The organism is Jatrophihabitans endophyticus, assembly GCF_900129455.1.
GTDB classification, from domain to species: domain Bacteria; phylum Actinomycetota; class Actinomycetes; order Mycobacteriales; family Jatrophihabitantaceae; genus Jatrophihabitans; species Jatrophihabitans endophyticus.
The window spans coordinates 224,728-280,902 of sequence record NZ_FQVU01000003.1 but is presented as its reverse complement, the minus strand read 5'-3'; the positions used below and the strand labels follow the sequence as shown (position 1 = coordinate 280,902).

Genomic DNA, 56,175 nt, shown 5'->3' with positions numbered 1-56,175 from the left:
CGCGGCGTTCCCCGACCAGCGTGCGGAGACGACCGTCGTGGTGAAGGCCGCTCCGGGCGCCGCGGCCGCGGTCCGCGCGGCGCTGCGCGACGTCTCCGCCGCCGCGGTCTCGGCCGCGCCCTTCCGCGGCGCGACCACCGAGCTGCGCACGTCGTCCGACGCCGCCGTGCACGTGCTGTCGCTGGCCACGGCCGTGGACGCGGACTCCGGCCCCGCCCACGACGGGGTCGTCCTGCTCCGCCGCGGTCTGGTGGCCCGCGAGCTGACCGGCATCGCCTCGGCCCGCTGGGCCGTCGGCGGCGAGACCGCGACGAACGCCGACGACGACCGGCACCTCGCCGACCGGCTGCCGTGGGTGATCGGCTTCGTCGTCGTCCTCACGATGCTGATCATGGGGTGGGTGTTCCGCTCGGTGCCGATCGCGCTCGTCACGGCGGCGATGAACCTGCTGTCGGCCGGTGTGTCCTTCGGCGTGCTCGTCCTCGTGTTCCAGCACTCGTGGGCGGACTCGCTGCTCGGCTTCGAGTCGACCGGCCGGGTCGTCAACTGGATCCCGCTGTTCATGTTCGCGGTGCTGTTCGGCCTGTCGATGGACTATCACGTGTTCGTGATCAGCCGCGTCCGCGAGGCTCGCGAGCGCGGTCTCCCGCCCCGCCGGGCGATCCGCGACGGCATCGTCGGCTCGGCCGGGACGGTGTCGAGCGCTGCGTTGATCATGGTGTCGGTGTTCACGATCTTCGCCGCGCTGCACCTGGTGGAGATGAAGCAGTTCGGGGTCGGGCTCGCGGTCGCGGTGCTGGTCGACGCGATCGTGGTGCGCGAGATCGTGCTGCCGTCGGCGCTGCTGCTGCTCGGCGACCGGGTGTGGCCGGCGGCGGTGCGACGTCCCGCGGCCTGACCGACCCACCGGAGCTCGGCTACTGCTCCGCGAGCGGCATCGGGCCGTAGACCTTGTCCTCGCCCTCGAACAGCGTCACCTGCGCGACGTCGGCGCCGGCGAGCTCGCGCCAGTTCTCCCCCAGCCAGCTCTCGGCGTCGGACTGGTTGGCGTGGGCGGGCTGCGACGGCGCGCCGGCGGTCACCTCGGTGCCGTCGGGCTGCTCCAAGCGCCAGGTGAACGACATGCGTAGGGTCCTCTCGAGTGGTTCCCGCCACCCTAGCGAGCCGTCGACGGAGCGGCGTCGGCCATGACGCAGCTGCTCGTCGCCGAGGAACTGTTCTTCCTCACGAACGACGGCGGGTCGGGCAACGGCCGGCCGGCGCGTGCGCTCGCCCGGTGCCGCGATCGCCGCGGTCGCCTCGGCCAACGCCCGACAACGGCGGAGCCGGCACACCTAACGCACCCGGCGCACCGATTCTGCGCGACCTCGCGCAAATTCGGGGTGGAAGATGCCGGCCAGCGCCTCCACGCCGTCGACCAGCCGGGGGCCAGGACGCACGATCAACCCGTCCCCGTCGACGGCCCAGATCGCGGCGTGGGGCAGCTCGCGACCCACCGTCGCGGCCTGCGCGGCCGCGCCGTCGAGGCCGAACCCGCACGGCGCCACGACGACGACGTCCGGCGCCGCCGCGGCGAGCGCCGCCCACGTCGTCGGTCCGGACCGCTCGTGCGGCGTCGCCGCCACGGGCTCCCCGCCCGCGGCACGGACGAGATCGGGGATCCAGTGCCCCGCCGCGAACGGCGGGTCGACCCACTCGACCACGGCGACGCGCGGGCGCGGGCGGCCGGCCACCGCCGTCGCCACCGCGTCCAGTCGCGCGCGCAGCGCCGCACGGACGGTGTCACCGCGAGCGGCGACGCCCGCGGCGCGGGCGACCGTCGCGATGGTGGCGAGGACGTCGTCGAGCGAGTACGGATCCAGCGCCACGACCTCGGCGCGGCAGCCGAGGAAGGCCAGCGCCTCGTCGACCCGCTCCGCGGGCAGCGCGCAGACCCGGCACAGGTCCTGCGAGAGGACGAGATCGGGTTGCAGGGTCCGCAGCGCGTCGCGGTGCAGGTGATAGAGGTCGGCACCGGCGGCGGCCTGCGCGCGCACGTACGCGTCGATCTCGGCCGGCGTCATGCCCGACGTGTCGCGCCCGCCCACGACGACCGCGTGATCGGTGCGGGCGGCTGCCGGCTCGTCGCACTCGAACGTGACACCGACGAGCGAGTCGGCCAGCCCCAGCGCATAGACGATCTCGGTCGCCGCGGGGAGCAGCGACACGATCCGCACCGTTCGACGGTAGCCGCAGGCGCGCGTCCCGGGAACGCGAGGCGCATCCGGGCATACTTGCGCGGTGACCGGCGCCGTCCCCGAGCTCGACTCGCGCGCCGCCCGTGTCGACTGGCCGGACGCGCAGGCCGCGGCAGCCGCTCGCGACGCCGCCGGCGCCGACCGGGGTCGGCTCGCCGAGCTCGCACAGTGGCTCGCGGGCACGCGGGGCCGCCACCCCGCCGAGGCACCGACGCGACCGCGCTGCCTCGTGCTCGGCGGGGTGTCCGCCGCGGTCGCCGCCCTGGCCGAGTCGGTGGACGTCGGCACCCGGGCCGTCGTGCCCGCCGACCACCCCGCCGACGAACGCTCGGCCGACCACCCGGCCGACGGAGGCTCGGCCGACGGCCCCGCGGACGAGGGCACGGTGACGCGCGGGCTCACCGACGGCTTCGCACTGGCCGACGACGAGGTCGACGCCGGCGCGGACCTGCTCGTCGTCGCCGGCGCGGCCGCGGGTGCCACCGGGGCGAACGCTGCCGCGGTCGTGGTCAGCCTGCTCACCGGCACCGAGCCGGTGGCGCTGCTGCCCCGTGGCCCGGCCGCCGTCGACACGGCGGCCTGGGTGGCGCGGGCCGAGCTGCTGCGCGACACGCGGCAGCGGGCCGCCGACGCCCGCGCCGACCCGGTGGCCCTGCTCGACCGTCTCGGCGACGCCGCCCTCGCCACCGCGACGGGCCTGATCCTGCAGGCGGTGGTGCGCCGCACCCCGATCGTGCTCGACGGCGTCACCGCGGTGGTGGCCGCGCTCCTCGTCGCCGACCTCGCGTCCGGCGCGGCGCAGTGGTGCCAGGTGGCCGACGTCGGCGCCGATCCCGTCCACGCGCGTGCCGTCGCCGAGCTCGATCGGTCGCCGTTGTTGCACCTGGCCATGTCCGCCGGCGACGGAGTCGCCGGATTGCTGTCCGTCCCGCTGCTGCGGGCCGCCGTCACAGGGAAGCCCGAGTGAGCGAATCCGACCGTCGCCCCGAGTCCGCACCGCTGCGTACCGCCACCGACACCGTCACCCTCCCGGTGCAGATCGCGGCCGCCTGGACGTGGCGGCTGCTCGTCATCGCCGTGGGCCTCTACGTGCTGACGCAGGTGTTCTTCCGCATCGAGCTCGTCGCGTTCAGCTTCGTCCTCGCGCTGTTCTTCACCTCGGTGCTGCATCCGCTGGAGCGCGCGCTGCGACGCATCCCGGGGTCGCGCTCGGTCTCGGCGGGGTTGGCGCTGCTGATCGGTCTCGCGCTGCTCAGCGGAATCGGCTACTTCGTGGCGTGGCAGATCAGCACGCACTCCTCGCAGCTGGGCGACTCGATCTCGGACTTCGTCGACAAGACGAGCCACTGGCTGCGCACCGGGCCGCTGCACCTCAAGTCGAAGGACATCGACAACTTCACCGACGAGATCAAGAAGACCGTCCAGGAGCACCAGAACGAGCTGATCAGCGGCGCGATCGAGACCGTGCGCACCGTCGTCGAGGCGCTGGGCGCGCTGCTGCTGATCCTGCTCTCGACGTTCTTCCTGCTGCGCGACGGCGAGCAGATCTGGCAGTGGACGCTGCGGCTGTTCCCCCGCGCGGCCCACGACCGCATGGACGGCGCGGGACACGCGGGCTGGCGCACCCTCGGCGGCTACATGCGCGGGCAGGTGCTGATCGCGCTCTTCCACGGCATCAGCGTCATGGTCATCCTGTTCGTGCTGCGCGTGCCGCTCGCCGCCGCGCTGGGCGTGCTGATCTTCCTCGGCTCGTTCATCCCGCTCGTCGGCCTCACCGTGACCGGCGCCCTGTGCGTCGCGGTCGCGCTGCTCGAGCACGGTGTCGGCGCGGCCATCGTGGTGGGTGTCGCCATCATCGTGCTCGTCCAGCTCGAGGCGCACCTGCTGCAACCGCTGATCATGAGCCGCAGCGTCGAGGTGCACCCGCTCGCCATCGCCCTGTCGGTGCTGACGGGGACGCTGCTCGCCGGCATCGTCGGCGCCCTGCTGGCCGTTCCGCTCGTCGCCTTCCTGAACTCCACGATCCACGCGTTGCGCGACACTCCCGCGCTGCCCACGGGTGAGGCCGGCTTCCCCGTCCAGGTGCGCACCGAACCCGGCGGCGATCCTGTCGACGCGACGCAGGATCCGGCGCCGGCCGACGGCGAGCCGGGCGCCGAACTCGACGACGGGACCGAGGCGGAGGGCGAGGGCGAGGGCCGCTCCTGAGCGGCGGGCGCCGTCAGCGCACGTGCGAGGGCACGAACGGCGGGCGGACGACGCGCACCGCGCTCCGCCGACCGCGGACGTCGAGCGCCAGCTCGTCGCCGTCGGCCACGCCCGCGGCGGTGTCGATCAGGGCGAGGCCGATGCCGACCCGGCGCGTCGGGGAGAACGTCCCGCTCGTCACCTCGCCCACGGCCGCGCCGGCCGCGTCGAGCACCGGCATGTGCGCTCGCGGGATGCCGCGGTCCAGGGACTCGACCCCGCGCAGGGTGCGCGTCGGGCCGGCCGCCTTCTCCGCGGTCAGGGCGTCGCGTCCCCAGAACGCGTCCTTGGACCAGCCGACGGCCCACCCGGAGCGGGCCTGCACCGGGCTGATCGTCGCCGAGAGGTCCTGCCCGTGCAGCGGGTAGCCCATCTCGGTGCGCAGCGTGTCGCGCGCGCCGAGTCCCGCGGGCATACCGCCCAGACCCGAAACGGTCTCGGCGAGCGCGTCCCACAGGGCGAGCGCCGCGCCCCACGCCGGGACGAGCTCGTACCCGTGCTCGCCGGTGTACCCGGTGCGGCAGATCCGCACCGGCAGGCCGTCCCACTCGGCGTCGGCGTAGGCCATGTAGTCCTGCGCGGCGGGCAGGCCCAGCTCGGCGAGCACCTCAGCCGAGCGGGGCCCCTGGACCGCGAGCACCGCGAAGTCGCGATGCTGGCCGACGACCTCGATCCCGGCGGGCGCGGCCGCGGCGAGGCGACGCACGACCTCGGCCGCGTTCGCGGCGTTGGGGACGAGGAACACCTCGTCGGCCGACACGAGATAGGCGATGAGGTCGTCGACCACGCCGCCGGACTCGTCGCAGCACAGCGTGTACTGCGCCTGGCCGGGGGCGATCCGGGCGAGGTCGTTGGACAGGCAGGCGTTGACGAACTCGGCGGCGCCCGGACCGCGCACGGTGGCCTTGCCCAGGTGCGAGACGTCGAAGACGCCGACGCCCTCGCGCACCGCCGCGTGCTCCTTCAGCACGCCGCCGCCGCTCGCGGTGTACTCGATCGGCATCTCCCAGCCGCCGAAGTCGGCGAGCTTCGCGCCGAGAGCGACGTGACGGTCGTGCAGCGGCGAGCGGAGCAGTTCGGTCATGCGCGCCAACCTATCCGGCCCGGCCGGTCGCCCGGTCGGTCCCTAGGATCGGGACCATGCCGCCGTCCGTCTCCGTCACCGCCGCCAGCACCCCCGTCCGCGCCGATGCCGTCGTGGTGGGCGTGCGTCGCACCAAGGACGGGCCGCGACTGGCCGAGGGCGCCGAGCAGATCGACGCCGCCCTGGGCGGTCGACTGCACGACGCCCTGCGCAGCGTCGGCGCGACGGGACGTCCGGACGAGGTGCATAAGATCCCCACGCTCGGGCTGGCCGACTTCCCCCTCGTCGTCGCCACCGGCGTCGGCGACGGCGCCGCGCCGGACACCGTCCACGCCGTCGCGCCGGAGACCGCCCGCCGCGCCGCCGGTGCCGCCCTGCGGGGGCTGACCGACCAGCGCCGCGTGCACATCGCCCTCGACGCCCGCGCCGGGGCGCTGGCCGAGGGTGCCCTGCTCGGCGCCTACGCGTTCACCGCGTACAAGTCCGCCCCCGCCAAGCAGAACCTGCGCACCGTCACGATCGCCGGCCCGACCTCGGCGCGCGCCGAGGTGAAGCGGGCCGTGGTCGTCGCCGCGGCCGTGGCGGCCACCCGCGATCTCGTCAACACGCCGCCGAACGACCTCTACCCCGAGACGTTCGCCACCCGGGCCAAGGCCATCGCCGACGAGCAGGGCCTCGCCGTCGAGGTGCTGGACGAGAAGGCGCTGCGGCGGCGCGGCTTCGGCGGCGTGCTCGGCGTCGGGCAGGGCAGTGCCCGGCCGCCGCGGCTGGTGCGCATCAGCTACCGGCCGGCCAAGGCGAAGGCGCACCTCGCCCTCGTCGGCAAGGGCATCACGTTCGACACCGGCGGCATCAACCTCAAGACCGCCAACCTGACGTGGATGAAGTCCGACATGGGCGGTGCGGCCGCGGTGGTCAACGCGGTGGCCGCGATCGCCGCGCTGAAGCTGCCGGTGACCGTCACCGCCACCGTCCCGATGGCCGAGAACATGCCGTCGGGCACCTCGTACCGACCCTCGGACGTCCTCACCATGTACGGCGGGCGCACCGTCGAGGTCGGCGACACCGACGCCGAGGGCCGGCTGATCCTGGCCGACGCGATCGTCCGCGCCGCCGAGGACTCCCCCGACTACCTCATCGAGGCCTCCACGCTCACCGGCGCGCAGCTCGTCTCGCTCGGGCCGCGCGTGATCGGTGCGATGGGAGAGCCCGACTGGCGCGACCGCGTCGTCGCCGCGGGCACCGCGGCGGGCGAGGCGGCCTGGGCGATGCCGCTGCCCGAGGAGCTGCGGGCCGGGCTCGACTCCCCCGTCGCCGACCTCGTGAACGTCCCGGGCGAGCGGTGGGGCGGCATGCTCGTCGCCGGCCGCTTCCTCGCCGAGTTCGTCCCCGAGGGGCTGCCGTGGGTGCACCTCGACATCGCCGGACCGGCCTACAACCAGGGCGGCCCGCGCGACTACACGCCCAAGGGCGGCACCGGCGCGGCCGTGCGCACCATCGTCGCCGCGGCCGAGTCCCTGGCCCGCTGACCCGCTCGACCCGACCGCCCGGCGCGATCTTCCGGCGCACCACGAACCCGGCACCGCCCAGCGCAGGAGGATCCGCGCGGTTCAACGGTCCTGCTGCCGCCGGTTCCACTCGCGCATCCGCTGCGGGTAGCCGACGACGGCGGCGTCGTAGAGCGGGACGCCGTGCTTCTTCGCGAACGTGGCGGCGCCCTGCGGGCCGTTGACGCGGCGCCGCGTCCACTCGCCGTCGGCGGCGACGAGGACGATGGTGGTGTCGGTGACGCTCGTGCGTGGCTCGACGTAGGCCTCGACACCGCTCCGGCTGCGCAGGAAACCCGCGAGGTGCTCGGTGTCCTCGCTGGACCCGGTCCGCTGCACACCCGGTCGCGTCTTGCGCCTGAACAACGACATCCGCCCTCCCTGGAACGACGTCACCCGTCCGTGACCGGGCGACATCATCGCATCGCCCGGACGGCGTGCGCGGTGGATCCGGCGGAGTGCCAAGATGGTCGTGCGAGCCGACAGCCGTACAGGAAGGTGCGCCCAGTGGCAGACAAAGAGGTCGATCTCGTCGTTCTCGGTGGCGGCAGCGGCGGGTACGCCGCGGCGCTGCGCGCGGCGGAGCTCGGCAAGTCCGTCGTCCTGATCGAGAAGGACCGCGTCGGCGGCACGTGCCTGCACCGTGGCTGCATCCCCACCAAGGCCCTGCTGCACGCCGGCGAGATCGCCGACGGTGCGCGGGAGAGCGCCACCTTCGGTGTCAACGCCACGTTCGAGGGCATCGACATGGCGGGCGTCAACAAGTACAAGGACGGCGTCATCGGCAAGAACTGGAAGGGGCTGCAGGGCCTCATCAAGGCCCGCGGCATCGAGACGGTCGAGGGCGAGGGTCGACTCGTCGGCCCGAAGACCGTCCAGGTCGGCGGTGACGGCGGGGACCGCTACACCGGCGCCAACGTCGTCCTGGCCACCGGCTCGTACTCGCGCTCGCTGCCCGGCCTCGACCTCGACGGTCACCGCGTGATCACCAGCGAGCACGCGCTCGGCCTCGACCACGTGCCCGAGACCGCGATCGTGCTGGGCGGCGGCGTCATCGGCTGCGAGTTCGCCTCGGCCTGGACGTCGTTCGGCACCAAGGTCACCATCGTCGAGGCGCTGCCCCACCTCGTCCCGCTGGAGGACGAGGCCAACTCCAAGCTGCTCGAGCGCGCCTTCCGCCGCCGCAAGATCGACTTCAAGCTGGGCAAGCGGTTCGAGAAGGTCGAGACGTCCGACAGCGGCGTCACCGTTCACCTCGAGGGCGGCGAGACGCTCGAGGCCGAGCTGCTGCTCGTCGCCGTCGGGCGCGGCCCCGTCTCCGAGGGCCTCGGCTACGAGGAGCAGGGCGTGCGCATCGAGCGCGGCTTCGTCGTCACCGACGAGTTCCTGCGCACGTCGGTCGACGGCGTCTACGCCGTGGGCGACCTGATCTCGATCAACAGCGAGCCGCACCTGCAGCTCGCTCACGTGGGCTTCGCCGAGGGCATCCTCGCCGCCGAGCACATCGCCGGCCAGCCGGTCGTCCCGATCGACTACGCCGGCGTCCCGCGCATCACCTACAGCCAGCCCGAGGTCGCCTCGGTCGGCCTCACCGAGGCCGCGGCGGTCGAGAAGCACGGGCAGGACAACGTCACGACCGTCACCTACGACCTGTCGGGCAACGGCCGCAGCGCGATCCTGAACACCAAGGGCGCGGTCAAGCTCGTCGCCGAGAAGGACGGCCCCGTTCTGGGCATCCACATCGTGGGCGACCGCGTCGGCGAGCTCATCGCCGAGGCCCAGCTCATCTACAACTGGGAGGCCCTCCCCGGTGAGGTCGCCCAGCTGATCCACCCGCACCCGACGCAGTCGGAGGCGATCGGCGAGGCGCACCTGCTGCTCGCCGGCAAACCGCTGCACGTGCACGACTGACCGACCCGACCGAGTTCGTTCCGCGTAAGGAGCATCTGACACCGATGTCGACGTCCGTGACCATGCCGCGCCTGGGTGAGAGCGTCACCGAAGGCACCGTGACCCGCTGGCTCAAGGCCGAGGGCGACCACGTCGACGCCGACGAGCCGCTGCTGGAGGTGTCGACCGACAAGGTCGACACCGAGGTGCCCTCCCCCGCCGCCGGCACGCTGCTCTCGATCAAGGTCCAGGAGGACGAGACGGTCGAGATCGGTGTCGAGCTCGCCGTCATCGGCGACGCCGCCGAGGCCGGGGGTGACGGCGACTCGGGTGGCGACGGCGGCTCGGCCGCGTCGAACGACGACGCGCAGCAGGCGCAGTCCGAGCCGGAGCCCGAGCCGGAGCCCGAGCCCGAGCCGCAGCCGGAACCCGAGCCGCAGCCCGAGCCGGCGCGCGCCGCGGCCGAGCCGGAGTCCCGGCCGGAGCCCAGGCACGCCCAGCCCGCGGCTCCCGCCCCCGCGCAGGCGCCGTCGGGCGAGTCCGCGGCCGACCCGGCCCCGCGGGCCGAGAGCGGCGCCGACGGTGGCGAGACCGGCGACGACGACGCCGCGGCCGGCGCCTACGTCACCCCGCTGGTGCGCAAGCTCGCGAGCGAGCACGGCGTCGACCTCGCCTCGATCAGCGGCACCGGCGTCGGCGGGCGCATCCGCAAGTCCGACGTCCTCGCCGCCGCCGAGCAGGCGCGCGACCGTGCGGCCGAGCGGGAGCTGCCGCACACCGCGTCGGCCGCGGCGGGTTCGACCGAGGTCACCGACGCCGCCGCCACCGCGGCGTCGACCGCCACGCAGCAGCGCGGCAAGGTCGAGAAGATGTCGCGCATGCGGCAGGTCATCGCCACCCGCATGGTCGAGTCGCTGCAGACCTCGGCCCAGCTGACGACCGTCGTCGAGGTCGACGTCACCCGTATCGCGCGGCTGCGCGACCGGGCAAAGGCCGAGTTCGAGGCCCGCGAGGGGGCGAAGCTGAGCTTCCTGCCCTTCTTCGCCGTCGCGGCCATCGAGGCGCTGAAGGCCCACCCGGTCGTGAACGCCTCGGTGAACCTCGAGGACAAGACCATCACCTACCACGACGCCGAGCACCTGGGCATCGCCGTCGACACCGACCGCGGGCTGCTGGTCCCGGTGATCCACGACGCCGGTGATCTCAACCTCGGCGGGTTGGCACGCAAGATCGCCGACCTCGCCGCCCGCACCCGCGACAACAAGGTGGCGCCGGACGAGCTCGGCGGCGGCACGTTCACGCTGACCAACACCGGCAGCCGTGGCGCGCTGTTCGACACGCCGATCATCAACCAGCCCCAGGTCGGCATCCTCGGCACCGGCGCGGTCGTGAAGCGGCCGGTGGTCATCTCCTCCGAGGACCTCGGCGAGACGATCGCGGTGCGCTCCATGGTCTACCTGGCGCTGTCCTACGACCACCGGGTGGTGGACGGCGCGGACGCCGCCCGCTTCCTGACGACGGTCAAGCAGCGGCTGGAGGCCGGGGCGTTCGAGCGGTCGCTCGGCCTGGAGTGACGCCGTGAAGGTGGTGCTCGCCGGCGCGTCCGGGTTGATCGGACCCGCTCTGGCCGCCTCGCTCGGGCGTGACGGGCACGAGGTGGTGCGGTTGGTGCGACGCACGCCCTCGGGCCCGGGCGACGTCGCCTGGGACCCGTCGGCGGGCGAGCTCGACCCGCGGGTGCTGGCCGACGCCGACGCCGTCGTCTGCCTCTCCGGGGTCGGCGTCGGCGACAAGCGGTGGAACGAGGCCTACAAGCAGCAGATCGTGGCGAGTCGGGTCGACAGCGTCGCGACGATCGCCCGGGCCATGGTGGCGTCGGGGACGGCCGCGACACTGGTGGGCGCCTCGGCGGTCGGCTACTACGGCGACACCGGCGCGCGCGAGGTGGACGAGACGGCGCCGGCGGGCGACACGTTCCTCGCCGGGGTCTGCCAGCTGTGGGAGGACGCCGCCGCCCCTGCGGCCGAGGCCGAACTGCGGGTCGTGCACCTGCGCACCGGTCTGGTGCTCGCGCGCGGCGCCGGCCTGCTGCGCCAGCTCGGCCTGGTCGTCAAGGCCGGCCTCGGCGGACGGCTGGGCGACGGGCGCCAGTACATGCCGTGGATCTCGCTGACCGACGAGATCGCGGCGATCAGGTACCTGCTCGACCACGACGTGAGCGGGCCGGTGAACCTCACCGCCCCCACGCCGGTGACCAACGCCGAGTTCACCCGCACGCTCGGTCGGGTGCTGCACCGGCCCACGCCGTGGCTCGTGCCCGGCTTCGCCGCCCGGCTCGCCCTCGGCGAGTTCGCCGAGAACGTGCTGACCGGTCAGAACGCGGTACCGGCCGCGCTGCTCGCCGCCGGGTACCGCTTCACCCACACCGACCTCGAGGTCGCCCTGCACGACGAGCTCAACCGCTGAGCCGGCGCCGGCGCACCCGCTCGCAGCGTCACCCCGCCCGCTGCGCGGCGACGCGCGGACCGGCCGCGGTGCGCACCAACTCCAGCCGGATCGCGGTCGGGCCGACCGGGGCCGCCCGGCGTGCCGGGCGCTTCGCGCACCGCAGCGTCGTGGCCGGGATGCGGGCCCGCGCGGTGACGAGCGCGCGATCGGGCGACGCGGCGATCCGCAGCCGGTCGTAACGGGTCAGCACACCGGCGAGCCCGCAGCCGGCCGGGACGAGCAGCCGCAGCAGCGCCGCGTCGTCCGCGCGCAGGGTCGTCGCCCGGTAGACCCCGGCGAGCAGTGCGGGTGACCGGGTGGCGAAGGCCCGCGCCCGGACCGCGTCCAGACCCCGCAGCGCCGCGGCCCACCAGGCCCGCAGGGCGGCGCTCCCGCTACCCGGCGGCGCCGGCCCGCCGGGCCGGACCGGCATGCCGACCCGGCTACGAACGGCGGCGGGCGACGACGTCGCCCTGGCCGCGGCCGCGCGACCGCCGGCTGCGGCACTGCCGGCTGCGGCACTGCCGGCTGCGGCACTGCCGGCTGCGCGACCGCCGGCTACGTGGCCACCGGCTGCGTGGGCGCCGGCTGCGCGCGGGCCCGGGCCGGCGCGGGCGACGACGACGCCCGCACCGGCGGTAGCGAGCACGAGCACCGCCACCAGCGTCAGGACGCGGGCGCCCGGCACGCGACGGTGCGGCTGCCGCGGCACGACCGGCCGTGCCCGGCGTACCGCCTCGGTCGGCGGCGGCGCCCCCCGCGGCGCCGCCGCCGACCTCTCCGGGCCCCCCGCCGGACCAGCCGCCGACCCCACCGGGCCGGGCGTCGGCGTGGTGCGCCCACCTCGCAGGCCGCCCCACGCGCCGGCGGCACCGTGAACGGCTGCCGCACCGATCGCCCCGCCGGTGGCACCACCGGTGGCACCCGCACCGGCCGGGGCCGCCGCGTACGCCGACGGGTCGGCCGCATGGCGCGGGCGGTAGGCCGCGCGCGTGCCGCCCGGCGGTTCGCGCCGGGGCGCGCGCGGGGTGGTCTGCCCGTACTCGGGGCCGACCGCCCGCCGCGGTGGCGCGGTCTGCGCGTGCAGCCACGGGTCGCCCGCGGGGCGGACCCGGCCCGCCGCGAGCTCGACGGCGACCGGCGTGCCGCTGTGACGCAGGTCGAGCGCCAGGTCGGCGGCGGTGCCGCGCTGCGCGGGATCGATCGCGAGTGCCCGCGCGATCACCGCGGCCATCGGCGCCGGCACGTCGCTGCCGACGAGCCGGGCGGCCACGTCGGGCAGCGCCCCGGACCGGGCGGCGGCGAGCGCGGCGGCGGCGTCCTGCGCCGGCCACGGCGGCGCGCCGGTGAGCGCGTGGAACGCGACCGCCCCGAGCATGAAGACGTCGCTCGGGGCCGCCGGGACGCAGCCGTCGGCGACGGCGGGGTCGATGTAGGCGGGAGTGCTCTCGGCGTCGGACTCGTCCCCGGTCAGCCGGGCCACCCCGAGGTCGGCGAGCAGCGCGACCCCACCCCGGGTGAACAGGATGTTGGCCGGCGTGACGTCGCCGTGCACGACCGCCTGCCGATGCACGTAGGCCAGCGCGGCCGCGACCGGGGCGACGGCGGTGATGACCTCGCCGGGAGCGAGTCGTCGACGCGCCGCGAGCAGGTCGGCCAGGGAACCGCCGTCGGCCAGGTCGAGCACGAGCACGGCCGCGTCGGCGGTGGTCACGAGGTCGTGCAGCCGCACCAGGTTCGGGTGGTCGAGCACGGTCAGCAGGGCCGCTTCGCTGCGAGCCCGTCGCTGCGCCTCGACCCCGGCGAGGTCGAGCCGCTTGAGCGCCACCGGCTCCCCCGTCGCGGCGATGCGGGCGCGCCACACGTCGCTCGAGGCGCCGCGCCCGAGCGGCGACTCGACGACGTAGCCGCGCAGCTTCCAGGTACCGGCCATGCTCCGACGCTAGGGCGCGCGACGCGCTCGATCGGGGTTGTCCACAGGCCGGATCCGGCCGATCCGCCCGCTCCCGCGGGCCGGTCGCGGCCCACCACGCCATGGCACCGGGGCGGCGAGATCTAGCATCACGGGCATGCCCGCCGACAGCCCGACCGTCCTCGCGACCTCCGGTGGCCTGGTGGCCGGCAGCCGGACGAGCTGGGAGCTCGGCCCGCTCACCGAGTACGCCATCGAGCTCGCCGGGGTGACCGGCCGGGCACCGCGGGTGTGCTTCCTCGCCACGGCGCAGGGCGATCACCCACGCACGCTCGTCGACTTCTACGACGCCGCCCGGCTGCGCGGGCTGGCGGCCTCGCACCTCGCCCTGTTCCCCATGCCCAACGTCCCCGACGTCGCCGAACACCTGCTGGCCCAGGACGTCGTGTGGGTGGGCGGCGGCAGCGTCGCCGGGCTGCTGGCCATGTGGCGGCTGCACGGCGTCGACACCGCGATGCGCGCGGCGTGGGAGGCGGGGGTGGTGCTCACGGGGGTGTCGGCGGGGTCGATCTGCTGGCACGTCGGCGGCACCACCGACTCGTTCGGCCCCGACCTGCGTGCGGTCGACGACGGCCTGGCGCTCGTGCCCTTCGCCAACGGCGTCCACTACGACTCCGAGGAGCAGCGTCGCCCGCTGTTCCAGCGGCTGATCGCCGACGGCACACTGCCGGCCGGCTACGCCACCGACGACGGCGTGGGCGTGCTGTACCGGGGCACGCGCTTCGTCGAGGCACTGACCGAGCGCACGGGGAAGCTCGCCTACCACGTCGAGCGGGGCCCCGACGGCACCGCCGTCGAGACCCCGCTGGACACCCGCCGCCTCTGACCGGCGCGCCTCGGGCGGCCGGGCCGCTACCGCGGCGTGAGCTCGTGCGGCGGCACGTCGTGCCGGGCATCGACCGTCGGGTGCTCCACCTGCTCCTCGGGCGGCTCGACCGACACCCGCGGCGTGATCTTGTCCAGCCAGCGCGGCAGGAACCAGTTGGACCGGCCGAACATGTGCATCAGCGACGGCACCAGCATCGTGCGCAGGATGAACGCGTCCAGGAAGACCGCCGATGCCAGGCCGGTGCCGAAGATCTTGATGGGACGCCCGGGCGTGAGCAGGAAGCCGAGGAAGACGGCGATCATGATCAGCGCGGCCGCCGTGATGATGCCGCCGGTCTCGGCCTGGCCGACGGTGACCGACCGCTGGTTGTCCCTGGTGTGCACCCACTCCTCGTGCATGCGGCTCACCAGGAACACCTGGTAGTCCATCGACAGGCCGAACAGGATGGCGAACAGCATGACCGGCGCCCAGGCGTCGATGGGGCCACCGGGCCCCGCACCCATCGCGTCGGACACCCAGCCGTACTGGAAGATCGCCACCACCAGGCCGAAGGAGCCGGCCGCCGCCAGCAGGTTCATGACCGCGGCGGTCAGCGGCACGACGAGGCTGCGGAACGCGATCAGCAACAGCACGAACGACAGCCCGACGACGACCGCGATGAACAGCGGCATCTTGCGACTGAGCACGGTGGCGAAGTCGACGTTGATCGCGGTCTCGCCGTAGACGTAGACGTGGTTGGCGGTACCCCGGTACAGCGGCGGGAAGACGTCCGAGCGCAGGTGCCGCACCAGGTCGTACGTCTTCTCCGACTGCGGCGACGTGGTCGTCTTGAACGAGACGAAGGCGACGCTCTTGTTCAGCGGCACCGCGGCGACGCTGCTGCGGTCGACGTTCGGGGTGCTGCGCACCTGCTGCGCCAGCCGTGCCAGGTAGGCGGTGTCGGTCGCACCCGGCCCCTGGACGACGGCCTCGAGGGTCGAGTTGTAGCCGACGCCGAACTCGTCGCTGATGAGGTCGTAGCCGGAGCGGGTCGTCGAGCCCTTGGGGTCGCTGCCCTGGTCGCTGGCGCCGAGCTCGAGGGAGAAGAACGGGATCGCGAGCACGATCATGACGAGGCCGGCGCCGACGGCGACGAACACGCGCCGGCGTGCCACGAAGGCCGACCAGCGCGCCCAGAACCCGGTGGCCTGGTCGCCGATGAAGTCCCCGGCACGGACGGCGGCGCGTTGCTTGCGGGGCAGCACCTTGAGCCCGAACAGGCTCAGCAACGCCGGCAGCAGGGTGAGCGAGGCGGCCATGGTGAAGCCGACGGCGAGCGCGGTGGCCACCGCCATGCCGTTGAAGAAGCTGACCCCGAGCGCGATGAGGCCCAGGATCGCGATGCAGACCGTGGTGCCGGCGAAGAGCACGGCGCGACCGGAGGTGTTGACGGCGGAGACGATCGACTCGGTCAGGGGCATGCCGCGGCGCAGGTTGCGCCGGTGCCGGGTGACGATGAACAGCGCGTAGTCGACCCCGACGCCGATGACCATCAGCTCGGCCAGGTAGGGCGTGATGTTGGAGACGCTGAAGGCGTGCGTGAGCAGGTAGATGACGCCGAGGCCACCGATCAGGGCCACCATCGCGCTGGCGAGCGGGAGCACGGTCGCCGCCACCGTGCGGAAGACGAGCGCGAGGATGATCAGCGCGGCGAGGAAGCCGATGAGGACCGAGCCGCCCGACCCCTCGCTCTGCCCGATGCCCTGGAACGCGTTGCCGGTGAACTCGACCTGCAGCGTCGAGCTCTCGAGCGAGGTGAGCTGGTCGTGGGCCTTCTTGAACAATGGCTGGTCGTACACGCCGTTGCGCCACGTGACGACGACCAGGGCCGTGTTCGATCCCCGCGCGGTGTTGAGCAGCTTGGGGTTGCCGGCGCCGGTGCGGCCGCCGGCGCAGTTGACCGACTGCCACGGCGTCGCGACCGTCGCCACCTTGGCACCGGCCCGGCAGAGCTTGGTGAGCGCGGGCGCGAGCTCGGCCGGCGCCCCGGTGAACGCCCCGCTCTTGCGCTTGAGCACGACGGTGCCGTTGACGCCGTTCTGGTCGTCGAGCCCCGAGCTCTTCAGGATGCTGGCGACGGACGCGGTCTCGGTGTCGGGGAGGCTGAAGGTGTCCTTGTAGGCGGCGCCGCCGGCGGCGCTCGCCAGCCCCTGCGCGGCGACGATCAGCACCAGCCAGCCGGCGATGACGAACCAGCGTCGACGGACGGCGAACTCGGCGATTGTCCTCATCGGTGCTCCAGGGTCAGACGAACGGAGAACGGGCGCTGCGGGCCGTCGTCCGGCGGACGCGTCACAGTGCCGGGAGCACGGTATCGGGCCCCGCCGACAACATTCGATGGGTTGTGTCCCCGATTAACCCCTGACATTCGTCACTCGCAGCCCCGACCACCCTGCGGGGGGCGCGTCGTACCGTGGTGGACGTGAGCGAACTCGAGGTCGTCCGCGCCGGTCTCGTCCCCTACGAGCAGGCGTGGGCGAGACAGCGCGAGCTGCACGCGCAGGTCGCCGACGGCACGCGCCCGGACACCGTGCTGCTGCTCGAACACCCGTCGGTCTACACCGCGGGCAAGCGCACCGAGCCGCACGAGCGGCCCTTCGACGGCACGCCGGTCGTCGACGTCGACCGGGGCGGCAAGATCACCTGGCACGGCCCTGGCCAGCTCGTCGGCTACCCGATCGTGCGGCTGCCCGACCCGATCGACGTCGTGGCCTACGTCCGCCGGCTCGAGACGATGCTCATCGACGTCTGCGCCGAGCTCGGGGTCACCGCCGGCCGCGTCGACGGACGCAGCGGCGCCTGGGTCACGGGCACGCCCGACCGCAAGCTCGGTCAGATCGGCATCCGGGTCGCGCGGGGCGTCACCCTGCACGGCTTCGCCCTCAACTGCGACCCGGACATGCGCTTCTTCGCCAACATGGTGCCGTGCGGCATCCCCGACGCCGCGGTCACGTCGCTGTCGCAGGAGACCGGTCGCGACGTCACGGTCGCCGAGGTGCTGCCGCTGGTCGAACGTCACCTGCCCGCCGTCCTGACCGGCAGTACCGTGGTGGCGTGATGTCGGAATGACCGCGGTACAGCCGGACGGGCGCAGGATGCTGCGCATCGAGCAGCGCAACGCCGAGACCCCCATCGAGCGCAAACCGGAGTGGATCAAGACCCGCGCCAAGATGGGTCCGGAGTTCACCGAGCTGCGCTCGCTCGTGGCGCGCGAAGGGCTGCACACCGTCTGCCAGGAAGCCGGCTGCCCCAACATCTACGAGTGCTGGGAGGACCGCGAGGCGACCTTCCTCATCGGTGGCGACCAGTGCACCCGGCGCTGCGACTTCTGCCAGATCGACACCGGCCGGCCGCAGCCGCTCGACCGCGACGAGCCGCGCCGGGTCGCCGAGAGCGTCCGGACGATGGAGCTGCGGTACGCGACCATCACCGGCGTCGCGCGCGACGACCTCGCCGACGGCGGGGCCTGGCTCTACGCCGAGACGGTCCGCCGGATCCACGCCTTGAACCCGGGCACCCGCGTCGAGCTCCTCGCGCCCGACTTCAACGCGATCCCTGAGCTCCTCGCCGAGGTCTTCGGCTCCCGACCCGAGGTGTTCGCCCATAACGTCGAGACCGTCCCGCGGATCTTCAAGCGCATCCGGCCGGGCTTTCGCTACGAGCGCTCGCTCGACGTGATCCGCGCCGCCCGCGCCGACGGCCTGGTCACCAAGTCCAACCTGATCCTCGGCATGGGCGAGACCCGCGAGGAGGTCAGCGAGGCCCTGGCGCAGCTGCACGACGCCGGCTGCGAGCTCGTCACCATCACCCAGTACCTGCGGCCGTCCCCGCGTCACCACCCGGTCGAGCGGTGGGTCAAGCCGCAGGAGTTCGTCGAGCTGCGCGAGGAGGCCGAGGAGCTCGGCTTCGCCGGGGTGATGAGCGGGCCGCTCGTGCGCTCCTCGTACCGCGCGGGCCGGCTGTTCGAGCAGGCCGTCGCCAGCCGCGCGGCCGTCGACGACGCGGCGGCTCAGCCCAGTCGGCCGTAGCTGACCCGCGTGGACCAGATCCGCTGGTAGCGGATGCCGTCGCGCGGGGTCGCCGCGGCGTACTGCTTGTGGTGGCCGGCGTAGATCGCGACATGGAAGACGCCGCCGCTGCCGTGGTAGAAGACGAGGTCGCCGGGGATGGCCTTGCGGGCCGACACGCGGTGCATCCGATGCATCGAGCGCTGGCCGGCCGCGCTGTGCGGCAGCCGCCCGGCCTCGGCGCGCGCGTAGACGTACTTGGTGTAGCCCGAGCAGTCGAACCCGCGCTTCGGGGACGCGCCGCCGTCGCGGTAGCGCGCCTTGCCGACGTAGCGCTTCGCGACGGCGACCACCCGCTTGCCCCGCGCCCGCTGCGCCTTGCGGACCCGCTGGGCCTTGGTCAGGTGCGCCGAGGCAGTCGTGCGCACGACGGCGGTGTGGCCGGTCGCGGCACGCACGGCGGTGCTGCGAACGGCGGTGCTGTGGACGGCGGGGGCCGCGCCGGCCTCGGCGCCGCCCACGGCGACGTCGGTGGCGAACACGGCGGACGACGCGAGGGCGGTGGCGACGAGCGCGCCGGCGATGCGATGCGGGAGGCGACGGGGCACGAACGGTCCTCGGGGTCTCGGGCACACCGGGTGGCGTGCAAACCCGGGGGACTCTACATAACGACCCGGTAACCAGCCAAACGTAGAACTCACATGTACCTGACGGGTTCGGCGGCGGTCCCGCGGCCCAACTATTCTCGACGCATGGCAAAGTCCGCGGGCGCCGGCAAGCCCAAGCTCAGTCGCGCCGAGAAGGCCCAGGTGCGCTCGGCGAAGCGCGCGAAGCGTCGCGAGACGTGGCGCAACCTGCGCCAGGCGTTCACGCTGACCCGGCAGAACGACCCGCGCTTCCTGCCCTACCTCGTGTCCTTCGCCGTGCTCGCGGCGGCGCTGGTCTACGTGGTCGCGTTCCTCGTCACCGACTCGCCGTACTTTCCCATCCCCCTCGCACTGCTGGCCGCGGTGTTCGTGGGGATGCTCGTCTTCTCCCGCCGCGCGCAGAGCTCGATGTACGCACAGGCCGAGGGGCAGGCCGGAGCCGCCGGCTGGATGCTGCAGCAGCAGCTGCGCGGCGACTGGCGGCTCACCCAGGCCGTCGCCGGGACGACACAGCTCGACGCCGTCCACCGCCTCGTCGGGCGGCCCGGCGTGGTCCTCGTCGGCGAGGGCGCACCGCACCGCCTGCGCGGCCTGATCGCCCAGGAGAAGAAGCGCACCGCGCGCGTCGTCGGCGACACCCCGATCTACGACATCACGGTCGGCACGGGTGAGGGTGACGTCCGGCTCGGCAAGCTCAACCGCTACCTGCTCAAGCTGCCCGCCAACCTGTCCAAGGAGCAGGTGGGCGCGCTCGAGAAGCGACTCGCCGCCCTCGGCGGCGGCAAGTCACCGTTGCCGCAGGGCCCGATGCCGCAGGGCGCGAAGATGCGCAACGTGCAGCGCACCGTGCGCCGCCGCACCTGAGCGCGCACCCCGTGGGACCGCTCGGATGACCGCACCCCAGACCTATCGCGGCGAGCGCATCGGCCTGCCCCGCACGGGCGCGGGGTCGCTGGCGCCCACCGGGGCGCGCCTCGGCGCGTTCCTCGTCGACGCGCTCGCCTCGTCGCTCGTCGCGGCCCTGTTCGCCGGTGGCGGCGGTGACGGGTTCGCCGGCGCGCTCCCCGGCTCGTGGAGCCTCGTCCCGCTCGCCGTCGACTACCTGGTCGGCGTCCTGGTCGCCGGCCGCACGCTCGGCATGTACCTGCTGGGTCTGCGTCTCGTCCGCGTCGACCGGACGGCACCGGTGGACCCCGTCCGGGTCGCCGTCCGCACCGTCCTGCTGTTCCTGCTCGTCCCCGCGGTCGTGTTCGACCGCGACGGGCGGGGCATGCACGACCGGCTGACCGACACCGCCGTCGTCCGCGCACGGTGAGCCGTGACACCCGTCCGCTTCGTGGCACGGTGTCCGTTTCGCCGGGGCCGCGAACCCGTCATGACACGACCCTGAAACAATCGCGTCGTAGCGTCGCCGCCGATTCCCAACCGCCAACGGAGGACGGATGTTCACAAGTCCCGACGAGGTCCTGAGCTTCGTGAAGAACGAGAACGTCGAGTTCATCGACGTCCGATTCACGGACCTCCCCGGCCAGCAGCAGCACTTCAACGTGCCCGCGGCCACGCTGCCCGAAGACTTCTTCACCGAGGGCGCGATGTTCGACGGCTCGTCGATCCGCGGTTTCGCCGCGATCCACAAGTCGGACATGAAGCTGATCCCGGACCCCGAGACGGCCTTCGTCGACCCGTTCCGCCGGGCCAAGACGCTCAACCTGAACTTCTCGATCGTCGAGCCGCGCACCGGTGAGCCCTACGAGCGCGACCCGCGCCAGGTCGCGGCCAAGGCCGAGGAGTACCTGCGCTCGACCGGCATCGCCGACACCTCCTACTTCGGCCCCGAGGCCGAGTTCTACGTCTTCGACGACGTCCGCTTCCAGACGTCGCAGAACGAGGGCTACTACCACATCGACTCCATCGAGGGCGCCTGGAACACCGGTCGCGTCGAGGAGGGCGGCAACCGCGGGTACAAGACGCGCTACAAGGGCGGCTACTTCCCGGTGCCGCCGGTCGACCACTACGCCGACCTGCGCGACGAGATGAGCAACGCCCTCATCGCCGCCGGACTGAAGCTCGAGCGGGCCCACCACGAGGTCGGCACCGCCGGTCAGGCCGAGATCAACTACGAGTTCAACACCCTGCAGAAGGCCGCCGACGACGTCCAGAAGTTCAAGTACATCGTCAAGAACGTCGCCTGGGCCGCCGGCAAGACGGCCACGTTCATGCCGAAGCCGCTGTTCGGCGACAACGGCTCGGGCATGCACTGCCACCAGTCGTTGTGGAAGGACGGCTCGCCGCTGTTCTACGACGAGCTCGGCTACGCGGGGCTCTCCGACACCGCGCGGTACTACATCGGCGGGCTGCTGCACCACGCGCCGTCGCTGCTGGCGTTCACGAACCCGACGGTGAACAGCTACCACCGACTCGTGCCCGGCTTCGAGGCCCCGGTCAACCTGGTGTACTCCGCGGGCAACCGCTCCGCCTGCATCCGGGTGCCCATCACCGGCACCTCGCCCAAGGCCAAGCGCATCGAGTTCCGGGTGCCCGACCCGTCGGCCAACCCCTACCTCGCGTTCTCGGCGATGCTGATGGCCGGTCTGGACGGCATCAAGAACAAGATCGAGCCGGCGGCGCCGGTCGACAAGGACCTCTACGAGCTGCCGCCGGACGAGCTCGCGTCCATCGCACAGGTGCCCGGGTCGCTCGGCGCGGTCCTCGACCGGCTCGAGACCGACCACGAGTACCTCACCGAGGGCGGCGTCTTCACCGAGGACCTCATCGAGGCGTGGATCGGCTACAAGCGCGGCAACGAGATCGACCCGATCCGACTGCGCCCCCACCCCCACGAGTTCGAGCTGTACTACGACGTCTAGGAGCGAGTGAAGCCGAGCTTGCTCGAGCTTCCGAGCGACGACGACGTCGTTGAGCGCCGCAGGCGCGATCACGACGTCTAGGAGCGAGTGAAGCCGAGCTTGCTCGAGCTTCCGAGCGACGACGACGTCGTTGAGCGCCGCAGGCGCGATCACGACGTAGACCCCGACGGCCCCGGCTCACGCCGGGGCCGTCGGTGGTTTCGGCGCGAGGTGTGGCGGGCGGCGGATCAGCCCGCGACGGATCAGCCCGCGACGGATCAGCCCGCGACAGGGCGCCGCAGGGCGACGACGGTGGCGTCGTCCTGCGTATGACCGTTCGCCACCGCCGCGCGGACGTCGCGGGCGGTGGGCGTGCCCAGGCCGGCGAGCGCCTCGGCGAGCCGGCGGCGTCCCTCGTCGAGCGCCTCGTCGCGCCGCTCGATCAGGCCGTCGGAGAACAGCACGAGGCTCTCGCCCGGTGCGATCGTGAACGCGGTCGTCACGGGACGCGCGTCCCGCACCCCCAGCGGGGGCGAGATCGCCAGCTCGACGGTGGCCGCCTCGGCGCCGGGGCGCACGAGGTAGGGCAGCGGATGCCCGGCGCTGACGCCCTCCGCCTCGCCCGTGCCGAGGTCGATCGCCACGACCGTGACGGTGGCGAACGCCCCGGGCAGCAGCCGCACCGCGAACTCGTTCGTGCGGGCCACGGCGTCGACGACCGGCAGCCCCTCGAACAGGTAGGCACGCAGGGCGTTGCACAGCTGCGCCATCGTCCCCGCGGCAGGGATGCCGTGCCCGGCGACGTCGCCGAGCACGGTGACGAGCCGGCCGTCGGGGACGGTGAGCGCGTCGCACCAGTCGCCGCCGATGCGGCCGCCCTCGGCCGGTTCGTAGTGCGCCGTGAGCTGCCAGTCGGTCAGTACCGGGAGCTTCGGCTGCAGGTTGCGCTGCAGGGTCTCGGCCAGCCGCAGCTCGCTACGGGCCCGTTGGAACAGCGCCTCGACGACGACCCGGCGCAGGCGGTCGGCGAGGTCGAGCTCGTCGACGGTCCAGGCCTGCGCGCGCCCGCGCACGATCTCGCTCCAGCGCTCGAACGACTTGCGCGGGCTCAGCCGCACCGAGTCGCCCTCCTGCACGGCGATGGCCTTGTTGTAGGGGTCGCCGCCCCAGTCGACGGAGCGGCGCGCCTCGGCCCGGAACCACGCGACGTAGCGCTCGTCGGGCAGCGTGACCACGAGGGCGCCGCACGCGACGTCGCCCGGCACCGCGAGCTCGGGCAGCGTCTCGGCCAGGCGATCGGTCGACGCCACCGCTCCCGGCGACTCGCGGGCCCAGCGCACCAACGCTTCGACGGCGTCGGGGTCCGGCACCGTCCGCCGGCTGCGGGGCGCGTCGTTCAGCTGGACGACGACCCCGTCGGCGGTGACGAGGTCGAGCAGGTCCGGCGCGCCGAGCAGCGCCGACGCGAGCGAGTCCCGCTCGTCGACGGTGGCGGCGGTGAGCTTCGCGAGGACGGCCTGCCGCTCGAGCCGAGCCCGGTAACGCTCCTCGTCGACCCGGTCGACGAGGCGCAGCGAGAGCGTCGAGCCGAGGAACTCGGCCGCCGCCCGCGTTCCGTACGGCGGCGTATGGGGACCGGAGTAGTGATGGCACGCGATCAGCCCCCACAGCCGGCCGTCGCGCAACAACGAGATCGACATGGAGGCGCCGACACCCATGTTGCGCAGGTACTCGACGTGGATGGGCGAGACGCTGCGCAGCGTCGCGTGCGTGAGGTCGAGCTGGGCGCCGGTGACGGGGTTGCGGGTGGGCACGACCGGCGACGGCGTGTAGTCGACGTCGGAGATGAGCCGCAGCCAGTTGCGCTCGTACAGTGCCCGCGCCTGCGCCGGGATGTCGCTGGCCGGGTAGTGCAGGCCGAGGAACGGGTTGAGGTCGTCGCGCTTGGCCTCGGCCACGACCTCGCCGTTGTAGTCGTCGTCGTAGCGGTAGACCATCACCCGGTCGAACCCGGTGAGCTCGCGCACCGAACGGGCCGCGATGTCGTACAGCTCGGCGATCTCGGCGGTGTTGTTGAGCTCGGCGACCGCGCTGCGGACGGCCTGGTAGGTGTTCGGGAAGGAGAACGGCCGCGGGCCGTCCGCGGGCTCCAGCTCGACGAGCAGGACGCCGTGCGGCTCCCGGTGCAGGATGCCGTCGAACTGCACCGCGCGGCCCGCGACGTCGAGCGTGACGTCGAGCGGGTTGCGCGCCCGCAGGTCGGCGAAGGACGCCGCGAACCGGCTGATGTCCGTCGCCGCCGCGACGCCGAGCACCTCGGCGAGCGGCCGCTCCAGGGCGTCCTCGGCCGCGACGCCGACGTGGTCGGCGAGGTTGGCGCTGACCTGTTGCACCGTCAGCTCGGGCTCGCGCACGACGAGCAGCACGCCGCGCGGCTGGATGCTGCCCGGGATGTGGATGGGCTCGCGCGCGCAGTTGTCGAGGTCGATGGGGACGCCCGGGGCGACGAACCCCTCCTCGGCCGGGTCGGCTCCGGTCACGCCGGCCCCCACCCGTCGCCGGTTGCGGTGCGATGACCGGACGGGCCCGTCGCAGCCAGGACGATCATCGATCCCTCCGGGCACCGGGCCGGCTCGTCCGACCGCCGGGCCAGTCTGGCACGACGTGGACGCCGCCGCAGGACGGCCCGCGCGCGGCCGCCTCGCGACGCCGTGCGTACGGCGTACCCCTACACTCGGGCGCGTGACCGAGGGCCCGCCGAGCAGCGACGACCCGATCGTCGTCGTCGTCGACGGCGAGCTCGACGCCTCCGACCTGGACTGGACCGACGAGCTGCGGGCCACGCTGGACGCCGGTCACCGGCGCGTGGTGGTCGACATGCTCGCCGTGTCGTTCATCGACTCCTCGGTCGTCCGCGCCCTGGTGAGCGCCTACCGCGTGGTGGCCGAGGAGGGCTGGCTACGAGTCGTGTACACCCATCACCTGATCCGTCGCGTCATCACCATCTGCGGCCTCGCCGACGCGCTCCCGCAGTACCCGACGGTCGAGGCCGCGTTGCGCGGCACGCCGTCCGGACTGCACCCGGACGACTCGTCGCCGTCCGGCGTGTTGGGCGCCCCCTCAGGCGGGCACACTGCAGGCGTCGAGAACGACGCCGACGAGGGCCCCGCCGGGCCGCCGTCGCCGCAGGAAGGTTCCCAGATATGACCAGGGCCGAGCGCAGCGAGCGATTCGCCCCCGAGCTGGCCAGCGTGCGCGCGGGCCGCCACTTCGTCCGCGACACCCTCGAGGCGTGGGATCTCGCCGAGCTCGCCGACGACGCGCAGCTGTGCGTCAGCGAGATCGTCACCAACGCCGTGACGCACGCCGGCACGCAGGTCACCGTGACCGTGCGGTCCGAGGACGATCTCGTGGTCGAGGTGCACGACGGGGTCGCGACGCTCAGCGTCCCCGAACCCGACGTCCCCGTCGCGGCCACCGCCACGAGCGGGCGCGGCCTGCAGATCGTCAGCGTGGTGAGCGCCGACTGGGGCGTCGAGTGCTCGGCCGACGGCAAGGTCATCTGGTTCCGGCTGCCGCTGCCCGACACGACCGCGCGGCACCACGACGCCGACGTCCTCTCCCTCGCCGAGCGTCGGTCGACTCCGTCCGCCCCGCCGGCCGCCACGCAGCGGGCCTCCGGCTACGAGCAGGCCCGGACCGCCGGCTGACCGCCTCGACCGGGCCCCCCGGGGCGGCGGCCACGGCCGGCGACCGGCTCGCCGCCGCCGAGTTCGCGGCGGCGTCGGCGGACGCGCTCGCCCGCACCCTCAACCTGCGCCGCTCGCTCGGCCGGCTCGCCGACCTCGCCGCGTCCCGCTTCGGGACGTGGGCGGGCGTCTCGCTGCTCGCGGACGGATCGCTGCGGCACGTCGGGACGACGTCGGACCGGCCGCCGGTGACCACGGACGTGACGCTGCGCCCGCGCCGGGCCGATCGCGCCGCCGTCGACGCCGCCCGCCGACGCGCCGCCGCGCCGCCGCGTCAGGTCGTCCTCGACGGCGCCGACGACGAGCTCGCCGCCCTCGGCGTCCCCGAGACCGTCGTGCGCGACCGCTGCGCCGCCGGCGCGACGGTGCTGACCACCGTGCCGCTCGCCGCGAGCGGAACGGGCGGAACGGGCGGCGCGGGCGGCGCGGGCGGCGCGGGCGGCGCGGGCGGCGCGGGCGGCATCGTCGGCGTGCTCACCGTCGTGGGCCCGGCGGCCGAGCCGCCCGACCTCGCCGAGGTCGCAGCACTCGCCGCGCGCGGCGGGGTGGCCGTCGCCGGTGCGCTGGTCTACGAGGAGCGTTCGGCGCTCGCCGAGCGGCTGCGCAGCTCACTGCTGCCCGCGCCGCTGCCCACCGTCGCCGGCGTCCAGCTCGGCGCGTCCTACCGGCCGGCGCAGGACGCGATGCAGATCGGCGGCGACTTCTACGACGTCGTGCCCGTCGGCGACGGCTCGTGGGCGATCTCGATCGGCGACGTCTGCGGCAAGGGCGTCGACGCCGCGGTGCTGACCGGGCAGGTCCGCCAGTCGCTGCGCACCGCCACCCGCGTCACCACCGACCCGGTGGCCGTGCTGCGCCTGGTCAACGACACGCTGCTGACCGGCGACGCCGACACCTTCGTCACCGTGCTGCACGGGGTCATGCACCCGGGACCGGACGGTGTACGGCTGCGCATCGCGGCCGGCGGCCACCCGCCGCCGCTGCTGCTGCGCGACGGCCGGGTCGAGCCGCTCGCCGCGCACGGGACGATCGTGGGGATGCTCGACGAGGTCGCGTTCGTCGCCGCGGACGTCGACCTGCGCCCCGGCGACACCGTGCTCATGTACACCGACGGCGCGGACGAGGCCCGCGGCCCGACCGGCCTGCTCGGCACCGAGCCCATCGCCGAGCTGCTCGCCGACTGCGGCGGCCTCACCGCGCAGGCCGTCACCGAACGCATCCTGCAACTGGTCCTGGAACATCTCGACGGACGCGACCACGACGACATCGCGCTGCTCGCCGTCCGCGCCGACCCGGAGGTCCGCTCATGACCGCACTGGCCACCGACGTCTTCGAGCGCTACTGGGCCGCGCTCGCGGCGGGCGACACCGGCACGGCCGTGACCGCCGTGCTCGACGCGTTCGACGACGGCACGGCACTCCCCGACCTGCTCGAGGACGTCGTGTGCGCGGCCCAGGCGGAGGTCGGCCGGCGCTGGGCCGCCAACGAGTGGAACGTCGCGCAGGAGCACCGGGCGACGAGCATCAGCGAGGAGGCCGTCGCCGCGCTGGCGTCGCGCTCGCGGTCGGCCGGCACGTCGCGCGGCCAGGTCGTGGTGACCTGCGCGGACGGCGAGTGGCACTCGTTGCCGTCGCGCGTGCTCGCCGCCACGCTGCGCGACGCCGGCTGGCAGGTGACCTACCTCGGCGCGTCGGTGCCCACCCGTCACCTGTCGCAGCTGCTGCACGACGTCGGCCCCGACGTCACGCTGCTGTCGTGCGCGTTGCCGCTGCGCCTGTTCCATGCGCGGGAGGTGATCGAGGCGTCCCGCGCAGCCGGCGTGCCCGTCGTCGTCGGCGGCCGGGGCTTCGGCCCGCGCGGCCGGTGGGGCCTGGCGATCGGTGCGAACGGATGGGCGGCGAACGCCCGGGACACGGCGCACGCGCTGGCCGCGGGCGACGTCCCGGGCTTCACCGAGCCCGCGCCGCCGCTCGCCCACCCCGACGACGCGCTCGAGCGGGTGCGCTCGGCCCGCGCCGAGGTCGCCACCGGCGCGCTGCGGGTCATGGCCGAGCGCCTGCCCGACGTCGCCGCCTACGACGACCGGCAGCACAAGCGCACCGCGGAGGACGTCGAGTTCATCCTCGACTACCTCGAGGCGACGCTGCTCGTCGACGACGTCGAGCTGTTCACCGAGTTCGTCGGCTGGCTGACCCCGCTGCTCACCTCGCGCGGGGTGCCGGCCGCGACCCTGGCCGCCGGGATCACGGTGGTGGCCGACGCGGTCGCCGAGCGATGCGGCGAGCTCCCCCGCGCCGCCGCGGTCCTCGCCGCCGGACGGGCGGTCGCCGCGCGCTGACGCCACGCTGCGATGCTGGGCGCGTGGACGAGCAGACGGCACCGCGACGCCCGGCCCCACCCCGCCCCGCCGCCGTGCTGTTCGACTTCTCCGGCACGCTGTTCTTCATCGAGTCCGCCGACGAGGCGCTCCGGGCCGCGCTCGGCCCCGAGTTCGTCGGGTGGGCTCCCCGACTCCGCGACCTCGGCGCCATCAACGGCAGCACCGAGCCGCGCGAGACACCGCCGCACCTCGCCGAGCTGTGGGAACGCCGCGACCTCTCGGCCGAGGCGCACCGGGCGGCCTACTCCGGGCTGTCGCGGCACGCGGGGCTGAGCGAGGAGCAGGCGGCGGCGCTGTACGACCGCGGCGTGCTGCCGGCCGCGTGGCGGCCGTACCCGGACACGGTGCGCGTCCTGCGCCGGCTGCGCGAGCTCCGGATACCCACCGCCCTGGTCAGCAACATCGGGTGGGATCCGCGGCCCGTCCTCGCCGCCCACGGCGTCGCGGACTGCCTGGACGTCCTCGTGCTCTCCGACGAGCAGGGCGTCGTCAAACCCGATCCGGAGATCTTCCGACGGGCGTGCGCCGCCCTGGCGGCGGACCCAACGGACTGTGTCATGGTCGGCGACAGCGTCCGGGCCGACCAGGGCTGCGAGGCGCTCGGCATCCGCTTCGCCCTCGTCTCGTCCGTCGCCGCCGAGCGCGAGCCGGACGCCCTGCTGCACGCCGTCGGGATCAGCTGACCCCGCGCGGCGGCGGCTGGCACGACGGGCACCACCAGGTGCGCCGACCCGACGCCGCGGCTCGCTCCCCCGTCACCCGGACGACGGTCCCGCAGCGCAGGCAGGGCCGCCCCGCCCGACCGGCCACCCAGTGCTGCTCGCCGCGGCGCCGCACGCCGGTGGTCACCTGCATCGCGCCGGGCGCGGTGGCGGAGTGCCGCAGGGCCCGGGCCGCGAGCGCCACCAGCGCCGGCACGTCGATGTCCCCGATCGGGGTCGCGGGGTCGAGCCCGCGCAGGAAGCACAGCTCGTTGGCCCAGAGGTTGCCGAGCCCGGCGATCGAGCGCTGGTCGAGCAACGCGGCCGAGACGGCCCGCGCCGGGTCGGCCCGCAGCCGAGCGACCGCCGCCGCGGCATCCCAGTCGTCGCGCAGCGGGTCCGGGCCGAGATGGCCGATGACGCTCGCCTCGTCGGTCGTCGCCACCAGCTCGACGACCGGCAGGTTGAGGCCGTACGCGGTCCGTCCGTCGTCGGTCGCCAGCAGCACCCGCACGTCGGGCAGCACCCGGCGCGGCACCCGCCGCCCGTCGCGGGTGACCGTCCACGACCCGTCCATCCGCAGATGCGTGTGCAGGCTGACCCCGCCGGAGAAGCGGGTCAGCAGGTGTTTGCCGTGCGTGTCGTGGGCGAGGACGGTCCGACCCGTCAGGTCGGCGGTGGCGTGCGCCGGTACCCGGAACTGCGAGCGCGACACCCGCCGACCGTCGAGCGCCGCCCGCAACCGGGTGGCGAGCCGGAAGACGGTGTCGCCCTCGGGCACGTCAGCCCAGCCGGTTCAGCGCCTGCGTCATCTGGTCCTCGGTGTCGCCGCCCAGCTTCTCGAAGACCAGCTTCATGACGGGCGTGCCGATCTTCGCGGCGCCCTTCATCTCGAGGTCGACGTGGTAGGTGATCTCCGAGCCCGTCTCGTGGGGTCGCACCGTGATGGTGTCCACCGACGTGGCCGAGTCGTTCTTGCCCACGAGCACGACGGTGTCGTCGGTGAGCTTCTCGAGCGTGTAGGTCAGCTCCGTGCTGACGCCCATGATCTTGGAGACGTTGTGCCAGTTCGCCCCGACGGCCACCGGGCCGGCGTCGTTGCGCTCGCACCGCTCGGTGCCCGGGTCCCAGTCGGTGGCGTTGCCGAAGTCGGCGAGGTACGGGATCACGACGGCGGGCGGCGGGGTGACGGTGAACGTTCGTTCGACGGAGGTCATGCCCTCGATCTACCCGGCCCGCAGCCCGAGCACGCCGCCACGCTGCCGGCTTGGGCATGATGGGGCGATGCCGACGACCTGGACCCGCCTCGCGCCCCCCGCTGTCGCCGTGATCGCCGCCGTCACGCTCGCCGGGTGCACCTCGTCCGGCGATGACGACCCCTCCGTCACCCCCGGTCCGACGTCGCGGCCGGGCAGCACGGCCACGAGCACGACGCCCGCGGCGCCGTCGTCGACCGCGGCGAACCCGCTCGCGGCGCTGGACGGGGCGTACGTCGTCGCCGGCGGCAGCGAGGACGCGGCGAAGCTCTACCACGTGCGCGCCGGCCGGCTGGCGGCCGCGAGCGACGTCGCGGCGATCACCGGCGTGACCGTCGACGGCGACGACACGGGCGATCACGTCGTCGTCTCCCGCGCGCAGCGGGGCCAGGAGGTCGTGCAGCAGCTGCGCTCGGGGCGCGTCGTGGACCTCGGGATACGGAGCGGGTTCTCGCCGGCGCTGTCCGACGACGGTGCGCTGGCCTGGGCGTCGCTGGCCGGCGCAGCCTCCACGCCGGGTGTCACCAAGCCGAAGGGCTTCGTCGTCCACGTGCGTGGCTCGCTGACCGGCACCGACCGCGACCTCGCGACCTTCTCGACCTCGGTGGGTGGGCTGGCCTGGGCCGACGACGACCTGATCGCCGCCGTCGCGGACGGATCGGCTGCCCGCATCGTCCGCTTCACCGGCGGGCGGGGCACGGCCGAGACCGTCGCCCGGGTCGCCGACGCCGACGACCTCCGGGTCACCGCCGGTGACGACGCGATCACCGTCGCCACCAACACCGGCGTCACGGTGGTGACCCTGCGCGACGGTCGGCGGCACGCCTTCGCGCGCGGCTGGCAGCCGCTGTGCTGGGCCGACGACAACGCCGTGCTCGCCGCGAACGGCGGCCGGTTGGCGGTCGTCCCGGTCGCCGCCGACGGCACGCCCGGCACGCCCCGGGCCGCCGGCTCCCTGCCGGCGGGCACCACTGCCTTCGCCGGCGCCTGCGGCGACTGAGCCGCGCCGCTGCCCGCCGGTGCCGCCCGACGGGGCCGACACCGGCCGGTCGCCGGCTGGCCGCGCCTCTTGACGGCGAAAGTTCTGCACGCGAACAATCCACTCCGCCCCGCTTCGCCGCCGCCGTCGAAGGAGCCGTCGTGGCTGCTCGCCCCGCATCCCCCGCCCGCCGCCGGTCCCTCGCCCTGCCGCTGCTCGCCGCGACCGCGACCACCGCGGCCCTGCTCGCAGTCCCGGCCGCGTCGCAGGCGGCGCCCGCCGGCACCGCTGCGGGCGCGCCCGGATCGCTGTCGCGCTTCGACCTCGCCCGCAAGGACTGCGTCGGCACCGCGCGCAACCGCACGTCGAAGGTGTGGTTCACCGTGGCGAACGGCGTGCTGTCCGACGTCTACGAGCCGACGATCGACAACACCAACGTCCACTCGCTGCAGTACGTCGTGACCGACGGTCGCTCCTTCACCGACCTGCAGGAGCGCGACACCACCTACACCGTCCGCGCCGACCTCACCGGCATGGCCTGCACGGTCACCGCGACGAGCAGCGCGCACCACTACCGCCTCGTGACGACGTACCTCGCCGATCCCGAGCGCGACGCCGTCGTCGTCCACACCGTGCTGCAGCAGCCGCGCGGGGCCTCGTACCGCGTGTACGCGCGGCTCGACGCGCACGTCAACGGCAACGGCGGCGGGGGCGGCCCGAACGGCGGTGCCGACACCGGCAGCGTCCGCGACGGCGTGCCGGTGGTCGGCGACACCGCCACGGTGAGCCAGGCCGCGAACCGCGACTACGCCGTCCCCACCTTCATGGCGCTCGACTCCCCCACCCTGCGGGGCGCGTCGGTCGGGTACGCCGACGCCGCGTCCGACGGCCTGCGCCAGCTCGACGCCGACCACGCGCTCACGCCGTACTCCGCGGCGCCCGACGGGCACGTCGTCGCCACCGCCGAGGTGACGCCGCGCCACGGCGACATCACGATGGCGCTCGGCTTCGGCCGCACCGCCGCGGACGCCACCCGCACGGCGGCGCGCACGGCGCACCGCGACCCGCGCGCGGTCGCCGTCGACTACCTGCGCGGCTGGGCCCGGTACGACGCCGGGCTGCGACGTCCGGCACGCGGCACCTCGCTCGCGGCGCTGCGCTCGTACTGGTTGAGCGCGAACGTGCTCAAGGCGAGCGAGGACAAGACGTTCCCGGGCGCGGTGGTGGCGTCGCTGGCGAGCCCGTGGGGGCAGGCGGTCAGCGCGGGCGACTTGGTCGGCGGCAAGCCGGTCTACTTCGGCTCGTATCGCGAGGTGTTCGCCCGTGACCTGTACGAGGCCGTGACCGGGCTGCTCGCCTCCGGCGACCTCGGGACCGCGCGGGCGGCGACCCGGTTCCTGTTCGAGCGCCAGCAGCAGGCCGCCGGCAACATGCCGCGCAACTCGCTGCTCAACGGCAGGATCGCGCCGGACAACGGCACCGAGCAGCTCGACGAGACCGCGTACCCGCTGCTCATGGTCTATCTGACCGGCCTGTCCGGCGACCGCACGCTCTACCGCGAGCACGTCGTGCCCGCCGCCGACTTCGTCGTCGCGCGGGGGCCGTCCTTCGGGCTGGAACGGTGGGAGGAGCAGTCCGGGTACTCGCCGTCGACCATCGCCGCCGAGATCGCCGGCCTCACCGCGGCCGCCACGATCGCTCACCGCCAGGGCGACGACGCCCACGCCCGCGTGTACCAGGCCGCCGCCGACGAGTTCCAGCGGACGGTCAAGGCGCACACCGTCACCACGACCGGGCCCTACTCGGACAAGCCGTACTTCGTGCGGCTCACCAAGGACGGCAACCCCGACGCCGGCACCACCTACGGCCTCGGCAACGGCAGCGTGCAGGCCGACCAGCGCTCCGTCGTGGACGGCGGTTTCCAGGAGCTCGTCCGCCTGGGTGCGCTGCCGGCCGACGACGCCGACGTGACCAACTCGCTGCACGTTCTCGACCACGTCATCGCGAAGCAGACCGCCACCGGGACCGGTTACTACCGCTACGGCACCGACGGCGCCGGCACCGAGGACGGCTACGGCGACTGCTGGACGGCCGACCCGACCGACTGCCCGAAGGACGGCCAACCGTGGCCGACGACGAGCAGCGGCAGCGGTCAGCTGTGGCCGGTGCTCTCCGGCGAGCGCGCCGAGACCGCGATCGCGCAGGGCGACTACGCGCTGGCCCGCTCGCAGCAGTCGTTCCTGCTGCGCTCGACCTCGGGCGTCGGGCTCGTCCCCGAGCAGGCCTGGGGCAACGCCGACCTGGCCGCCGACCCGTACGGCACGGACCCCACCACCGCCTCGATCGGCTTCGCCGGCGGCAAGGCGGCGGGGTCGGCCTCGCCGCTCACCTGGGCTCAGGCGCAGCAGGTGCGGCTCGTGCGCGACCTGGGCGAGCGACGGACCACCGACCGTCCCGACATCACGACCGCGCGCTACGTCCGCCACGGCGCGCCGGGCGACGTGCCGGTGACCCTCACCGCCCCGACCGACGGGCAGGCCGTGGCCGGCACGACGACGGTGACGGGGACGACGGCCGCGGGCGCCCGCGTCGACGTCGCCGTCACCGGTCTCGACGACGGCTCCAGGGCGGTGCGCTCGGCCCGTGCCGACTCCCACGGCGCATTCGCCGTCGCCGTCCCGGTCGGCTTCGGCGCCACCACCGTCACGGTGGCGGCGACGACCGCCACCGGCACCGGGTACGCGCAGGTCGGCGTGCAGGGCGACCTCGTCGGTGGCACCAGCGTCCTCGACGTCACCGACCCGGCGAACGACGACGACGGGCCGGGCACGTACCAGTATCCGACGGCGGCCGACTTCAACCCGGGCGCGTTCGACCTGACCCGCTTCCAGGTGCTGACGAAGGGCACGACGGTCTACCTGCGCGCGACGCTGCGCAACCTGGACCCCACGTTCGGCTCCGCGATCGGCGCGCAGCTGCTCGACGTCTACGTCGGCCGACCCGGGGCGTCGCCGACCTCGACCGCGGCGGCGTTCCCCGGCCGCAACCACACCCTGGCGCAACCATGGAGCCAGCGCGTCGAGGTGCAGGGCTTCGCCGGCCCGGTGTGGCAGGACGCGGCGGGCGACCAGGTCGGCTCGGTGACGGCGGTGGTCGCGTCCGCGTCGGCGCGGACGATCACGATCGCGCTGCCCACGGCGGCCTTCGGGGCCCCCGGTCCGGGTTGGACGTTCGCGGTCACCCTCCACGGGCAGGACGGCTACAGCAGCGACCAGGCCCGCAGTCTCGCCGCGACCCCGCAGCCCTACCAGTTCGGGGTCTGCGCGGCCGGCGGCACGGCGCCGATCTGCTCGGTCGACCCCGGCACGGTCGCCAAGGTCGTGGACACGCTCACCCCCGCCGGCGTCTCGCAGGCCGACGAGCTCGACGTGTCCCGGCACCCGGCCACCGTCGCGGCCGTCACGGCGCCGTGACCGCGCGATGATCCGGTGACACGCCGGATCTGAGTGCCGGCCGTGCCTGTCGCGGGTAACGGGCACGGCGATGGAATGATGTCCGGATGGTCGCGACGCAGACGTGGAGGGCGGCACCCGCCCCGACCCGCCGGCGCCGGTTCCCCGGCCTGCTGCCCCGGCGACTGCTGCGGTGGCGCCGGCCGGTGTGGTGGCAGGAGATCGCCATCATCGCCGTCGGGTACTGGCTGTACTCGCTGGTGCGCAACGCGATCCCCGAGCAGGCGAGCATCGCGACCCGGCACGCCCGCAGCATCCAGCACGTGCAGGACGCGCTGCACCTGAACTTCGAGCGCTCGTTCAACCACGTCGTGGCGACGAACGAGTGGCTCGCGCAGATCCTGAACTACTACTACGCCACGCTGCACTTCATCGTCACCCCGGCCGTCATGGTGTGGCTGTTCGTCCGGCGCTCGCACGTCTACCGCGGCGTGCGGACGGTCCTGGTGACCACCACGCTGGTGGCGCTCGCGGGGTTCGCGCTGTATCCGCTGGCCCCGCCGCGGCTGATGCCCGAGTTCGCCTACGTCGACACACTGGTCAAGTTCCACACGTGGGGTTCGCTCGCGAGCCCGGCGGTGGCGCAGCACTCCAACCAGTACGCGGCCATGCCGAGCCTGCACATCGGCTGGGCGCTGTGGGCGGGCATCGCGATCTTCGCGTGCGCGCGGCACCGGTGGGTCAAGGCCCTGGGCCTGGCCTACCCGCTCGCGACCCTCGTCGTCATCGTCGGCACCGCCAACCACTTCCTGCTCGACGCCGTGGGCGGCGCGCTCGCCGTGACCCTCGGCTTCGGCGTGCAGTACGCGCTGTCGGGCCGCGGAGCGTTCACCGCTCCGATCGACGCCCCCGACTTCGGCGAGCCCGACCCGCCGCTGCCGGGCGCGCACGGCGGGGTCCGCGGCCCGAGCGTCGACTGACCCGGCCACGCACCGTCAGCCGCGGCCGCCGTAGAAGACGTCCTCCACGACCTTGCGGGCACGCCGGGCGGCGCGCCGGTAGTCGTCGACCAGCTGGCCCGGGTCCGACCCGAGCGGATAACCCATCACCCGGCTGACCGCGACGAGCTCGGCCCCGAGCGCCGGCAGCTGATCGGTGGGCTTGTCCCGGACGAGGACGAGCGCGTTGCGCACGCGGGTGGCGCACCGCCACGCCGTCCGCAGCACCTCGGCCTGGTCGGACTCGAGCAGGCCGGCCTTGGCCAGCGCGTCCAGAGCGGCCAGCGTCCGGGTCGTGCGCAGCTCCGGCAGCGCGTGCCCGTGATCGAGCTGCAGCAGCTGCACCGTCCACTCGATGTCGGCGAGGCCACCACGGCCCAGCTTCGTGTGCGTCGTCGGGTCGGCGCCCCGGGGCAGCCGTTCGCTGTCGATCCGTCCCTTGAGGCGGCGGATCTCGACGAGGTCGTCCGGCGCGACCCCGCCCTCGGGATAGCGCACCGGGTCGATCATCGACACGAACTGCCGCCCCAGCTCGTCGTCCCCGGCGACCGGGCGGGCCCGCAGCAGCGCCTGCGCCTCCCACGCCGACGACCACCGCGCGTAGTACGCGCGGTAGGACGCCAACGAGCGCACCAGGGCACCGTTGCGCCCCTCGGGACGCAATCCGGCGTCGACCACCAACGGCGGGTCGGTCGACGACGCGGCGCCGAGCAGCGCGCGCAACGAGCCGGCGACGTCGCGGGCGCAGTTGGTCGCGAGCTCCTCACCGCCCGCCGTGGCGTCGCCGACGTTCTCGAAGACGAACAGGACGTCGGCGTCCGAGCCGTAGCCGACCTCGCCGCCGCCGAGACGTCCCATCGCGATCACGGCGAACCGGATCGGCAGCTCGGCCAGGCCGCGGGCCTCGGCCACGCTGCGGAGCGCGACGCGCACGGTGGCCTGCAGCGTCGCCGCCAACGTGGTGCTCAGGGCGTCGCAGACCTGCTCGACGTCGGCCCGGCCCAGCAGGTCGGCGAAGGCGGTGCGCAGCAGCTCCTGGCGGCGGACCGCCCGCAACGCCCGCACTGCCGCCGCCGCGTCGGGCTGCCGGCCCGCGACGTCGTTCATGGCGGCCAGCACCTCGACGGGATCGCCCGGGCGCAGCGCGTCGTCGTCGGCGAGCAGGCGCAGTGCCTCCGGGGCGCGGCCGAGCATGGGCGCGACGTAGCGGCTCGTGCCCAGGATGTGGGCGAGCCGCTGCGCCACGGCGTCGCCGTCGCGCAGCAGTCGCAGGTACCACGGCGTCGTGCCGAGCTGGTCGGACAGCGTGCGATACGCCAGCAGGCCGGTGTCCGGAGCCGGCGCCGAGGCGAAGTCGGCCAGCAGCACCGGCAGCAGCCCGCGCTGCAGCGCGGCGCGCCGGCTCAGCCCGCTGGTCAGCGACTCGATGTGACGCAGCGCGGCGTCGGGGTTGTCGAAGCCCAGCGCCTCGAGCCGCCGCCCGGCCTCGGCCGTCGTCAACCGCAGGCCGTGTGCGGGCACGCGGGCCACGGCCTCCAGCAGCGGTCGGTAGAACAGCTTCTCGTGCAACCGGCGCACCTCGCGGGCGTGCAGCTTCCATTCGGCGTCGAAGACGTCGCGCGCCGTCCCGCGGTGGTCGGGCCGGTAGCCCATCGAACGCGCCAGCCAGCCGAGGTCGGCGGCGCGGTCGGGCAGGATGTGGGTCCGGCGCAGCCGGCGTAGCTGCAGCCGGTGTTCCACCGTGCGCAGGAATCGGTAGGCGTCGACGAGGCTGACGGCGTCGTCGCGGCCCACGTAGCCGCCGTTGCGCAGCGCGTCCAACGCAGGCAGGGTCTCGGGCGAGCGCAGCGTCTCGTCACCCCGGCCGTGCACGAGCTGCAGCAGCTGCACCGCGAACTCGACGTCGCGGATGCCGCCGCGTCCCAGCTTGATGTCCCGCTCGGCGACGGCGACCGGGATGTGTTCGACCACCCGCGAGCGCATCGCCCGCACGTCGGCGACGAAGTCCTGGCGCTCGGCCGCCGTCCACACCAGCGGCGCGATCACGTCGGAATATGCGCGGCCGAGCGCAAGATCACCGGCGATCGGACGCGCCTTGAGCAGCGCCTGGAACTCCCAGGTCTTGGCCCAGCGCCGGTAGTACGCCTCGTGGCTGGCGAGCGTGCGGACGAGTGGACCGTCCTTGCCCTCGGGCCGCAGGTTGGGGTCGACCTCCCACGCCACCGCGCGGCACACGCGCATGAGCTCCGCGGCGAGCCGGGCCCCGGTGCCGAGGGCGGGCTCGACGTCGTCGTCCTCGTCGAGCGGTTCGACGACGTAGACGACGTCGACGTCGGACACGTAGTTGAGTTCGCGCGAGCCCGCCTTGCCCATCGCGATGACCGCGAGGCGACAGCAGGGGGCGTCGGGCGCCAGGGAGGTGGCGGCGACCGCGAGCGCCGCCTGCAGGGTGTGCCCGGCGAGGTCGGCCAGCATCTCGGTCACCGCGCGCACGTCGAGGTCGCCCGCGACGTCACGCCCGGCGATGGCGACGACCTCGCGGCGGTACGCCGTGCGGAGCGCGTCGATCGCGTCGGGGCCGGTGCACCGTGCCCGGGTGCCGCCGGTGCCGGTGACCGGGTCGGCGACGTCGGCGCGCACCGCGTCGTGCAGCCGCCGGGCCACCGCGCCGGTGTCGATGTCGTCGACGAGCACGCGCCACTGCTCGGGATGATCCACCAGGTGCGCGGCGATCTCGCCGGAGACGCCCAGCAGGCCGAGCAGGCGGGCACGGAGGTCCGCCCGCTGCTCGAGCTCCTCGCGCAGCCCGGTGCACCCGGGCGCGGCGAGCAACCGGGCCAGCGCCGCGAGTGCGGCGTCCGGGTCGGCGGTGCGTGCCAGCGCGGCGACCACGACGGCCGCGGACGCGTCGACCGGTTCGTTGGTCTCGAGATCCCACCACGACAGCGGGGCGCCGGCCAGCAGCTCCGCGGCGCGCGCCCCGTCGGCGAACGACAATCGGGCCAGCCGGCTCGCGTGCCGTACCGCCCCGGGCGGGTCAGTCACCGGGCGGCCGCCGCGTCGGCATCGGCAGCGGGGACGGCAGCGCATCGGTCCCCCGCGCGGCACCGGCCTCGGCGGCGAGCGCCGCGCGGATGGCCGCGGGGTCGGTGACCGGCGCCGCGGTGGCGGTCGCGACCCCGCGCGGCGGGGCCACCGCCGAGGGGTCACCGACCACGGCGGCGAACGCCTGCGCGAACGGCGCCCACACCTCGGCGATGTCGTCGTGGGCGGCCGCGGCCCGACTCACCACGAGGTCGAGGTCGAGCTCGGGCAGGTTCGGGGCGTCGGCCCGCGCCCACTCGGCGACCATCTCGGGCGTCGTCTCGATGTGGAACTGCACCGCCCAGGCGAGCCGCCCGACCCGGAAGGCCTGGTTCTCGCACACCGGCGAGCTGGCGAGGTGGATCGCGCCCGGCGGCAGGGACGCGACGGTGTCGTAGTGCCATTGCATGACGTCGGGGGTGATGGGCATGGCCCCGAACAGCGGGTCGGTGGCGGCCGCGGCCCGCTTGGCGACGAGCTGCGCGCCGATCTCGGGGCCCTCCGGATTGACCACGACCCGACCGCCGTGAGCGGCCGCGAGCAGCTGCGCCCCGAGGCAGATCGCGAGCGTCGGCACCTCGTCGCGCACGACGTCGCGCAGCAGCTGCCGGACGTCGGCGAGGAACGGGTACTCGGCGTCGTCGCCGGCCCCCATCTTGCCGCCGAGCACCACGAGCCCGGCGTAACCGCCCGGCGCCGGCAGCGACTCGCCCCCGGCGACGTCGCAGACCACGACCTCGAGGCCGGCGGCGACGAGCCAGTCCCGCAGTCGACCAGGCGGGTCGGAGTGGTCGAGTTCGACCATCACCACACGGGGTGCGTCCACGCCGACCAGCCTACCGACGAGCCCGGCAGCGACCGGCCGGTCCGTCGTGGCTGCCGCACCGCCCACGATCGTGCGGGTTCGACACGGACCGCAGCCGTCGTCGCCACGCATCGGGCCCGTACGACGCGAGCGTTGCCGGTGTCGCTCAGCCGCGCGTGTCCATCGCGGGGCCGAGGTCGAGTCGTTCTCGCGCCCAGCGCAGCAGCTGTCGGTCTCCCTCACGGGTACGCGGGTCTCTCGTGCTGGCGGCCAGGTCTGCGAGCGCCCGATCGAGGTCGGGGGATGCGCCGTCGTCGATGAGCAGCAGGACACGGGTTCGTTCTGGGGTGCCGATCATCCGGTGAGCGCGGAAGACGTCACCGTTGAGGAACGCGTCGAGCAACCATCGGCGGTCCATGCTCCGGACGAGGAGCGGGATGACCGTGCTGGCGATAGCAGCCGCCAGAGCCTCCCCGCATCGCCGCGCACTCGCGGCATCGAAGAAGCCCCGGTGCCCGAGCCCGATCTGCTCGACGTCGAGCGGGGGCGTCAACCCGGCCGACCACAGCCAGACCTGCATACGGGGAACGGCGGCGGGGCTGCCGCCCTCCCGGTCGAGCGACCACTGCCTGAACAGGGCCATCGAGTGCGGGCTGATCTGGCAGCCTGCGTCGAAACCGACTGTGCCGTTGCGCCACCCACGCGAGTAGAGATCGAACAGCGAGACATCCCCTGCGGCGTTCGCGAACTCGTAACGTCGGCCCTTCTTGCGGGCGCCAGCACGTCTGAAGAGCGGGTCGACGTGTTCGCGCGCGAACATCGTCAAGGTGACGCCGTCGGCCGTCGTCGACTCCCCCATGACGCCGAGCATGGACGTCGTCGGGCCACGGGTCCGCTCGTGGCACTGCCTGTCAGCGGGCCACGTCGCCGATCGACTCGAAACCTGGTCGTCCGGCCATCGCTCGTGTCGGGCGCTGATGGCCGCGGACCGTTCCTGCCGTGGCCACCGCAGCAACCAGCTCACGGTTCACGAACGGGCGAGCTGGCCGCCGCCGGCGCAGTCGACGACGCTGCCGGTCACGAATCCGTTGGTCGCGACTGCCGCGATCAGCGCGGCGACTTCCTCGGCCCGGCCGACGCGGCCGACGGGCAAGGCCGCCGAGAACCGCTCGAAGACGGCCTCGCGCACGCCGTCGCCCTGACCGTTCCACCAGGGAGTGTCGATCACACCCGGCGAGACGGCGTTGACCCGAACCGGCGCCAACTCGCTCGCGAGCGGTCCGACAACGGCCTGGACGGCGCCGTTGATGGCGGCCAACCCCGCCGTGCCGGGCAGGGCTGCCCGGGCCGAGCCCGCGCTCACGAAGACGACCGACGCGGCGGTGGCCAGCGACGGCAGCAGAGCCTGCAACGCAGCGAGCTGCACCAGCAGCTTGGCGTCGAGTCCTGCGCGCAACTCGTCGAGGGACAGCTCGGCGAACGGTCCACCGCCGCGCGCTCCGCTGGCCGCGAGCACGAGCACGTCGATCGGCCCGATCCGCTCGCCGAGTGCGCGCATCGCGGTCGCGTCGGCGGCGTCCAGCGCCTCGCCGTGCACGCCGTCCCCGAGCCGAGCCAGGGCAGCAGCCAACCTGTCCGCGTCGCGGCCGACGACCCAGCTGTCGGCGCCGAGCCGCCGCAGCTCACGAGCGGTCGCCTCGCCGATCCCCGACGTTCCGCCGATCACCAGCGCCGTGGTCATGGCCTCTCCCTTATCGAGACAAAGTGTATCGACAAGCTTACTCCGGGACGACGCGCCTGGATTAAGCTCGGCGCCGTGCCCGCGCGCGAACACACCGGCCGACGCCGCAACGAGGCGGCGCGCAGGGCCGTGCTCGACGCGACCTCGCGGATCCTGCACGACGAGGGGCCCGGCGCACTCACCGTCGGCCACATCGCCGACACCGCCGGCGTCGGGCGGCAGACGATCTACCGGTGGTGGCCAGGCCGCGCAGCGATCGTTCTCGAGACTGCGACCGATCTCGCCACGCGTGAAGTTCCGATGCCCGACACCGGCACGGTGGACGGCGATCTCCGCGCCTTCGTGACCGACACCTTCACCGCGGCCGGCGGCCGGGCCCGCCCGCTCCTGCGCGGCATGGTGGCCGCCGCCCTCGAGGACACAGACGTCGCAGCAGGACTCGCCCGGTTCACCGCCCGGCGACGGGCGGTGCTCGCTGACATGTTGCAACGACACGACGTCGTCGACGTCGCCGACGCGGCCCCGCTCGCCGAACTCGTGTACGGCACGCTCTGGTACCGCGTCCTCATCACCGACGGGCCACTCGACGCGGACGCCGCCGACGCCCTCACCGACCTCCTCCTGCGGATCGTCGACCCGCAGCACGGCGGTTGACGCGCCGGTCGGAGCCGACCTGGCGCGCTCGGCCAGGAGCGTCCCGTCAGAGCATGGGCAGGTAGCGGCGCAGCTCGAACGGGCTGACCTCGGCGCGGTACTCCATCCACTCCTCGCGCTTGTTGCGCAGGAAGAAGTCGAAGACGTGCTCGCCGAGCGCCTCGGCCACCAGCTCGGAGTCCTGCATCGTCTGCAACGCGTCGTTGAGGTTGTGCGGCAGCTCGTCGTAACCGAGCGCGCGCCGTTCGACGTCGGACAGCGACCAGACGTCGTCCTCGGCCCCCGGCGGGAGCTCGTAGCCGGCCTCGATGCCCTTCATGCCGGCGGTCAGGATGACGGCGAAGGCCAGGTAGGGGTTGCAGGCGGTGTCGGGCGAGCGGAGCTCGACGCGAGTCGAGTTCGCCTTGCCCGGCTTGTAGCGCGGCACTCGCACCAGCGCCGAGCGGTTCGCGTGACCCCAGCAGACGAAGGTCGGCGCCTCGACGATCGACCCGGGCGAGCCGAAGCCCCAGAGCCGCTTGTACGAGTTCACCCACTGATTGGTGACCGCGGTGATCTCGCGCGCGTGCACGAGCAGGCCTGCGATGAACGCGCGCGCCGTCTTGGACAGGTTCAGCGGGTCGTCCGGGTCGTGGAAGGCGTTCTGGTCGCCCTCGAACAACGACAGGTGGGTGTGCATGCCGCTGCCGGGCTGGTGCTTGAACGGCTTGGGCATGAAGGTGGCGTGCGCCCCGTGCGCGATCGCGACCTCCTTGATGACGTGGCGGAAGGTCATCAGGTTGTCGGCCATGCTCAACGCGTCGGCGTAGCGCAGGTCGATCTCCTGCTGGCCTGGCGCGACCTCGTGATGGCTGAACTCGACCGAGATGCCCAGTCCCTCGAGCGCCCCGACGGCCGCGCGGCGGAAGTCGTGCGCGACGTCGTGGCTCGTCATGTCGAAGTAGCCGCCGTTGTCGATGGGCAGCGGCTCGCTGCCGTCGCTCGGGCGGTTCTTCAGCAGGAAGAACTCGATCTCGGGGTGGGTGTAGAAGGTGAAGCCACGCTCGGCCGCCCGCGACAGGGCGCGGCGCAGCACGTAGCGCGGGTCGGCCCACGAAGGTGACCCGTCGGGCATCTGGATGTCGCAGAACATCCGCGCGGAGTCGGTCGTGCCGTCGTTCTGCGGCAGGATCTGGAACGTCGCCGGGTCGGGATGCGCGATCATGTCGCTCTCGCTGGCCCGGCTGAAGCCCTCGATGGCCGAGCCGTCGAAGCCGATGCCCTCCTCGAACGCGCCGTCGAGCTCGGCCGGCGCGACCGCCACCGACTTCAACGTGCCGAGGACGTCGGTGAACCACAGCCGCACGAAGCGGATGTTTCGCTCCTCGATCGTGCGGAGCACGAACTCCTGCTGCCGATCCATGCTGTGCCGCCTCCCCGGGACTCTTCTGCTGTCGGGGCGACCCAGCGGTAGCCCACGGACCGCTGTTTTTCCGCGGTTCCAGCGAAGGGTACGGCAGCCTGGTTACGTCACCGCTCCTGCTACTTGGCGCCGCCCTTGACCCAGGTGCTCCACGGGACGCTCCACTGGCCGCCCTGCCAGACCTGCAGCTTCGGGCCACCGGAGTGCTTCACCGTGACCGGGTCGCCGACGCGCGAGTGCTGGTAGAACCACTTCGCGTTGGACTGGTTGAGGTTCAGACAGCCGTGCGAGACGTTCTGACTGCCCTGCACGCTGACGGTGGAGTCGAGCTCGTGCAGGTAGATGCCGTCGGTGCTGATCTTCGTGGCCCACGGCACGATCAACCCGGAGTAGCCGTAGGGCGAGCTGGCGGGCAGGCCGTAGGTGTTCGAGGACATCGTGGCCGGGTTCTCGTGGGTGATGACGGTGTAGGTGCCCGGCATCGTCCAGAGCGAGATCTTGCCGTTCTCGATGTAACCGCCCTTGCCCATCGAGGTCGGCATCGTGCGCACCAGCTTGTCGTCGAAGTACACCTTCACCTGGTGCGTCTTCGCGTCGGCGACGGTGACGTGCTTCTGCCCGACGGTGAAGGACGTCGTCTTGTCCGACTGGCCGTACAGGCCGTTGCCGAGGTCGACGCCGTACACCTTCGCGGCGACCGTGACCTTGGTGCCGGTGGCGTAGTAGTTCTTCGGACGCCACTGCATCGTCTGGTCGTCGCTCCAGTACCAGGCGCCGGTGACCTTCGGCGTGGTCGTGACGGTGACGGCCTTCTCGGCGGCGTCCTTGTCGGGGATCGCCTCGTCGAAGCGCACGGCGGTGACCATGCCGACGCCGTAGGTGGCGCCGTCGGCCATCGCCGTGCCGTTGACGGTGTTGAAGTAGGGCATCGTCATGTTGCCGGGCGAGAGGGTGGTGACCTTGTCGCGCTTGACGACGACCTTGCCGCCCTCGTCCTTGGCCGTCGCCTTGATCGAGTAGGTCTTGCCGTACCCGAGGTCCTCGGCGGTCCGCCACGTGGAGCGGTCGCCGGACGTGCTGCCGGTGACGACCTTGCCGGCCGGGTTGGTCATGACGACCGACTCGAGCGTGCCGTCGGCGACCTTGACGGTGACCGGCTGCGCCGGGTTGGCCTTCGTCGCGCCGCCCACCGCGGTCGTGGTGATCGACGCCTCGCTCGCCGCCGCGCTACCCGTGGCACCGCTCGCCGACGACGTCGCACCGCCACGGGACGTGCTCGCCCCGGCCGACGGGGAGCTGTCGGAGTCCGTGCCGCCGCCCGAGGTGCAGGCGGTCAGGCCCGCCAGGGCCGCGACCGCGGCTGACGCGGCGAGCACCCGCCTCGTCGCGCGACCACCGAACCGTGCTGCGCCCCGCTGCTGCATCGAACCTCCGAAACCCCGCCGCCGACTGTCGTGCTCCACGACGTCCCAGTCTGCCGGAGGCCACCGACGACGGCCCCGGCCTCGCAGCTTTCTCACATCACCCGTCACGTCGTCCCACGACGGGCAGGGCGAGCGTGTCGGCGGTGGACCCGGTGATCGTGACGGCGTGCGCGGCGAGCCCGCCGCGGTAGTTGACGTCGCCGCCCGCGATGACCAACCGGATGCGGTGCCCGGCGGCGAAGCGGTGCGCGATCGCCGGCAGGGTCACCCGCTGACGCTGCGTCGGGTCGGCGATGCGGACGGGGGCCACCAGGTTCTTGATCAGCGCGGCGGTGCCGTCCGGGGCCACGTCGTAGAGCTTGGGGAAGAGCACGAGCTGCCCTGCGGGGCCGGCGGCCGACGTCGCCGCGGCCGTGGGTGCGGCGACGCGGACCGTCACCGTGGGCGATCCGACGACGTCGGCGGGGCGGGCCAGGGCCGCCGTCTGCCAGCTCGCGGTGGTGCCGGGGAGGTCCTCGTCGGGCAGGTCGATCGGCGTGCCGGCCGGGAGCCGGCCGCCGAGCGCGTCCGGGTCGGCCAGCCCCGTCGGCGCGCCGGCCGCCGTCGTGACGAAACGCTGCGCCCCGGCGGTCACGGCCGAGCGTGTCGACTGCAGGACGTGGTCGCCGGACAGGTAGTACGTGCGGGTCGCGCCGACCGGGTATGCGGCCGCCTCGGCGAACGTCCCCGTCCAGTCGCGGTAGTAGGCGAAGCGCGATCCGGTCGTGCCGCCCTTCCCGGCGAGGTAGTGGTCGAACCAGGCGCGGATGCGGGCGTCCTCGTAGGCCGCACCGGCCGCGGACGGCGTGCCGCCGGAGTGCCCCTGCTCGCGCCACAGCATGCTGACGGGCGTCCCCTGCCGACGCAACGCCGTGTAGGTGGCCACCGCCTCGCCGAGGTTGAACAGGGTGTCGGTCTGCCCCTGGTCGAGGAGCACCGGTACCCGGATCCGCTTGACGTAGCTCGCGACCGACGCGTGCCGCAGCGCGGCGACGTCGTCGGGCCGGAAGTAGCCGGTGGTGCCCGCGGTCACGAGTGCGGGGCATACGAAGTCGGCGAAGTTGGGGCAGCCGACGAGGCGACCGGGATCGTCCTTCGCGTACTGCGCGCCGTCGAGGACGCCGACGGTCGAGAACAGCACCCCCCACGTCAGCTTGGTGGCACCGGGGGCGGCGGTGGTGACCGACTCGGCGGGCCGCACGTTGTTCGGGCCCAGCGAGTACGACAGGTCGTTCCAGGTGATCTGCGGGTTCAGGGCGTCGATGCGGGCGTCGACCGACGCGGCCGCGAACTGGATCTGGCCGCCGTAGCTGCCGCCCCACATGCCGACCCGCGGGTCGTAACGCCGCGCCTTCCCGGAGTGGTCCTTCGCGTCGTGGACGACGGCGGTGAGTCGGGGCGCCGGCGTGGTGTGCGCGGCGTCGGTGTAGGCGATGCCGGCCGCGCCGCCGAGGTAGCTCACGAGCTGGCTCGCGGCCATGCCGTCATAGGCCGGGTCGTCGAGCGTGATCTTGCAGCCCGACCCGCCGAAGCCGAGCCCCGAGTACGACAGCACCGCGTAGCCGGTGCGCGCGTACTGCTCGGCGAACGGTGCCTGGTCGGCCGCGGAACCGCCGAACCCGTTGGTGGTCAGGATCGCCGGCACCCGCTTGGTCGCCGACGCAGCGCTCGGCAGGTAGAGGTCACCGACGACGTCGCAGCGCTGGGCCCGGCCGGGCCCGACGCCGACCGCGAAGTGCAGCGACGTCACGGTGTAGCCGGCGGCGGCACCGGCCGGGTCGGCGGTCACGGCGACGGCGGCACCCGTCGCGACCACGGTGGTGAGCAGCCCGACGAGCGGCAGGGAGCGGACCCGGTTTCGGCGACGCGCAACGGGCACGGGATCTCCTCGCGGGGACGGCGATGTCTGCCTCCCCCAACGAGCCGGCCGCGCCCGAGTTACCACCCGTCACGCCCGGCGGGCACGCGCGCGTCGGGTCGACGCCCGGACGGGGGTGGTTCGCCCGGCCGTGACGGGTGTCTCAACGCCGGCGGGATGACGTGGCGACGCGGACGTTGCAGCATTGTGTCGTCCGCATTACACGCCCGGGGACCGGCATCGTCCGGCCTCGAGGAAGAGATGAGGCAAGTGATGGCTGCACCGAGCACGACGGCCCTCTACGGCGGCGTCGCCAACCGGCGGATCACCATCCGTGACCTGCAACTGGCCAAGGACCGCGGCGAGCGGTGGCCGATGCTCACCGCGTACGACTACTCCACCGCCCGGGTCTTCGACGAGGCCGGTGTGCCGGTGCTGCTCGTCGGCGACTCCGCCGCCAACGTGGTCTACGGCTACGACACCACGGTCCCGGTCACGATCGACGAGCTGCTCCCCCTCGTCCGCGGCGTGGTCCGCGGCACGTCGCGCGCGCTCGTCGTCGCCGACCTGCCGTTCGGCTCGTACCAGGCCTCGCCGCAGCAGGCGCTCGAGAGCGCCGCCCGCTTCCTGAAGGAGGGCGGCGCGCAGGCCGTCAAGCTCGAGGGCGGCGCGCGGGTCGCGCCGCAGGTGGAGGCGCTGGTCGGCGCGGGCATCCCGGTCATGGCCCACATCGGCCTGACGCCGCAGTCGGTGAACGCCTTCGGCGGTTACCGCGTGCAGGGTCGCGGCGACGAGGCCGCTCACCGCCTGTTGCAGGACGCGAAGGCGTTGCAGCAGGCCGGTGCCTTCGCCGTCGTCATGGAGGTCGTCCCGTCGGAGGTCGCGACCGAGGTCACGCGGGCGCTGCACGTGCCCACCGTCGGCATCGGCGCCGGCCCGGGGTGTGATGCGCAGGTGCTGGTGTGGCAGGACATGGCCGGCCTGCGCGGCGGCGGCAAGCCCGCCAAGTTCGTCAAGGAGTTCGCGGCCGTCGGCGACGTGCTGCGCGACGCCGCCACCCGTTTCGGCGACGAGGTCCGTTCCGGCGCGTACCCCGCGCCCGAGCACGAGTACAGCTGACGCGCACGGCACCGGGTCGAAGGTCCCGGGTGCCGCTCGCACCAACGGCCCTGCTCGCCGCCGCGGCGCCGCGCGACGCTCGATGGGGTGGACCGACACCGGTCCACCCCATCGACACTCGCAGGAGGACCGCAGCGATGACCGCGCCGGAACGAGCGACCGCGACCGAGCCCACTCCCGACCGGGTCGTGGTCGGGATCGACGGTGCGCCGCCGTCGAAAATGGCGTTGCGCTGGGCGGTGTTCCTCGCCGAGACGCTGGGCTGTCGGGTCCACGCGATCTCGACGTGGCAGCAGCCGGCGGGATGGGCGGCCGCCGGCGGTATCACCGGGACGGTCGACTGGGCCCCGGAGCAGGACACGCTCCAGACCCTGACCAGCACGATCCGCGAGGTGCTGGGCGACCACCCGCCGGTTCCCGTCGTCGCCGAGGTCGAACAGGGCGGCGCGGCGCGCACGCTCATCGACGCCAGCAGGAACGCGCGGATGCTGGTCGTCGGCAGCCGGGGGCACGGCGGCTTCACCGGACTGCTGCTCGGCTCGGTCAGCAGCGCGTGCGCCGAGCACGCCCACTGCCCGGTGACGGTCGTCCACGGCGAGGCCCTGCCGCCGAACGCCGGCTGACGCGCCGACCGGTCCCGGAGACGGATCGCCGGCGCACGCGGGCCGGCACGCGTGACCACGTGCTGCCCGGGTGCACCGGCGATCCGGTGCGTGCTGTGACCTAGCGGCTGCTTCGCTTGGCGGCGGCCTTGCGGGCCGGCGTCGTCTTCTTCGCGGCCGTCTTCTTCGCGGCCGTCTTCTTCGCGGCCGTCTTCTTCGCGGCCGTCTTCGTGGCCGCCGCCTTGCGGGCCGGCGTCGCCTTCTTCGCCGCGGTCTTCCTCGCGGCGGTCTTCTTCGCCGCCGTCTTCTTCGCCGCCGTCTTCTTCGCCGCCGTCTTCTTCGCCGCGGTCTTCTTCGCCGCGGTCTTCTTCGCCGCCGTCTTCCTCGCCGCCGTCTTCCTCGCCGCCGTCTTCTTGGCCGCGGTCTTCTTCGCCGCGGTCTTCTTCGCCGCGGTCTTCTTCGCCGCCGTCTTCTTCGCCGCCGTCTTCTTCGCCGCCGTCTTCTTCGCCGCCGTCTTCCTGGCCGCGCGCGCGACGGTCTTCTTCGCGGCACCCACCTTCTTCGCCACGGTCTTCTTCGCGGCCTTGGTGGCCGACGTCTTCTTTGCGGCCGCCTTCCTGGCCGACGCCTTCTTCGCTGCGGCCTTCTTGGCCGGAGCCTTCTTCGCAGGTGCGGTCATACGGTGTGCCTCCTCGGCGGCTGTCGACGAATCGGTCCGTCGCTGCAACAAAGTTGACGAAGTCGGCACGTCCACGTCAACTCGGCGCGCCGGTGCGTTTCGGCGGCCGCGTCGCGCCACCTGGACGACCGCCGCGGCCAGCATCACGAGAAGCCCGACGATTCCCTTGTACAGCAAGCATTTCTTCGTGACGTCGTCCTCCGTTCGATCTCGTGGTCGAGCGCACGTGATTTCGACGGATCTGGGCTTCATCCGGCGCATCGCCCATACGTACGTCCCCGTACGGATAGCACGGGATGCCGGATCGCCGGAGCGGGTCACGGCGCGAGCAGCGAGCGGGTGGCCCGCTCGACGCAGCCGAGGGGGTCGGCGAACGCCGCGTCCGTGCCGAACCGCGCGACGAGGGACACCGTCGCGAAGGGCGGCGGCGGTGTGCCGGGGGCGACCGATCCCACGATGGCGGCCACCTTCGTCCCCGCCGCGTCCGCGAGGGCGGCGACACCACCGACGACCTTGCCGGCGAACGACGATCGGTCGAGCTGGCCCTCGCCGGTGACGACGAGATCGGCGGCCGCGACCGACGCGGCGAGGCGGGTGCGTTCGGCGACGACGTCGAACCCGGGTCGCAGCCGGCCGCCGATCGCGGCGAGACCACCCCCGAGTCCGCCGGCGGCGCCACCACCGGGCAGGTCGTCGACGTCGACGCCCAGTCGCTCCCGCAGCACGGTGCGGGCTTCTCGCAGCCGGCGCGTCAACAGCACGACCTGCTCGGCCGTCGCACCCTTCTGCGGTGCGAACTCGACCGCCGCGTCGACGTACCGCGTCACCACGTCACAGCAGACGACGAGGACGACCTCGCCGGACGCGATCGCGCGCAGGGTCGCGGTCGAGAGTGCCCGCACGGCGGCCAGCCCGCCGTCGGTGCAGGCGCTGCCGCCGAGCCCGACGATCACGTCACGCGCGCCCGTCGACACCGCGGCCTCGATCAGCTGCCCGGTGCCGCGCGACGTCGCCGTCATCGGATCGTTGCCGTCGGCGCCGCCGGCGAGGACGAGGCCGGAGGCCGTCGCGCTCTCGATCACCGCCACGGTGCCGTCGAGGCGCCACCGGGCCGACACCGTCGTGCCGAGCGGGCCCGTGACCGCGGTGCTGCGCTCGGCCCCGCCGAAGGCGGCGAGCAGACCGTCCCCGCCGTCGGACAGCGCGACCGCCGACGCTGGCAGGCCGGAAGCGCGCGCGGCCCGCACCACCGCCGCGCCGAGATCCGCGGACGAGGCCGTGCCCTTGAACTTGTCGAGGGCCGCCAGCACGCGCATCGCTCCACCTGACCAGGCGGCACCGTTCCCGTCCAGTTGCGGTGGGGCGATCCCGTGGTCACTGCGGCGTGTCGGTGGGTCGCGAGGTGGGTAGGCCTTCCGGCGACGGCCGGGGTGAAGTCCGTCGTCCGCCGTCCGCCGGTCACCCAACGAACTGAGCTGAGAGGGAACGCATGTGCCGCACCATCCGCACTGCGATCCGCTGTGAACCCCTGGCGGTGCGCGATGCCCGCGACTGGATCCGCGAGCAGCTCACCGAGCTCTATCCGAGCATCGACACCGCTGTCGTCGACGACGCCGGCCTCGCGGTCTCCGAACTCGTCACCAACTGCGTCCGTGCCGACGCCCACGAGCTGACACTGTCGATGATCGCCCACCGCTTCGACGTCGTCGTCGCGACGACCGACGACGCCCCCGGCGTGCCCCACCGGGTCACCGCGCCGCCCTCGGCCACCTCCGGACGCGGCCTGCAGATCGTCGAGGCCCTGACGACCGAGTGGGGTGTCTCTCCCGGCGACGGGCACAAGACCGTCTGGGGTCGGTTCTCGTTGACCGACAGCACGCGCTGCTCCTTCGACTGCGATCGGTGACGCGGCGGTGGCCGCGCGCCGCCGACCGACACGTCAGGACGGCGGTCCGTGGTCCGGCGAGTCGAGCCCGTGTTCGCGCGCGTCCGCGCCCGTGTCGCCCCTGACGCGCCACACCTGCGCGATGTCACCGGCCGGGCTCAGCTCGATCTCCTCGGTCGGGTAGGCGCGCACCGGGCCCTGCGGGCCGCCGAGTTCGAGGACGTCGACGGCGCCGAGCTGGTCCCGGCGTAGCCACTGCCCCTCGTACCCGGGAGCGAGTCGGCCGCCGGCGATACCGCCCTCGGGGCGCACCACGATCCACTCGGTCCGTTCGAGGTTGCTCACGCCGTGAGCGTGCCCCGCCCGTCGGCGTATGTTGCGCACATGCCGCTGCGGCCCCCCGATTCCGCCCGCCGCCGGGCCGCCCGGCTCGGCGACGGCATCGGGCCGCTCGGGCCGGTGGGTGACGTCGCCGCCCTGCGCGGCGTCGGCCTGGATCCGGTCGGCGAGGTCCTCGGCTGCGTCGCGTCGACCGTGGCGCCGCCCCACCACGCGTCCTGCGGTCACCGGGGCGGCGGTACCGCCCCGGTCCGGCTGGGCGGCGCGCTGCTCCAAGGCACCGCGGTCCCGTTCCCCGAACGCGAGCAGCTCTCGCTGCGCACCGCCGTCGACCGGCTGCGTGCCGAGGTCGTCGCGCGCGACGCCGACGGCGCCGTCGGCGTCACCGTCTCGATCGAGCGTCGCGACGGGGCATTGCGCGAGGTCGTGCTCGCCGGCACCGCGGTGTGGGCCCGGTCGGCCGTCCGGCCCGCGCGTCCGTTCCTCACCGCGCTGTCGGCCGCCGACGTCGCGGGCTCGATGCGCACCGGGTGGGCCCCGGTCGACCTGCACGTCACCGCGCAGGTGGCGGTCCGGCACGAGGATGCCGACGTCGAGCAGCTCGACGCCTTGGTGCAGGCTCGCGACGCACGGCGCAGGAACCTGGAGATCCCGGGCTTCACCGACCTGACCAACCAGCTGCGCGCGTCGGTCCGCGAGCGGCTGCGGGTCGCGGCACGACTGGTCGGGGCGGACGGCGTGCTCGTCGCACCGATCACGGTGCACACCCACCGCGTCGAGTGCCTGACCCTGATCGGGCGTACCGACCGGCTCTCGTTCGCGGTGGCATGGGGCAGCTCGTTGGCCCGCTTCGCCGTGCGGTCCGGCGGCATCGCGGCGCGGCCCGTGCTCCCCCTCGTCGACGTGTCGGCAGTGGCGCGGTGACCGAACCGACGTCGCTTCCCGAGCAGGCCATGCGCCGCCTCGCCCGGCCGCCCTCGGGCGCCGGCCGGCCCGTCTTCACCTCCGACCTGTCGGTCAACGAGTTCCTGCTCGTGCGCGAGGCCGGCTTCCGACCGCTCGGCCTGGTGATGGGGTCGAGCGTGTACCACGTCGGGCTGCAACGCGGCCGGTGGACGAAGAACATGGAACTCACCACGCTGTCCGAGGCGATGTACCACGCCCGCGAGCTCGCGATGGCCCGGATGACGGCCGAGGCCGAGGTGCTGCACGCCGACGGCATCGTCGGCGTCCGCCTCGAGATCCGCTTCCACGAGACCGGTGGGGACCTCGCCGAGTTCCTGGCCGTGGGCACCGCGATCTCCGACGAGGCCGGCGGTCGTTGGCGCACCGACGCCGGCGGCCCCTTCACGTCCGACCTGTCGGGGCAGGACTTCTGGACGTTGCTGCGGACCGGGTACGCACCGCTGGGACTCGTCATGGGGACGTGCGTCTACCACGTCGCCCACCAGTCGGGGTGGCAGAAGCTGGGCTCGTTCGGCCGCAACACCGAGATCCCCCAGCTCACCGAGGCCATGTACGAGGCCCGCGAGCTCGCCGCGGGACGGATGCAGGCCGAGGCCGACGCGCTCGCGGCCGACGGCATCGTCGGCGTGGAGCTGCGGGCGCTGCCACACCGCTGGGGCGGCCACACCACCGAGTTCTTCGCGATCGGGACGGCGGTCCGCTCCCTGCACGACGACCACCAGGTGGAGTCGCCCTCGCTGGTGTTGCCGCTGGCCGACTGAGGCTCTACCGCAGGAAGTGCTCGAGCGCGGCGCGCGCCCTCTCGTCGTCCCGGGCCCGGTGGTACAGCAGCTCGGCGAGACGTCGCAGCCAGTCGTCGAGCTCGCGCCGGTGCCGAGCGATGGTGACGCCGTGCACGACGTGGTGCTCCCAGCCCTGGGTGGTCCCACCGGCCAGCTCCAGCACCAGCCTGCGCTCCCCCGCCGTCACCCCGACGCGCTCGAGACGGCCGCGCCCCGCCCTACGCTCGCGCCACGACCCCGACCGGGCGACCTCGACCATGTCGGCCGGCAGCACCGCGGCGAGCAGCTCGGCCACGGCTCCACCCAGCGCCGCGACGTCGGTGCGCGCCCGGAGCGCGACCACCAGCTCGGCGAGCTCGCTGTCGGTCACGGCTGTCGATCCTGCCACCGGCCGCGACACGTGCATCCGCATCGGTCACGCAGGACGTACCTCGGATGGTCTCCCCGGTTTGCGAGGCATCGTCGGCCCGCTCAGATCTCGTCCTGCTCGCGGTCCGCGACGAGCACGTCACGCGCCTTCTCGGCTACCTCGTCCACGTCGTCGTTGCTGGAGCGGATCATCGGCGCCTCGAACTCCTCGCGCCGCACGCTGAGGACGTGTCCGCGCTCCTCGTTGGCCGCAACGATTCGACCTGCATCACCGCGGTCCTGGCCACGTCGGTGCAGGTCGAACCGCCGCGTGGGGTCAGGGCGGCGGACGAGTCGACCTGTAAGCCGGATCCTGTGCCCGGCACCGAGGTGCCGGGTGACGGCCATCCATCTAGGCCTGCCGTCGCCGACAGGCTCGAGCGGTCTACCCGCAGGCTCGGGCGGGCCGCCCTCGAACGCCTGCGCGGACCGGCGAACCGGTCCTTCTTGACCTTGCTCCGGGTGGGGTTTACCGAGCCGCTGCGGTCACCCGCCGCGCTGGTGGTCTCTTACACCGCCGTTTCACCCTTACCCGGGTGCACGCACCCGGGCGGTCTGTTTTCTGTGGCACTGTCCCGCGGGTCGCCCCGGGTTGCCGTTGGCAACCACCCTGCCCTGTGGAGTCCGGACTTTCCTCGGCACGATCACTCGTGACGCGGCCGTCCGGTCGGCTCGTCCGCCGCGCTGCGCACTATACGGCGCTCACAGCGGCTGCATCAGCTGGGTGAACGCGGGGCGCGCGCCCTGCCGCTCGTAGAAGCGCAGGCCGTCGACGTTGCCGGCCCGGGTGTCGACGTGCATGACCACCGCGCCGCGGTCGCGGGCCCAGCCGGCCGCCGCCTCGTACAGCGCCGCGCCGATCCCGGCGCTCCGCGCGCGCGCCCGCACCACGAGCGTCAGCAGCTCGGCGTGCTCGCCGGTGGCACCGAGGACGGGGCGCGCGAGCTCGGCGGCGGGCAGCATCGTCACCAGCGCCATCCCGTCCGGCTCGGCGGCGGCCGAAGCGCGGTGCACGAACAGCGCCGCCACACCCTCGTGCAGCAGCGGGGCCGCCCTCGCACGCCAGCTCCGCCAGGCGTCCTCCTCGTCCCGGGGCACCCATCCCGGGGGCGTCGTGATGGCGGCGTGGTGCCGGTGCAGCTCGACGCGCAACGCGTGGACCTCGTCCACCCGCTCGGCGGCCAGGGCGACGATCACGGTCACGACCGTACGGTGCGGCGCACCTGGATACGCTCTGCCCATGCCCCAACCGAGCGGTGCCGAGCTCGCCGCCGTCCGCGAACGCCGCGAGCAGCTGCGCGAGCGATACCTGCGGCCGCGCGCGGAGCGGCCGGCCAGTACCGCCCGCGGCCTCCACCACGCCGCGTTCGTCTGCGCCGACGTCGAGGAGACGATCCGCTTCTACCAGGACTTCCTCGGCTTCCCGCTGGTCGAGCTCGTCGAGAACCGCGACTACGCCGGCTCGAGCCACTTCTTCTTCGACCTCGGCAACGCCACGCTGCTCGGCTTCTTCGACTTCCCCGGGCACGAGCACGAGGCGTACCGCGAGACGATCGGCGCCCTGCAGCACCTCGCGATCTCGGTGACCTCCGAGCAGTTCGAGGCGGCGCGGACGAAGCTCACCGACGCCGGCGTCGACTACCTCGGGCCGGATCGCGGCGCCGACGACAGCCTGTACTTCCGCGACCCCAACGGCATGGGCATCGAGCTCTACCGCGAGGTGCTCGGGCACTTCGAGGGCGCGGAGCTGCTCTGATGCCCGTTCCGCAGCGCGTCTGATGACCGGCGCGACCGCCGAGGTCGTCGCCGCCGTCCTGCTCGTGCTCTCGCTCGGCTTCGCGGTGCTGCGGCCCCGCGGCATCACCGAGGCCGCGGTCGCGGTGCCGGCGGCGGTGCTCGTCGTGCTCCTCGGGATCGTGCCCGGTCACGCCGCGCTCGACACGCTGCGAGGCTTCGGGCCCACCGTCGCGTTCCTTGCCGCGATCCTGGTCTTCGGTCACCTCTGTGCCGAGGCCGGCGTCTTCACCTACCTGGGCGCGACGGCCGCCCGGCTGAGCGGGGGCGACCCGCCGCGGTTGCTGGGCATGGTGGTGGCGCTGGCCGCCGCGACGACGGCGACTCTCACCCTCGACGCGACGGTCGTCCTGCTGACGCCGGTCGTGCTCGCCACCGCCGCGCGGCTCGCCGTTCCGGCGCGGCCGTTTGCCTACGCGTGCACCCGGCTCGCCAACAGCGGCTCGCTGCTGCTGCCGGTCTCGAACCTCACCAACCTGCTCGCGTTCGGTGCCGCCGGGCTGTCCTTCGGGCGCTTCGGCGCGCTGATGCTGCTGCCGTGGCTGGTGATGTGCGCGGGCGAGTGGCTCGCGTTGCGGGTGTTCTTCCGCGGCGACCTCGCGGGGCGCGCGGCCGCCCGCCCGGACGACGTCCCCCCGCCGCCGCGGTACGCGCTGGTCGTCCTCGCCGCGACCGTGGCGTCGTTCGTGGTCGCGTCCGCGGTGGACGTCGCGCCGGCGTGGGCGGCGCTCGCCGGCTGCGTCGCCCTGCTCGTGCCCCGGCTGCGGGGACGTGACGTGCACCCGTGGCGGCTGGTCGGCGAGGCCTCCCCCGGCTTCTGCGCGTTCGTGCTCGCCCTCGCCGTCGTGGTGGACGGCGTGACGCGGCACGGGCTGCACGACGCGCTGACCGACCTCGTGCCGTCCGGGACGTCCTTCGTCGCGCTGCTGGCGCTCGCCGCGCTGGCCGCCGTCCTCGCCAACGCGGTGAACAACCTGCCCGCCACGCTCGCCCTGCTGCCGGTCGTCACCGGCAACCCGGCGCTCGTCCTCGCCGTCCTCATCGGGGTCAACGTCGGGCCCAACGCCACGTACCCGGGATCGCTGGCCACGCTGCTGTGGCGGCGGCTCCTGCCCGCCGACGACAAGCCGCGCGCCGGGGAGTTCCACCGGCTCGGCCTGCTCACCGTGCCCGTCCTGGTGGTGGCGGCGACGGCCGCGCTGTGGGTCGCGCTACACGCCGTCGGGGTGTAGGTGTGCGGTGTCGTT

The 56,175-nt window shown here is 73.7% G+C and carries 52 protein-coding genes and 1 other RNA gene (2 of these 53 cut by a window edge); 29 read left to right on the top strand and 24 right to left on the bottom strand.

Annotated elements, in window-relative coordinates; all coding sequences use genetic code 11:
- Positions 1–898, top strand: the 3' portion of a protein-coding gene (locus tag BUE29_RS11445; protein ID WP_159440865.1) for an MMPL family transporter. Its footprint begins 1,313 nt before the window's first position; the window shows 898 of its 2,211 coding nt (coding positions 1,314–2,211); its start codon lies off the left edge, out of view; it ends in the stop codon at positions 896–898.
- Between the two features lie 19 nt (positions 899–917).
- Here the strand turns inward: BUE29_RS11445 and BUE29_RS11440 are convergent, their stop codons facing one another.
- A complete protein-coding gene (locus BUE29_RS11440) occupies positions 918–1,124 on the bottom strand; it encodes a hypothetical protein (RefSeq protein WP_073390295.1) in 207 nt (68 codons plus the stop codon).
- Positions 1,125–1,334: 210 nt separating this feature from the next.
- Positions 1,335–2,216 carry an ABC transporter substrate-binding protein gene (locus tag BUE29_RS11435; RefSeq protein WP_073390292.1) on the bottom strand — a complete coding sequence of 294 codons (882 nt, stop codon included), beginning with the start codon at positions 2,214–2,216 and terminating at the stop codon, positions 1,335–1,337.
- Between the two features lie 64 nt (positions 2,217–2,280).
- On the opposite strand from BUE29_RS11435, the gene BUE29_RS11430 reads away from it, so the two are divergent.
- Both BUE29_RS11430 and BUE29_RS11425 read left to right on the top strand, forming a co-directional pair.
- Positions 2,281–3,204 carry a nicotinate-nucleotide--dimethylbenzimidazole phosphoribosyltransferase gene (locus BUE29_RS11430; protein ID WP_073390289.1) on the top strand — a complete coding sequence of 308 codons (924 nt, stop codon included), beginning with the start codon at positions 2,281–2,283 and terminating at the stop codon, positions 3,202–3,204.
- The gene (locus tag BUE29_RS11425) at positions 3,201–4,445 is read left to right on the top strand and encodes an AI-2E family transporter (RefSeq protein ID WP_073390285.1); all 1,245 of its coding nucleotides are present in this window, start codon (positions 3,201–3,203) and stop codon (positions 4,443–4,445) included. The genes BUE29_RS11430 and BUE29_RS11425 overlap by 4 nt, the downstream gene beginning before the upstream one ends.
- A gap of 13 nt (positions 4,446–4,458) precedes the next feature.
- Here the strand turns inward: BUE29_RS11425 and gcvT are convergent, their stop codons facing one another.
- Positions 4,459–5,568 carry a glycine cleavage system aminomethyltransferase GcvT gene (gcvT, locus tag BUE29_RS11420; RefSeq protein WP_073390281.1) on the bottom strand — a complete coding sequence of 370 codons (1,110 nt, stop codon included), beginning with the start codon at positions 5,566–5,568 and terminating at the stop codon, positions 4,459–4,461.
- A gap of 56 nt (positions 5,569–5,624) precedes the next feature.
- On the opposite strand from gcvT, the gene BUE29_RS11415 reads away from it, so the two are divergent.
- Positions 5,625–7,097 (top strand): leucyl aminopeptidase, encoded by a 1,473-nt coding sequence (locus tag BUE29_RS11415; protein WP_073390279.1) that lies wholly within the window; start codon positions 5,625–5,627, stop codon positions 7,095–7,097.
- Positions 7,098–7,178: 81 nt separating this feature from the next.
- Here the strand turns inward: BUE29_RS11415 and BUE29_RS11410 are convergent, their stop codons facing one another.
- Positions 7,179–7,487, bottom strand: coding sequence for an oxidoreductase (locus BUE29_RS11410; RefSeq protein ID WP_073390276.1), 309 nt, complete (start codon positions 7,485–7,487; stop codon positions 7,179–7,181).
- Between the two features lie 135 nt (positions 7,488–7,622).
- On the opposite strand from BUE29_RS11410, the gene lpdA reads away from it, so the two are divergent.
- The 3 genes from lpdA to BUE29_RS11395 are packed head-to-tail and all read left to right on the top strand — an operon-like array spanning position 7,623 to position 11,471.
- Positions 7,623–9,026, top strand: coding sequence for a dihydrolipoyl dehydrogenase (gene lpdA, locus BUE29_RS11405; protein WP_073390274.1), 1,404 nt, complete (start codon positions 7,623–7,625; stop codon positions 9,024–9,026).
- Positions 9,023–10,579, top strand: coding sequence for a 2-oxoglutarate dehydrogenase, E2 component, dihydrolipoamide succinyltransferase (gene sucB, locus BUE29_RS11400; RefSeq protein WP_073390271.1), 1,557 nt, complete (start codon positions 9,023–9,025; stop codon positions 10,577–10,579). Before lpdA ends, sucB begins: the two co-directional genes overlap by 4 nt.
- Positions 10,580–10,583: 4 nt before the next feature.
- Positions 10,584–11,471 carry a TIGR01777 family oxidoreductase gene (locus BUE29_RS11395; RefSeq protein WP_073390269.1) on the top strand — a complete coding sequence of 296 codons (888 nt, stop codon included), beginning with the start codon at positions 10,584–10,586 and terminating at the stop codon, positions 11,469–11,471.
- Positions 11,472–11,499: 28 nt separating this feature from the next.
- Here the strand turns inward: BUE29_RS11395 and BUE29_RS11390 are convergent, their stop codons facing one another.
- A complete protein-coding gene (locus tag BUE29_RS11390) occupies positions 11,500–13,425 on the bottom strand; it encodes a serine/threonine-protein kinase (protein ID WP_073390266.1) in 1,926 nt (641 codons plus the stop codon).
- A gap of 136 nt (positions 13,426–13,561) precedes the next feature.
- On the opposite strand from BUE29_RS11390, the gene BUE29_RS11385 reads away from it, so the two are divergent.
- Positions 13,562–14,290, top strand: coding sequence for a Type 1 glutamine amidotransferase-like domain-containing protein (locus BUE29_RS11385; RefSeq protein WP_073390263.1), 729 nt, complete (start codon positions 13,562–13,564; stop codon positions 14,288–14,290).
- Positions 14,291–14,316: 26 nt separating this feature from the next.
- On the opposite strand, the gene BUE29_RS11380 is transcribed toward BUE29_RS11385, so the two are convergent.
- Positions 14,317–16,563 carry an MMPL family transporter gene (locus BUE29_RS11380; RefSeq protein ID WP_073390261.1) on the bottom strand — a complete coding sequence of 749 codons (2,247 nt, stop codon included), beginning with the start codon at positions 16,561–16,563 and terminating at the stop codon, positions 14,317–14,319.
- Positions 16,564–16,754: 191 nt separating this feature from the next.
- On the opposite strand from BUE29_RS11380, the gene lipB reads away from it, so the two are divergent.
- Both lipB and lipA read left to right on the top strand, forming a co-directional pair.
- The gene (gene lipB / locus BUE29_RS11375) at positions 16,755–17,390 is read left to right on the top strand and encodes a lipoyl(octanoyl) transferase LipB (RefSeq protein ID WP_073391096.1); all 636 of its coding nucleotides are present in this window, start codon (positions 16,755–16,757) and stop codon (positions 17,388–17,390) included.
- A gap of 7 nt (positions 17,391–17,397) precedes the next feature.
- Positions 17,398–18,360: a lipoyl synthase gene (gene lipA, locus BUE29_RS11370; protein ID WP_073390258.1), complete on the top strand. Its 963-nt coding sequence runs from the start codon at positions 17,398–17,400 to the stop codon at positions 18,358–18,360.
- On the opposite strand, the gene BUE29_RS11365 is transcribed toward lipA, so the two are convergent.
- Complete coding sequence (locus tag BUE29_RS11365) at positions 18,342–18,947, bottom strand: C40 family peptidase (protein ID WP_073390255.1); 606 nt, start codon at positions 18,945–18,947, stop codon at positions 18,342–18,344. The two genes, lipA and BUE29_RS11365, sit on opposite strands and share 19 nt — an antisense overlap.
- 144 nt (positions 18,948–19,091) lie before the next feature.
- Here BUE29_RS11365 and BUE29_RS11360 point away from each other — a divergent pair, with 144 nt between their 5' ends.
- The 3 genes from BUE29_RS11360 to glnA (BUE29_RS11350) all read left to right on the top strand — a co-directional run bounded on the left by BUE29_RS11360 (position 19,092) and on the right by glnA (BUE29_RS11350) (position 21,853).
- A complete protein-coding gene (locus BUE29_RS11360; RefSeq protein WP_073390252.1) occupies positions 19,092–19,850 on the top strand; it encodes a DUF4191 domain-containing protein in 759 nt (252 codons plus the stop codon).
- A gap of 25 nt (positions 19,851–19,875) precedes the next feature.
- Entirely contained in the window at positions 19,876–20,301 is a 426-nt protein-coding gene (locus BUE29_RS11355) for an RDD family protein (RefSeq protein WP_073390249.1), read from the top strand.
- Between the two features lie 127 nt (positions 20,302–20,428).
- Complete coding sequence (gene glnA, locus BUE29_RS11350; RefSeq protein ID WP_073390246.1) at positions 20,429–21,853, top strand: type I glutamate--ammonia ligase; 1,425 nt, start codon at positions 20,429–20,431, stop codon at positions 21,851–21,853.
- Positions 21,854–22,110: 257 nt separating this feature from the next.
- On the opposite strand, the gene BUE29_RS11345 is transcribed toward glnA (BUE29_RS11350), so the two are convergent.
- Complete coding sequence (locus tag BUE29_RS11345; RefSeq protein WP_084181076.1) at positions 22,111–24,372, bottom strand: SpoIIE family protein phosphatase; 2,262 nt, start codon at positions 24,370–24,372, stop codon at positions 22,111–22,113.
- 202 nt (positions 24,373–24,574) lie between these two features.
- On the opposite strand from BUE29_RS11345, the gene BUE29_RS22500 reads away from it, so the two are divergent.
- From BUE29_RS22500 to BUE29_RS11320, 5 genes are all read left to right on the top strand, one after another.
- Positions 24,575–25,039: an STAS domain-containing protein gene (locus tag BUE29_RS22500; protein ID WP_073390239.1), complete on the top strand. Its 465-nt coding sequence runs from the start codon at positions 24,575–24,577 to the stop codon at positions 25,037–25,039.
- Positions 25,036–25,542, top strand: coding sequence for an ATP-binding protein (locus BUE29_RS11335; protein WP_073390236.1), 507 nt, complete (start codon positions 25,036–25,038; stop codon positions 25,540–25,542). The genes BUE29_RS22500 and BUE29_RS11335 overlap by 4 nt, the downstream gene beginning before the upstream one ends.
- Before the next feature lie 227 nt (positions 25,543–25,769).
- Complete coding sequence (locus tag BUE29_RS11330; RefSeq protein WP_073390233.1) at positions 25,770–26,891, top strand: PP2C family protein-serine/threonine phosphatase; 1,122 nt, start codon at positions 25,770–25,772, stop codon at positions 26,889–26,891.
- Positions 26,888–27,919: a cobalamin B12-binding domain-containing protein gene (locus tag BUE29_RS11325; RefSeq protein ID WP_073390230.1), complete on the top strand. Its 1,032-nt coding sequence runs from the start codon at positions 26,888–26,890 to the stop codon at positions 27,917–27,919. Before BUE29_RS11330 ends, BUE29_RS11325 begins: the two co-directional genes overlap by 4 nt.
- A gap of 23 nt (positions 27,920–27,942) precedes the next feature.
- Positions 27,943–28,644 carry an HAD family hydrolase gene (locus BUE29_RS11320; protein WP_073390227.1) on the top strand — a complete coding sequence of 234 codons (702 nt, stop codon included), beginning with the start codon at positions 27,943–27,945 and terminating at the stop codon, positions 28,642–28,644.
- Here BUE29_RS11320 and BUE29_RS11315 read toward each other — a convergent pair.
- Positions 28,637–29,443 carry a DNA-formamidopyrimidine glycosylase family protein gene (locus BUE29_RS11315; protein WP_073390225.1) on the bottom strand — a complete coding sequence of 269 codons (807 nt, stop codon included), beginning with the start codon at positions 29,441–29,443 and terminating at the stop codon, positions 28,637–28,639. The genes BUE29_RS11320 and BUE29_RS11315 overlap by 8 nt on opposite strands.
- A 1-nt stretch (position 29,444) precedes the next feature.
- Positions 29,445–29,879: an SRPBCC family protein gene (locus BUE29_RS11310; RefSeq protein WP_073390222.1), complete on the bottom strand. Its 435-nt coding sequence runs from the start codon at positions 29,877–29,879 to the stop codon at positions 29,445–29,447.
- 67 nt (positions 29,880–29,946) lie between these two features.
- Here BUE29_RS11310 and BUE29_RS11305 point away from each other — a divergent pair, with 67 nt between their 5' ends.
- The 3 genes from BUE29_RS11305 to BUE29_RS11295 all read left to right on the top strand — a co-directional run bounded on the left by BUE29_RS11305 (position 29,947) and on the right by BUE29_RS11295 (position 35,329).
- Positions 29,947–30,918 carry a hypothetical protein gene (locus BUE29_RS11305; protein ID WP_143168138.1) on the top strand — a complete coding sequence of 324 codons (972 nt, stop codon included), beginning with the start codon at positions 29,947–29,949 and terminating at the stop codon, positions 30,916–30,918.
- A 140-nt stretch (positions 30,919–31,058) separates the two neighbouring features.
- On the top strand, positions 31,059–34,370 hold the full coding sequence (locus BUE29_RS11300) for a glucodextranase DOMON-like domain-containing protein (protein ID WP_073390217.1): 3,312 nt from the start codon (positions 31,059–31,061) through the stop codon (positions 34,368–34,370).
- Positions 34,371–34,456: 86 nt separating this feature from the next.
- Positions 34,457–35,329, top strand: coding sequence for a phosphatase PAP2 family protein (locus tag BUE29_RS11295; RefSeq protein ID WP_073390214.1), 873 nt, complete (start codon positions 34,457–34,459; stop codon positions 35,327–35,329).
- Between the two features lie 15 nt (positions 35,330–35,344).
- On the opposite strand, the gene BUE29_RS11290 is transcribed toward BUE29_RS11295, so the two are convergent.
- The 4 genes from BUE29_RS11290 to BUE29_RS11275 form a co-directional block, all read right to left on the bottom strand.
- Complete coding sequence (locus BUE29_RS11290) at positions 35,345–38,392, bottom strand: bifunctional [glutamine synthetase] adenylyltransferase/[glutamine synthetase]-adenylyl-L-tyrosine phosphorylase (RefSeq protein ID WP_073390212.1); 3,048 nt, start codon at positions 38,390–38,392, stop codon at positions 35,345–35,347.
- Positions 38,385–39,257, bottom strand: a complete 873-nt coding sequence (locus BUE29_RS11285) for a type 1 glutamine amidotransferase (RefSeq protein ID WP_084181072.1) — start codon at positions 39,255–39,257, stop codon at positions 38,385–38,387. Before BUE29_RS11285 ends, BUE29_RS11290 begins: the two co-directional genes overlap by 8 nt.
- Positions 39,258–39,402: 145 nt before the next feature.
- Positions 39,403–40,095: a hypothetical protein gene (locus BUE29_RS11280; protein ID WP_143168137.1), complete on the bottom strand. Its 693-nt coding sequence runs from the start codon at positions 40,093–40,095 to the stop codon at positions 39,403–39,405.
- A 168-nt stretch (positions 40,096–40,263) separates the two neighbouring features.
- A complete protein-coding gene (locus BUE29_RS11275; RefSeq protein WP_200800154.1) occupies positions 40,264–41,070 on the bottom strand; it encodes an SDR family oxidoreductase in 807 nt (268 codons plus the stop codon).
- Between BUE29_RS11275 and BUE29_RS22015 the strand changes: the two genes are divergently transcribed.
- Entirely contained in the window at positions 41,053–41,631 is a 579-nt protein-coding gene (locus tag BUE29_RS22015; RefSeq protein ID WP_073390200.1) for a TetR/AcrR family transcriptional regulator, read from the top strand. The genes BUE29_RS11275 and BUE29_RS22015 overlap by 18 nt on opposite strands.
- Before the next feature lie 46 nt (positions 41,632–41,677).
- Here BUE29_RS22015 and glnA (BUE29_RS11265) read toward each other — a convergent pair whose 3' ends face one another.
- From glnA (BUE29_RS11265) to BUE29_RS11255, 3 genes are all read right to left on the bottom strand, one after another.
- On the bottom strand, positions 41,678–43,033 hold the full coding sequence (gene glnA / locus BUE29_RS11265) for a type I glutamate--ammonia ligase (RefSeq protein WP_073390197.1): 1,356 nt from the start codon (positions 43,031–43,033) through the stop codon (positions 41,678–41,680).
- 119 nt (positions 43,034–43,152) lie between these two features.
- Positions 43,153–44,409, bottom strand: a complete 1,257-nt coding sequence (locus BUE29_RS11260) for a L,D-transpeptidase (protein WP_200800153.1) — start codon at positions 44,407–44,409, stop codon at positions 43,153–43,155.
- Between the two features lie 145 nt (positions 44,410–44,554).
- Complete coding sequence (locus BUE29_RS11255; protein WP_084180970.1) at positions 44,555–46,375, bottom strand: CocE/NonD family hydrolase; 1,821 nt, start codon at positions 46,373–46,375, stop codon at positions 44,555–44,557.
- 252 nt (positions 46,376–46,627) lie between these two features.
- On the opposite strand from BUE29_RS11255, the gene panB reads away from it, so the two are divergent.
- Both panB and BUE29_RS11245 read left to right on the top strand, forming a co-directional pair.
- Complete coding sequence (panB, locus tag BUE29_RS11250) at positions 46,628–47,473, top strand: 3-methyl-2-oxobutanoate hydroxymethyltransferase (RefSeq protein ID WP_234971421.1); 846 nt, start codon at positions 46,628–46,630, stop codon at positions 47,471–47,473.
- A 137-nt stretch (positions 47,474–47,610) separates the two neighbouring features.
- Complete coding sequence (locus BUE29_RS11245) at positions 47,611–48,096, top strand: universal stress protein (RefSeq protein ID WP_073390191.1); 486 nt, start codon at positions 47,611–47,613, stop codon at positions 48,094–48,096.
- A 100-nt stretch (positions 48,097–48,196) separates the two neighbouring features.
- Here BUE29_RS11245 and BUE29_RS11240 read toward each other — a convergent pair whose 3' ends face one another.
- On the bottom strand, positions 48,197–48,754 hold the full coding sequence (locus BUE29_RS11240; RefSeq protein ID WP_084180969.1) for a histone H1-like repetitive region-containing protein: 558 nt from the start codon (positions 48,752–48,754) through the stop codon (positions 48,197–48,199).
- Between the two features lie 317 nt (positions 48,755–49,071).
- Positions 49,072–50,070 (bottom strand): glycerate kinase, encoded by a 999-nt coding sequence (locus BUE29_RS11235; RefSeq protein ID WP_073390187.1) that lies wholly within the window; start codon positions 50,068–50,070, stop codon positions 49,072–49,074.
- 218 nt (positions 50,071–50,288) lie between these two features.
- Between BUE29_RS11235 and BUE29_RS11230 the strand changes: the two genes are divergently transcribed.
- Positions 50,289–50,660, top strand: coding sequence for an ATP-binding protein (locus BUE29_RS11230; RefSeq protein WP_084180968.1), 372 nt, complete (start codon positions 50,289–50,291; stop codon positions 50,658–50,660).
- A gap of 33 nt (positions 50,661–50,693) precedes the next feature.
- On the opposite strand, the gene BUE29_RS11225 is transcribed toward BUE29_RS11230, so the two are convergent.
- Positions 50,694–50,984 carry a hypothetical protein gene (locus BUE29_RS11225; protein WP_073390182.1) on the bottom strand — a complete coding sequence of 97 codons (291 nt, stop codon included), beginning with the start codon at positions 50,982–50,984 and terminating at the stop codon, positions 50,694–50,696.
- 39 nt (positions 50,985–51,023) lie between these two features.
- Between BUE29_RS11225 and BUE29_RS11220 the strand changes: the two genes are divergently transcribed.
- Positions 51,024–51,902 carry a hypothetical protein gene (locus BUE29_RS11220; RefSeq protein ID WP_073390179.1) on the top strand — a complete coding sequence of 293 codons (879 nt, stop codon included), beginning with the start codon at positions 51,024–51,026 and terminating at the stop codon, positions 51,900–51,902.
- Positions 51,903–51,931: 29 nt separating this feature from the next.
- Positions 51,932–52,705 carry a heavy metal-binding domain-containing protein gene (locus BUE29_RS11215; protein WP_073391088.1) on the top strand — a complete coding sequence of 258 codons (774 nt, stop codon included), beginning with the start codon at positions 51,932–51,934 and terminating at the stop codon, positions 52,703–52,705.
- 4 nt (positions 52,706–52,709) lie between these two features.
- Here the strand turns inward: BUE29_RS11215 and BUE29_RS11210 are convergent, their stop codons facing one another.
- The 3 genes from BUE29_RS11210 to BUE29_RS11200 all read right to left on the bottom strand — a co-directional run bounded on the left by BUE29_RS11210 (position 52,710) and on the right by BUE29_RS11200 (position 54,337).
- On the bottom strand, positions 52,710–53,096 hold the full coding sequence (locus tag BUE29_RS11210; protein ID WP_073390176.1) for a hypothetical protein: 387 nt from the start codon (positions 53,094–53,096) through the stop codon (positions 52,710–52,712).
- Between the two features lie 324 nt (positions 53,097–53,420).
- An RNA gene (gene rnpB, locus BUE29_RS11205) (RNase P RNA component class A) lies at positions 53,421–53,809 on the bottom strand.
- A gap of 27 nt (positions 53,810–53,836) precedes the next feature.
- Positions 53,837–54,337 (bottom strand): GNAT family N-acetyltransferase, encoded by a 501-nt coding sequence (locus tag BUE29_RS11200; protein WP_073390173.1) that lies wholly within the window; start codon positions 54,335–54,337, stop codon positions 53,837–53,839.
- A gap of 37 nt (positions 54,338–54,374) precedes the next feature.
- Here BUE29_RS11200 and BUE29_RS11195 point away from each other — a divergent pair, with 37 nt between their 5' ends.
- Together BUE29_RS11195 and BUE29_RS11190 are read left to right on the top strand one after the other, a co-directional pair.
- Positions 54,375–54,890 (top strand): VOC family protein, encoded by a 516-nt coding sequence (locus BUE29_RS11195; protein WP_073390171.1) that lies wholly within the window; start codon positions 54,375–54,377, stop codon positions 54,888–54,890.
- Positions 54,891–54,912: 22 nt separating this feature from the next.
- Complete coding sequence (locus BUE29_RS11190; RefSeq protein WP_073390168.1) at positions 54,913–56,160, top strand: SLC13 family permease; 1,248 nt, start codon at positions 54,913–54,915, stop codon at positions 56,158–56,160.
- Here the strand turns inward: BUE29_RS11190 and BUE29_RS22820 are convergent.
- Positions 56,140–56,175, bottom strand: the end of a protein-coding gene (locus BUE29_RS22820) for a bifunctional RNase H/acid phosphatase (protein WP_073390165.1). 1,068 nt of this gene lie beyond the right edge of the window; the window shows 36 of its 1,104 coding nt (coding positions 1,069–1,104); the start codon falls outside the window, past its right edge; it ends in the stop codon at positions 56,140–56,142. The genes BUE29_RS11190 and BUE29_RS22820 overlap by 21 nt on opposite strands.

What these genes read in the sequence shown, in the direction of transcription:
- BUE29_RS11310 (WP_073390222.1), bottom strand. Translation starts at nt 29,879, where the DNA reads ATGACCTCCGTCGAACGAACGTTCACCGTCACCCCGCCGCCCGCCGTC.
- BUE29_RS11190 (WP_073390168.1), top strand. Translation starts at nt 54,913, where the DNA reads ATGACCGGCGCGACCGCCGAGGTCGTCGCCGCCGTCCTGCTCGTGCTC.
- BUE29_RS11220 (WP_073390179.1), top strand. Translation starts at nt 51,024, where the DNA reads ATGCCGCTGCGGCCCCCCGATTCCGCCCGCCGCCGGGCCGCCCGGCTC.
- gcvT (WP_073390281.1), bottom strand. Translation starts at nt 5,568, where the DNA reads ATGACCGAACTGCTCCGCTCGCCGCTGCACGACCGTCACGTCGCTCTC.
- BUE29_RS11240 (WP_084180969.1), bottom strand. Translation starts at nt 48,754, where the DNA reads ATGACCGCACCTGCGAAGAAGGCTCCGGCCAAGAAGGCCGCAGCGAAG.
- BUE29_RS11295 (WP_073390214.1), top strand. Translation starts at nt 34,457, where the DNA reads ATGGTCGCGACGCAGACGTGGAGGGCGGCACCCGCCCCGACCCGCCGG.
- BUE29_RS11325 (WP_073390230.1), top strand. Translation starts at nt 26,888, where the DNA reads ATGACCGCACTGGCCACCGACGTCTTCGAGCGCTACTGGGCCGCGCTC.
- BUE29_RS11440 (WP_073390295.1), bottom strand. Translation starts at nt 1,124, where the DNA reads ATGTCGTTCACCTGGCGCTTGGAGCAGCCCGACGGCACCGAGGTGACC.
- glnA (WP_073390197.1), bottom strand. Translation starts at nt 43,033, where the DNA reads ATGGATCGGCAGCAGGAGTTCGTGCTCCGCACGATCGAGGAGCGAAAC.
- BUE29_RS11415 (WP_073390279.1), top strand. Translation starts at nt 5,625, where the DNA reads ATGCCGCCGTCCGTCTCCGTCACCGCCGCCAGCACCCCCGTCCGCGCC.
- BUE29_RS11390 (WP_073390266.1), bottom strand. Translation starts at nt 13,425, where the DNA reads ATGGCCGGTACCTGGAAGCTGCGCGGCTACGTCGTCGAGTCGCCGCTC.
- glnA (WP_073390246.1), top strand. Translation starts at nt 20,429, where the DNA reads ATGTTCACAAGTCCCGACGAGGTCCTGAGCTTCGTGAAGAACGAGAAC.
- lipA (WP_073390258.1), top strand. Translation starts at nt 17,398, where the DNA reads ATGACCGCGGTACAGCCGGACGGGCGCAGGATGCTGCGCATCGAGCAG.
- BUE29_RS11235 (WP_073390187.1), bottom strand. Translation starts at nt 50,070, where the DNA reads ATGCGCGTGCTGGCGGCCCTCGACAAGTTCAAGGGCACGGCCTCGTCC.
- BUE29_RS11385 (WP_073390263.1), top strand. Translation starts at nt 13,562, where the DNA reads ATGCCCGCCGACAGCCCGACCGTCCTCGCGACCTCCGGTGGCCTGGTG.
- BUE29_RS11335 (WP_073390236.1), top strand. Translation starts at nt 25,036, where the DNA reads ATGACCAGGGCCGAGCGCAGCGAGCGATTCGCCCCCGAGCTGGCCAGC.
- BUE29_RS11355 (WP_073390249.1), top strand. Translation starts at nt 19,876, where the DNA reads ATGACCGCACCCCAGACCTATCGCGGCGAGCGCATCGGCCTGCCCCGC.
- BUE29_RS11195 (WP_073390171.1), top strand. Translation starts at nt 54,375, where the DNA reads ATGCCCCAACCGAGCGGTGCCGAGCTCGCCGCCGTCCGCGAACGCCGC.
- BUE29_RS11305 (WP_143168138.1), top strand. Translation starts at nt 29,947, where the DNA reads ATGCCGACGACCTGGACCCGCCTCGCGCCCCCCGCTGTCGCCGTGATC.
- BUE29_RS11360 (WP_073390252.1), top strand. Translation starts at nt 19,092, where the DNA reads ATGGCAAAGTCCGCGGGCGCCGGCAAGCCCAAGCTCAGTCGCGCCGAG.
- BUE29_RS11380 (WP_073390261.1), bottom strand. Translation starts at nt 16,563, where the DNA reads ATGAGGACAATCGCCGAGTTCGCCGTCCGTCGACGCTGGTTCGTCATC.
- BUE29_RS11215 (WP_073391088.1), top strand. Translation starts at nt 51,932, where the DNA reads ATGCGCCGCCTCGCCCGGCCGCCCTCGGGCGCCGGCCGGCCCGTCTTC.
- panB (WP_234971421.1), top strand. Translation starts at nt 46,628, where the DNA reads ATGGCTGCACCGAGCACGACGGCCCTCTACGGCGGCGTCGCCAACCGG.
- BUE29_RS11280 (WP_143168137.1), bottom strand. Translation starts at nt 40,095, where the DNA reads ATGGGGGAGTCGACGACGGCCGACGGCGTCACCTTGACGATGTTCGCG.
- BUE29_RS11245 (WP_073390191.1), top strand. Translation starts at nt 47,611, where the DNA reads ATGACCGCGCCGGAACGAGCGACCGCGACCGAGCCCACTCCCGACCGG.
- BUE29_RS11410 (WP_073390276.1), bottom strand. Translation starts at nt 7,487, where the DNA reads ATGTCGTTGTTCAGGCGCAAGACGCGACCGGGTGTGCAGCGGACCGGG.